The 54,091-nt window shown below is 57.1% G+C and carries 45 protein-coding genes and 2 rRNA genes (2 of these 47 cut by a window edge); 21 read left to right on the forward strand and 26 right to left on the reverse strand.

Annotated features, from left to right (window positions below):
- The 8 genes from I6L35_RS05465 to mgtE all read left to right on the forward strand — a co-directional run.
- Nucleotides 1–779, forward strand: partial view of an ATP-binding cassette domain-containing protein gene (locus I6L35_RS05465; RefSeq protein ID WP_216979735.1) — the final stretch only. The gene continues 991 nt to the left of window position 1, outside the view; only the last 779 of its 1,770 coding nucleotides appear in the window; its start codon lies off the left edge, out of view; it ends in the stop codon at nt 777–779.
- Complete coding sequence (locus I6L35_RS05470) at nt 776–1,885, forward strand: ABC transporter permease (protein ID WP_216979736.1); 1,110 nt, start codon at nt 776–778, stop codon at nt 1,883–1,885. Before I6L35_RS05465 ends, I6L35_RS05470 begins: the two co-directional genes overlap by 4 nt.
- Nucleotides 1,886–1,888: 3 nt before the next feature.
- Entirely contained in the window at nt 1,889–2,977 is a 1,089-nt protein-coding gene (locus tag I6L35_RS05475; RefSeq protein ID WP_216949949.1) for an ABC transporter permease, read from the forward strand.
- A 296-nt stretch (nt 2,978–3,273) separates the two neighbouring features.
- Nucleotides 3,274–5,820: a nitrite reductase large subunit NirB gene (gene nirB / locus I6L35_RS05480; protein ID WP_216979737.1), complete on the forward strand. Its 2,547-nt coding sequence runs from the start codon at nt 3,274–3,276 to the stop codon at nt 5,818–5,820.
- Nucleotides 5,820–6,137 (forward strand): nitrite reductase small subunit NirD, encoded by a 318-nt coding sequence (gene nirD / locus I6L35_RS05485; protein WP_053288188.1) that lies wholly within the window; start codon nt 5,820–5,822, stop codon nt 6,135–6,137. The genes nirB and nirD overlap by 1 nt, the downstream gene beginning before the upstream one ends.
- Nucleotides 6,138–6,194: 57 nt before the next feature.
- Complete coding sequence (gene nirC, locus I6L35_RS05490; RefSeq protein ID WP_005340778.1) at nt 6,195–7,007, forward strand: nitrite transporter NirC; 813 nt, start codon at nt 6,195–6,197, stop codon at nt 7,005–7,007.
- A 12-nt stretch (nt 7,008–7,019) separates the two neighbouring features.
- Nucleotides 7,020–8,420 carry a siroheme synthase CysG gene (cysG, locus tag I6L35_RS05495; RefSeq protein WP_216979738.1) on the forward strand — a complete coding sequence of 467 codons (1,401 nt, stop codon included), beginning with the start codon at nt 7,020–7,022 and terminating at the stop codon, nt 8,418–8,420.
- 146 nt (nt 8,421–8,566) lie between these two features.
- A complete protein-coding gene (mgtE, locus tag I6L35_RS05500) occupies nt 8,567–9,991 on the forward strand; it encodes a magnesium transporter (RefSeq protein WP_043821442.1) in 1,425 nt (474 codons plus the stop codon).
- Between the two features lie 80 nt (nt 9,992–10,071).
- Here mgtE and I6L35_RS05505 read toward each other — a convergent pair whose 3' ends face one another.
- A complete protein-coding gene (locus I6L35_RS05505) occupies nt 10,072–10,851 on the reverse strand; it encodes a hypothetical protein (RefSeq protein WP_254204527.1) in 780 nt (259 codons plus the stop codon).
- 283 nt (nt 10,852–11,134) lie between these two features.
- On the opposite strand from I6L35_RS05505, the gene I6L35_RS05510 reads away from it, so the two are divergent.
- On the forward strand, nt 11,135–13,126 hold the full coding sequence (locus I6L35_RS05510) for a bifunctional 2',3'-cyclic-nucleotide 2'-phosphodiesterase/3'-nucleotidase (RefSeq protein ID WP_216979739.1): 1,992 nt from the start codon (nt 11,135–11,137) through the stop codon (nt 13,124–13,126).
- A gap of 266 nt (nt 13,127–13,392) precedes the next feature.
- On the opposite strand, the gene I6L35_RS05515 is transcribed toward I6L35_RS05510, so the two are convergent.
- The 4 genes from I6L35_RS05515 to I6L35_RS05530 all read right to left on the reverse strand — a co-directional run bounded on the left by I6L35_RS05515 (nt 13,393) and on the right by I6L35_RS05530 (nt 18,128).
- Nucleotides 13,393–14,358 (reverse strand): ABC transporter permease, encoded by a 966-nt coding sequence (locus tag I6L35_RS05515; protein ID WP_005340795.1) that lies wholly within the window; start codon nt 14,356–14,358, stop codon nt 13,393–13,395.
- Nucleotides 14,359–14,360: 2 nt separating this feature from the next.
- Nucleotides 14,361–15,479 (reverse strand): ABC transporter permease, encoded by a 1,119-nt coding sequence (locus I6L35_RS05520; protein WP_005357011.1) that lies wholly within the window; start codon nt 15,477–15,479, stop codon nt 14,361–14,363.
- The gene (locus I6L35_RS05525) at nt 15,479–17,044 is read right to left on the reverse strand and encodes an ABC transporter ATP-binding protein (protein ID WP_216979740.1); all 1,566 of its coding nucleotides are present in this window, start codon (nt 17,042–17,044) and stop codon (nt 15,479–15,481) included. Before I6L35_RS05525 ends, I6L35_RS05520 begins: the two co-directional genes overlap by 1 nt.
- An 85-nt stretch (nt 17,045–17,129) precedes the next feature.
- Complete coding sequence (locus tag I6L35_RS05530; protein ID WP_005340803.1) at nt 17,130–18,128, reverse strand: BMP family protein; 999 nt, start codon at nt 18,126–18,128, stop codon at nt 17,130–17,132.
- Between the two features lie 643 nt (nt 18,129–18,771).
- Here I6L35_RS05530 and I6L35_RS05535 point away from each other — a divergent pair.
- The 3 genes from I6L35_RS05535 (at nt 18,772) to uvrD (ending at nt 23,409) form a co-directional block, all read left to right on the forward strand.
- A complete protein-coding gene (locus I6L35_RS05535) occupies nt 18,772–20,703 on the forward strand; it encodes a hypothetical protein (RefSeq protein ID WP_216979741.1) in 1,932 nt (643 codons plus the stop codon).
- Nucleotides 20,704–20,767: 64 nt separating this feature from the next.
- Entirely contained in the window at nt 20,768–21,169 is a 402-nt protein-coding gene (locus tag I6L35_RS05540) for a hypothetical protein (RefSeq protein ID WP_216979742.1), read from the forward strand.
- A 68-nt stretch (nt 21,170–21,237) separates the two neighbouring features.
- On the forward strand, nt 21,238–23,409 hold the full coding sequence (uvrD, locus tag I6L35_RS05545) for a DNA helicase II (protein ID WP_216979743.1): 2,172 nt from the start codon (nt 21,238–21,240) through the stop codon (nt 23,407–23,409).
- A 143-nt stretch (nt 23,410–23,552) separates the two neighbouring features.
- Here uvrD and I6L35_RS05550 read toward each other — a convergent pair whose 3' ends face one another.
- From I6L35_RS05550 to ydfZ, 4 genes are all read right to left on the reverse strand, one after another.
- Nucleotides 23,553–24,179, reverse strand: a complete 627-nt coding sequence (locus I6L35_RS05550; RefSeq protein ID WP_216979744.1) for a hypothetical protein — start codon at nt 24,177–24,179, stop codon at nt 23,553–23,555.
- Nucleotides 24,169–25,038, reverse strand: a complete 870-nt coding sequence (locus I6L35_RS05555; protein ID WP_150389986.1) for an HAD family hydrolase — start codon at nt 25,036–25,038, stop codon at nt 24,169–24,171. Before I6L35_RS05555 ends, I6L35_RS05550 begins: the two co-directional genes overlap by 11 nt.
- A 258-nt stretch (nt 25,039–25,296) precedes the next feature.
- Complete coding sequence (locus tag I6L35_RS05560) at nt 25,297–25,827, reverse strand: transposase (RefSeq protein ID WP_216979745.1); 531 nt, start codon at nt 25,825–25,827, stop codon at nt 25,297–25,299.
- 273 nt (nt 25,828–26,100) lie between these two features.
- A complete protein-coding gene (ydfZ, locus tag I6L35_RS05565; RefSeq protein ID WP_005357022.1) occupies nt 26,101–26,298 on the reverse strand; it encodes a putative selenium delivery protein YdfZ in 198 nt (65 codons plus the stop codon).
- A 311-nt stretch (nt 26,299–26,609) separates the two neighbouring features.
- Between ydfZ and I6L35_RS05570 the strand changes: the two genes are divergently transcribed.
- Nucleotides 26,610–27,110, forward strand: coding sequence for a DUF1993 domain-containing protein (locus I6L35_RS05570; protein WP_216979746.1), 501 nt, complete (start codon nt 26,610–26,612; stop codon nt 27,108–27,110).
- 101 nt (nt 27,111–27,211) lie between these two features.
- Here the strand turns inward: I6L35_RS05570 and I6L35_RS05575 are convergent, their stop codons facing one another.
- From I6L35_RS05575 to I6L35_RS05605, 7 genes are all read right to left on the reverse strand, one after another.
- Complete coding sequence (locus tag I6L35_RS05575; protein WP_107683288.1) at nt 27,212–27,724, reverse strand: cupin domain-containing protein; 513 nt, start codon at nt 27,722–27,724, stop codon at nt 27,212–27,214.
- Between the two features lie 125 nt (nt 27,725–27,849).
- Nucleotides 27,850–28,212 carry a cystatin domain-containing protein gene (locus I6L35_RS05580; RefSeq protein ID WP_042054283.1) on the reverse strand — a complete coding sequence of 121 codons (363 nt, stop codon included), beginning with the start codon at nt 28,210–28,212 and terminating at the stop codon, nt 27,850–27,852.
- A gap of 100 nt (nt 28,213–28,312) precedes the next feature.
- On the reverse strand, nt 28,313–28,969 hold the full coding sequence (locus I6L35_RS05585) for a DUF3313 domain-containing protein (protein ID WP_139748100.1): 657 nt from the start codon (nt 28,967–28,969) through the stop codon (nt 28,313–28,315).
- Nucleotides 28,970–29,359: 390 nt separating this feature from the next.
- Nucleotides 29,360–30,490 (reverse strand): PotD/PotF family extracellular solute-binding protein, encoded by a 1,131-nt coding sequence (locus I6L35_RS05590; protein ID WP_216979747.1) that lies wholly within the window; start codon nt 30,488–30,490, stop codon nt 29,360–29,362.
- Between the two features lie 57 nt (nt 30,491–30,547).
- The gene (locus I6L35_RS05595) at nt 30,548–31,183 is read right to left on the reverse strand and encodes a LysE family translocator (RefSeq protein WP_058059345.1); all 636 of its coding nucleotides are present in this window, start codon (nt 31,181–31,183) and stop codon (nt 30,548–30,550) included.
- 40 nt (nt 31,184–31,223) lie between these two features.
- Nucleotides 31,224–32,045: an AraC family transcriptional regulator gene (locus I6L35_RS05600; protein ID WP_216979748.1), complete on the reverse strand. Its 822-nt coding sequence runs from the start codon at nt 32,043–32,045 to the stop codon at nt 31,224–31,226.
- Between the two features lie 197 nt (nt 32,046–32,242).
- On the reverse strand, nt 32,243–33,454 hold the full coding sequence (locus I6L35_RS05605; protein ID WP_216980247.1) for a 3-deoxy-D-manno-octulosonic acid transferase: 1,212 nt from the start codon (nt 33,452–33,454) through the stop codon (nt 32,243–32,245).
- Between the two features lie 236 nt (nt 33,455–33,690).
- Here I6L35_RS05605 and I6L35_RS05610 point away from each other — a divergent pair, with 236 nt between their 5' ends.
- Nucleotides 33,691–34,752: a glycosyltransferase gene (locus I6L35_RS05610; protein WP_216979749.1), complete on the forward strand. Its 1,062-nt coding sequence runs from the start codon at nt 33,691–33,693 to the stop codon at nt 34,750–34,752.
- Nucleotides 34,753–34,779: 27 nt separating this feature from the next.
- Here I6L35_RS05610 and I6L35_RS05615 read toward each other — a convergent pair whose 3' ends face one another.
- The 6 genes from I6L35_RS05615 to rfaD form a co-directional block, all read right to left on the reverse strand.
- The gene (locus I6L35_RS05615; RefSeq protein WP_216979750.1) at nt 34,780–35,853 is read right to left on the reverse strand and encodes a glycosyltransferase family 9 protein; all 1,074 of its coding nucleotides are present in this window, start codon (nt 35,851–35,853) and stop codon (nt 34,780–34,782) included.
- Nucleotides 35,854–35,861: 8 nt separating this feature from the next.
- Nucleotides 35,862–36,530 carry a glycosyltransferase family 25 protein gene (locus tag I6L35_RS05620; protein ID WP_216979751.1) on the reverse strand — a complete coding sequence of 223 codons (669 nt, stop codon included), beginning with the start codon at nt 36,528–36,530 and terminating at the stop codon, nt 35,862–35,864.
- Nucleotides 36,527–37,732: an O-antigen ligase gene (locus I6L35_RS05625; RefSeq protein WP_216979752.1), complete on the reverse strand. Its 1,206-nt coding sequence runs from the start codon at nt 37,730–37,732 to the stop codon at nt 36,527–36,529. The genes I6L35_RS05620 and I6L35_RS05625 overlap by 4 nt, the downstream gene beginning before the upstream one ends.
- 3 nt (nt 37,733–37,735) lie before the next feature.
- Nucleotides 37,736–39,496 (reverse strand): polysaccharide deacetylase family protein, encoded by a 1,761-nt coding sequence (locus I6L35_RS05630; protein WP_216979753.1) that lies wholly within the window; start codon nt 39,494–39,496, stop codon nt 37,736–37,738.
- Nucleotides 39,493–40,677: a glycosyltransferase gene (locus I6L35_RS05635; RefSeq protein WP_216979754.1), complete on the reverse strand. Its 1,185-nt coding sequence runs from the start codon at nt 40,675–40,677 to the stop codon at nt 39,493–39,495. Before I6L35_RS05635 ends, I6L35_RS05630 begins: the two co-directional genes overlap by 4 nt.
- 64 nt (nt 40,678–40,741) lie before the next feature.
- Nucleotides 40,742–41,701, reverse strand: a complete 960-nt coding sequence (gene rfaD / locus I6L35_RS05640; RefSeq protein WP_021230709.1) for an ADP-glyceromanno-heptose 6-epimerase — start codon at nt 41,699–41,701, stop codon at nt 40,742–40,744.
- A 158-nt stretch (nt 41,702–41,859) separates the two neighbouring features.
- Between rfaD and I6L35_RS05645 the strand changes: the two genes are divergently transcribed.
- From I6L35_RS05645 to I6L35_RS05665, 5 genes are all read left to right on the forward strand, one after another.
- Nucleotides 41,860–42,504: a TetR/AcrR family transcriptional regulator gene (locus tag I6L35_RS05645; protein WP_216979755.1), complete on the forward strand. Its 645-nt coding sequence runs from the start codon at nt 41,860–41,862 to the stop codon at nt 42,502–42,504.
- Nucleotides 42,505–42,619: 115 nt separating this feature from the next.
- Nucleotides 42,620–43,810, forward strand: coding sequence for a glycine C-acetyltransferase (locus I6L35_RS05650; protein ID WP_216979756.1), 1,191 nt, complete (start codon nt 42,620–42,622; stop codon nt 43,808–43,810).
- Nucleotides 43,811–43,865: 55 nt separating this feature from the next.
- Nucleotides 43,866–44,894, forward strand: a complete 1,029-nt coding sequence (gene tdh / locus I6L35_RS05655) for an L-threonine 3-dehydrogenase (protein WP_005340852.1) — start codon at nt 43,866–43,868, stop codon at nt 44,892–44,894.
- A 197-nt stretch (nt 44,895–45,091) separates the two neighbouring features.
- Nucleotides 45,092–45,547: a cytochrome c5 family protein gene (locus tag I6L35_RS05660; RefSeq protein ID WP_216979757.1), complete on the forward strand. Its 456-nt coding sequence runs from the start codon at nt 45,092–45,094 to the stop codon at nt 45,545–45,547.
- Between the two features lie 85 nt (nt 45,548–45,632).
- Entirely contained in the window at nt 45,633–47,915 is a 2,283-nt protein-coding gene (locus I6L35_RS05665) for a bifunctional diguanylate cyclase/phosphodiesterase (protein ID WP_216979758.1), read from the forward strand.
- On the opposite strand, the gene rep is transcribed toward I6L35_RS05665, so the two are convergent.
- Nucleotides 47,912–49,924: a DNA helicase Rep gene (gene rep, locus I6L35_RS05670; protein WP_216979759.1), complete on the reverse strand. Its 2,013-nt coding sequence runs from the start codon at nt 49,922–49,924 to the stop codon at nt 47,912–47,914. The two genes, I6L35_RS05665 and rep, sit on opposite strands and share 4 nt — an antisense overlap.
- Nucleotides 49,925–50,105: 181 nt before the next feature.
- On the opposite strand from rep, the gene I6L35_RS05675 reads away from it, so the two are divergent.
- Entirely contained in the window at nt 50,106–51,326 is a 1,221-nt protein-coding gene (locus tag I6L35_RS05675; RefSeq protein WP_216979760.1) for an aminotransferase class V-fold PLP-dependent enzyme, read from the forward strand.
- 13 nt (nt 51,327–51,339) lie between these two features.
- Nucleotides 51,340–51,774 (forward strand): SufE family protein, encoded by a 435-nt coding sequence (locus I6L35_RS05680; protein ID WP_058056434.1) that lies wholly within the window; start codon nt 51,340–51,342, stop codon nt 51,772–51,774.
- Nucleotides 51,775–51,795: 21 nt separating this feature from the next.
- On the opposite strand, the gene tcdA is transcribed toward I6L35_RS05680, so the two are convergent.
- The 3 genes from tcdA to I6L35_RS05695 form a co-directional block, all read right to left on the reverse strand.
- Nucleotides 51,796–52,632, reverse strand: a complete 837-nt coding sequence (gene tcdA / locus I6L35_RS05685; protein ID WP_216979761.1) for a tRNA cyclic N6-threonylcarbamoyladenosine(37) synthase TcdA — start codon at nt 52,630–52,632, stop codon at nt 51,796–51,798.
- 193 nt (nt 52,633–52,825) lie between these two features.
- Nucleotides 52,826–52,940 (reverse strand): 5S ribosomal RNA (rrf, locus tag I6L35_RS05690).
- A gap of 109 nt (nt 52,941–53,049) precedes the next feature.
- Nucleotides 53,050–54,091, reverse strand: a 23S ribosomal RNA gene (locus tag I6L35_RS05695) (it continues 1,848 nt past the right edge of the window).

Raw genomic sequence — 54,091 nt, forward strand, 5'->3', positions numbered from 1 at the left:
TGATCGAGGCGCGCCACCTCACCAAACGCTTCGGCGATTTTGCCGCCACCGATGATGTCAGCTTTGCGGTGCGCCGCGGCGAGATCTTCGGCCTGCTCGGCCCCAACGGGGCGGGCAAGTCCACCACCTTCAAGATGGAGTGCGGCCTGCTGCGCCCGAGCGAGGGGCAGGCCCTGGTGACCGGCATCGATCTGGCCCACAGCCCCTCGGCGGCGCGCCAGCGCCTCGGCTACATGGCGCAGAAGTTCTCCCTCTACAAGCAGCTCACCGTGGCGCAGAACCTCTCCTTCTTCGCCGGTATCTACGGCCTGTTCGGCCGCCACCAGCAGACGCGGATCGACGCCATGGTGACTGCCTTTGCCCTCACCCCCTGGCTCGATCAGAAAGCGGAATCCCTACCGCTCGGCCTGCGCCAGCGTCTTTCACTCGCCTGCGCCCTGCTGCACGAACCGCCGCTGCTGTTTCTCGACGAGCCCACCTCCGGGGTCGATCCGGTGACCCGGCGCGAGTTCTGGTCGCACATCAACGCGCTGGCCGACCACGGCGTCACCGTGTTGGTCACCACCCACTTTATGGATGAGGCGGAGTATTGCGACCGCATTGCTCTCATCTATCGCGGCAAGCTGCTGGCCCTCGGCACCCCGGACGATCTCAAGGAGCTGGCCGCCAAAGAGGCGGCGACCTCTTTGCCAACCGGCTCCTTGCCGACCTGTTCTTTGCCAACAATGGAAGAGGCCTATATCACCCTGGTCGAGCGGGCCAGCGAGGAGGACGCATGAGCATCAACCGTCGGCGACTGCTGGCCCTCTGCCGCAAGGAGACGCTGCAAATCGTCCGTGACCCGAGCAGCATCCTCATCGCCTTCATCATGCCGGTGGTACTGCTGGTGGTAATGGGTTACGCCATCAATCTGGATGTGGACCACCTGCGCCTCGGCATCTGGCGTACCGACAGCGGCGCCCCGGCGGTGCGGCTGGAGCAGGCCCTGCGCGGCTCTACCGCGCTGGAGATCCACAGCGGCCCGAGCAAGGAGTCCCTGCTCGCCAGTCTGGCCCGTGGCGAGATCCGCGGCCTGCTGGTGATCGATGACGGCTTCTCCCGCGCCATGGCCGGTCAGGGCATTGGCACGCCGCAGGCACTGCTGCTGACCGACGGCTCCGAGCCCAACACCGCCAACTTCGTCACCAACTATGTGCAGGGGATCTGGCAGGGGTGGCTCGCTGGCGAGGGGGTCGCCATACCGGTGTCGATAGAGAGCCGCGCCTGGTTCAACCCGGCGCTGGTGAGCCGCAACTTTCTGGTGCCAGGCTCCATTGCGGTGGTGATGACCATCATCGGTGCCCTGCTCACCTCGCTGGTGGTGGCGCGGGAGTGGGAGCGCGGCACCATGGAGGCGCTGATCGCCACCCCGGTCACCAAGGGGGAGCTGCTGCTCTCCAAGCTGCTGCCCTACTATGGCCTTGGCATCATCGCCATGCTGCTCTGCCTGCTCTTCTCGGTGGCGGTAATGGGCGTACCGTGGCGCGGCTCCCTGCTGCTGCTCTTTCTGGTCACCAGCGTCTTTCTCGGCAGCGCCCTCGGACTCGGGCTGTTTCTCTCCGCCGTGATGCGCAGCCAGTTCAACGCCGCGCAGGCAGCGCTGATCGCCGCCTTTCTGCCCGCCGTGATGCTGTCGGGCTTCGTGTTCGAGATCGCCAGCATGCCGCCTTGGCTTCGGGCCATCACCCACCTCATTCCGGCCCGCTACTTCGCAAGCTCCCTGCAGACCCTCTATCAGGCGGGCAGCGTCTTCTCGATCCTGCTGGTCAACGGTTTCTGTCTGCTGCTGCTGGCCGGTTTCTGGCTGGCCCTGACCGCCCGCAAGACGCGGCGCACTCTGGAGTAACCCATGCTGATCCGACTCTGGTGGCTGATCCGAAAAGAGCTGCAGGCCCTGATGGGCAATACTCAGGGGCGCTTTCTGCTCATCATGCCGGTGCTACTGCAAACCGCCCTCTTCCCGTTCGCCGCCACTCTGGAGGTGACCGGCAACACGCTGGCCATCTACAACCAGGATGGCGGTGCCCAGAGCCGCGAGCTGCTGGAGCGCCTCACCCATATGCCCGCCTTTACCACCATCATCCCGGTACAAGGCGAGGCGGGCATGACCGAGGCCATCACCGGGCAACAGGCACTGCTCGGGCTGATTATTCCGGGCGATTTTTCGCGCCGGCTGGCACGGGGCGAACAGGCCAAGGTACAGCTGATCATCGACGGACGCCGCTCCAACGGTGGTCAGGTGGCGGCTGGCTACATCAGTCAGGTGATCGCCCGCTGGCAAAGTGAGGGCAAGGGGCAACCCGAGCTGGCGGTACGCAACCTCTACAACCCCAACGTCGAGTTCCACTGGCATATCCTGCCAGCGCTGGTGGCCATCATCACCACCACTGGCTGCCTGATTGTCACCGCCCTCTCGGTCGCGCGGGAGCGGGAAGAGGGCACCTTCGATCAGCTGCTGGTCTCCCCCCTCACCGCGGGCTGGATCATGGCGGGCAAGGCGGTGCCCGGCATCATGGTGGCGGTGGGGCAAGGGTGCATAGTCGCGCTGGCCGCCCGTTTTGTCTTTCACCTCCCCTTTGCCGGCAGCCTCAGCCTGCTGATGGCGGGCATGGTCTGCTACGGGCTGGCACTGGCCGGGATCGGGCTCTTCATCTCGTCGTTCTGCTCGACCCAGCAGCAGGCCTTTCTCGGGGTCTTCTCCTTCACCGTACCGGCGGTGATCCTCTCGGGCTACATCTCGCCGGTGGAGAACATGCCGCAGGTGTTCCAGTGGCTGGCGGCCATCGACCCCCTCACCCACTTCATCGTGCTGCTCAAGGGGGTCTTCCTCAAGGGGTTTGACTGGTCGGCCGCCTGGCCCCTGCTCTGGCCGCTGCTCGCCATCGCCGGCGTCACCCTGTCGCTAGCGCTCGCCATGTTCCGCCGCCATATCGCCTGACGCGCCACCTTGTTCAGCTGATGCCGGTCTCGCCCAGTGCGAGGCCGGCCATTTTCCGCCAGAAGTTTTCACTCCCCGGCCGTGGGTAAACCGGGCTTTCCCTCCACCATCCCTCACTCCAAGCCAGCGCAGAAATCATCAACTGGTATACCTATTTTTGTATATCTTTGAATTTTATCGAATTACCCCTGACGAGATATATAAATAGACACTTGATTTGCATCAATTGCCCGCCCCGACTGACTGGGTAGCCTAGCCCCAGAATGATGTTTTATTACTCCAAACTAGAGGCAATCATGAGCAAAGTCAGACTGGTCGTTGTGGGCAACGGCATGGTGGGGCACCGCTTCATCGAAGAGTTGATCGAGCGGGCCGATCCGGGCCGCTACGAGATCACCGTCTTCGGTGCAGAACCCCGTCCCGCCTACGATCGCGTCCATCTCTCCTCCTACTTCTCCCATCACACCAGCGAAGATCTCTCCCTCGTCAAACCCGGCTTCTACGACAAGCACAGCATCCGCCTGCTGCTCGGCGAAGCGGTGAAAAAAATCGACAGGGCCAACCGCGAAGTGCACTCCAACAAGGGCACTGTGGTCGGGTACGACAAGCTGGTGCTGGCCACCGGCTCCTACCCCTGGGTGCCGCCCATCCAGGGCAGTCAGCACCACGAGTGCTTCGTCTATCGCACCATCGAGGATCTGAAAGCCATCCGCAGCGCCGCCAAGAGCGGCAAGAGCGGGGTGGTGATCGGGGGCGGCCTGCTTGGCCTCGAAGCCGCAGGCGCCCTCAAGGCGCTGGGTCTCGAAACCCACGTGGTTGAATTTGCCCCTGTGCTGATGGCCGAGCAGCTCGACGGTCAGGGCGGCCAGCTGCTGCGCCGCAAGATTGAATCCATGGGGGTGCAGGTACACACCAGCAAGAGCACCAGCGAGATCCTGATGCATGGCGGTGAGCAGGCGAAGCACCGCCTCGCCTTCGCCGACGGCAGCCAACTGGAAGTGGACGTGGTGGTCTTCTCCACCGGCATTCGCCCGCAAGATACCCTGGGCCGTTACGGTGATCTCGCCATCGCCGAGCGCGGCGGCATCGTCATCGATGATCACTGCCTCACCTCCGACCCCGACATCTACGCCATCGGCGAGTGCGCCGCCTGGCAGGGCCGCTTCTTCGGGCTGGTGGCACCGGGCTACAAGATGGCCCAGATCACCGTCGACCATTTGCTCGGCGGCGACAGCCGCTTCGAGGGGGCGGACATGAGCGCCAAGCTCAAGCTGCTCGGCGTCTCCGTCGGCTCCATCGGCGATGCCCACGGCCGCACCCCGGGCAGCCACAGCTATGTGTTTCAGGACGATCAGGCCGGCGTCTACAAGAAGATCGTGGTGAGCGAGGACAACAGCCGCTTGCTCGGCGCCGTGCTGGTGGGTGACGTGGAAGATTACGGCAACCTGCTGCAGATGATGCTCAACGCCCTGCCGCTGCCGAGCCACCCGGACACCCTTATCCTGCCCGCCTACGCCGGTGCCAAACCGACGCTGGGGGTGGATGCCCTGCCGGAAAGCGCCCAGATCTGCTCCTGCTTCGACGTCTCCAAGGGCGACATCGCCAAGGCCGTAGCCGAAGGTCACACCACGCTGGCCGCCATCAAGCAGCACACCAAGGCCGGTACCGGCTGTGGCGGCTGCGTGCCGCTCATCAGTCAGGTGCTCAACGCCGAGCTGGTGAAGCAGGGCATCGAGGTCAACAACCACCTCTGCGCCCACTTCCCCCACTCCCGTCAGGAGCTGTTCCATCTGGTCAAGGTGGAGGGGATCAAGAGCTTCGACGAGCTGCTGGCCAAGCACGGTCAGGGCTATGGCTGCGAGGTGTGCAAACCGACCGTCGGCTCCATCCTCGCCTCCTGCTGGAACGAGCATGTGCTGAGCCCGCGCAACATCCCGCTGCAGGACACCAACGACATCTTCCTCGGCAACATGCAGAAGGACGGCAGCTACTCCGTCATCCCGCGCATGGCCGGTGGCGAAGTGACTCCGGAAGGGCTGCTGGCGGTGGCCGAAGTGGCCCGCGACTACAAGCTCTACACCAAGATCACCGGCGCCCAGCGCATCGGCCTGTTCGGGGCCCAGAAGGATGATCTGCCGGCCATCTGGCGCAAGCTGCTGGCGGCCGGATTCGAGACAGGTCAGGCCTACGCCAAGGCGCTGCGCATGGCCAAGACCTGCGTCGGCAGCACCTGGTGTCGCTTCGGCGTGCAGGACAGCGTTGGCCTCGGGGTCTTCCTCGAGAACCGCTACAAGGGGATTCGCACCCCGCACAAGATGAAGTTCGGCGTCTCCGGCTGTACCCGCGAATGTGCGGAAGCGCAGGGCAAGGACGTCGGCATCATCGCCACCGACGCGGGCTGGAACCTCTATGTGGGCGGCAACGGCGGCATGAAGCCGCGCCATGCCGATCTGCTGGCTTCCGACCTCGACCGCGAGACCCTCATCAAGCTGATCGACCGCTTTATGATGTTCTACGTCACCAGCGCCGACAAACTGCAGCGCACCTCGGTCTGGCTCGGCAATCTGGAAGGGGGCGTCGACTACCTGCGCGAGGTGATTGTCGACGACAAGCTGGGGCTGGCCGAGACGCTCGAGCGCGATATCCAGACCCTCATCGACAGCTACGAGTGCGAATGGTCGCGCACCCTCAACGAAGAGGAGGCGTTGCAGCGCTTCAGCCACTTCATCAACAGCGACAAGCGCGATCCGGACGTTCAGTTCGTCAGCGAACGCGACCAGCATCGACCGGCGACCCCGGCCGAGCGCATCCCCGTCTACCAGATCGAGGTGGAAACCAAATGATGAAACTTGCCTGCCAACTCAACGACATCCTGCCGGGAACCGGCGTCTGTGCACTCATTGAAGGTCGTCAGATCGCTCTGTTCCGCCCGAGCGCGGCCGCCGAGGTGTTCGCCATCGACAACCGGGATCCCTTCTTCGCCGCCAACGTGCTGTCGCGGGGCCTGATCTGCGAACACGACGGCGAGCTCTGGGTCGCCAGCCCGCTCAAGAAGCAGCGCTTTCGTCTGAGCGATGGCCACTGTTTCGACAACCCCGCCATGTCGGTGCAGAGCTATCCCGTTGAAGTACGCGATCAGCAGGTCTGGATCGCCGTCTAAAACCGATTTCACTCTCTTTCGGGCTGCCTGTGGGCAGCCCTTTCAAGGACTCACAAGATGTACACGGAAACCATCAACAAGTGCGCCGCCAACGCGGCCCGCATCAACCGCTTCGAGCGCAGCGACAAGCTCGGCTTCTGGCTCAGCTCCGCCATGGCGGGGGCCTATGTGGGCCTCGGCATCATCCTCATCTTCACCCTCGGCAATCTGGTGGATCCCGCCATCCGGCCGCTGGTGATGGGGGCCACCTTCGGCATCGCCCTGACGCTCGTCATCATCGCCGGCTCCGAGCTGTTTACCGGCCACACCATGTTCCTCACCTTCGGGGTGAAGACGGGCAAGATCACCATGGCCGACCTGCTGCGCATCCTGCCGCAAACCTGGGCGGGCAATCTGATTGGCTCCGTTGTGGTGGCGCTCATCTACTCCTACGGCGGCAGCCTGCTGCCGGACGCAGGCAGTCTGGCCCACAAGGTGGCGCTGGCCAAAACCCAGGCCCCGGCGCTGACCCTGTTTATGAAGGGGATCCTCTGCAACTGGCTGGTCTGCCTCGCCATCTGGATGGCGCTGCGCACCGAAGGGGCCGCCCGCTTCATCGCCATCTGGTGGTGCCTGCTGGCCTTTATCGCCTCCGGCTACGAGCACTCCATCGCCAACATGACCCTGTTCGCCCTCTCCTGGTTTGGCGCCCACTCCGAGGCCTACACCCTGGGCGGCATCGGCCACAACCTGCTGTGGGTGACCCTGGGCAACACCGTCTCCGGCGTCCTCTTTATGGGCCTCGGCTACTGGTATGCCACCCCCAAGGCTGAGCGCCCGGTTGCAGTGAGCGAGACCACCAGCACCGCCAACCAGACCCGAACCGCCTGATCCGGAGGCCCCATGGACTACTTGCCCATCTTTTGCCGACTCGACAACAAACCCGTGCTGCTGGTCGGCGGCGGCGAAGTGGCAGAGCGCAAGGCGCGCCTGCTGCTGGATGCCGGTGCCCACCTCACAGTAGTCGCGCCCGAGCTCGACCCCGAGCTGGCGGAACTGGCTGCCAACGGCAGCATCGAGTGGCTGGCCGGTGAATTTGCGCCGCAGCAACTGGCGGGCCAGTGGCTGGTGGTGGCAGCAACCGATCGGCGCGAGGTGAATGCGCTGGTCTACCAGAGCGCCAATCAGGCGCGGATCTTTGCCAACGTGGTGGATGACCCGAAACGCTCCAGCTTCATCATGCCGTCGATCATCGATCGCTCACCGCTGATGGTGGCCATCTCCTCCGGCGGCAAGGCACCGGTGCTGGCCCGGCTGCTGCGGGAAAAACTGGAAGCCCTGCTGCCGCAACATCTGGGGGCCGTGGCGACCTTTGCCGGCAGCCTGCGGGAGCGGGTCAAAGCCCGCTTCGCCAGCATGGGGGAGCGGCGCCGCTTCTGGGAGCGGCTGCTCGGGGCGGATCGGCTCGGTCAGGCGCTGGCGCGGGGCGATTGCGCCTCTGCCAATCAGCTGGCCGACAGCCTGTTTGCCGACGAGAGCCAGAGCGCTGGCGAGGTGGTGCTGGTGGGTGCCGGCCCCGGCGATCCTGGTCTGCTCACCCTGCACGCTCTGCGCCAGATGCAGCAGGCCGACGTGGTGGTCTATGACCGACTGGTCTCCGACGAGGTGATGGCGCTGGTGCGCCGGGATGCCAAGCGCATCTTCGTCGGCAAGCAGGCGGGCAACCACTGCGTGCCGCAGGAGGGGATCAACCAGCTGTTGCTGGAGGAGGCGCAGAAGGGGCAACGGGTGGTGCGGCTGAAGGGGGGCGACCCCTTTATCTTCGGCCGTGGCGGCGAGGAGCTGGAGACGCTGGTCGGCAGCGGCATCGGCTTTCAGGTGGTGCCGGGGATCACCGCGGCCAGCGGCTGCGCCGCCTACGCCGGCATTCCGCTGACCCACCGCGACCACGCCCAGAGCGTACGTTTCGTCACCGCCCACGGCAAGGGGGGCGCCCGGGATCTCGACTGGCCGCTGCTGGCCAAAGATCGGCAGACGCTGGTGTTCTACATGGGGCTCTCCTCCTGCGCCACCATCCGCGAGCAGCTGCTGGCCCACGGCAAGGGGGGCGACACCCCGGTGGCGCTGATCGAGCGCGGCACCCAGCCCTGCCAGCGGGTCATTCGCGGCACCCTCGATGAGCTGCCCGCGCTGGCGGTGGGGGTCGAGAGTCCGGCGCTCATCATGGTGGGCTCGGTAGTGACGCTGGCCGACCGGCTCGCCTGGTTTGGCGAGGCACCACAGCGCCAGCGAGCCCTCGCCTGAGGTATCCTCGGCAACTCACCATGAGGCCACCAGCAGGTGGCCTCACTTTTACCTCCCTCTTCTCCCATCACGGTCATAACCTGTTGTTTTAAGTCTGGTATCCTATGGGCATTGAGCCCTTGGCTACCATCTCAGGAATTCATCCCATGTCTCTTCCCATCAAGAACAGCGCCCGGCAGCGCGCGGATGACAGATCCCGCATTCTCACCCTGCTGCTGCGCGATGATGCCCTCACCGACAGCCTGCTCGACCCGCAGGTGGTGCAGGATGCCGAGCAGCGCGATCAGACCAGCGAACTCACCACGCTGGTCAACGGGTTGCCCGCCGCCGACGTCGCCGATGCGCTGGAATCGCTGCCGCCCGATGAGCGTCATGCCCTGTGGGCGCTGGTGGAGGAGGAGAAACGCGGCCAGATCCTGGTCGAAGCGTCGGAGACGGTGTGGGACAGCCTCATCAGCGGGATGAGCGACAAAGAGCTGCTGCACGCCCTGCGCACCCTGGATATCGACGATCAGATCTATCTGGGCCAGTACCTGCCGCGCAACCTGATGGGGCGGCTGCTCACCTATATGGCCCCCGCCGACCGGGATCGGGTGCGGGAGGTGATCCGCTACGGCAAGCACACCGTCGGCGCCATGATGGACTTCGAGATCATCACCATCCGCCCCGAGGTGAGTCTGGCCACGGTGCAGCGCTATCTGCGCCTGCGCGGCAAGATCCCCGCCAACACCGACAAGCTGTTCGTCATCGACCGGCGCAACCACCTGCTGGGGGAGCTGGCCCTCACCACTGTGCTGCTGCACAAGCCCGCCACCTTGGTGAGCGACGTGATGGAGCGGGATCCGGTCACCTTCGATCCGGAGGATAACGACGAAGCGGCGGCCCGCACCTTCGAGCGGGATGACCTGCTCTCCGCCGCCGTGGTGGATGGCAAGGGCAAGCTGATGGGCCGCCTCACCGTCGAAGAGGTGGTGGATCTGGTCTATGAGGAGAGTGACACCGACCTGCGCCGGATGGGGGGTATCAGCGAGGATGAAGACGTGTTCGCCCCTGTCTCCAAGGCGGTCAAGACCCGCTGGGCCTGGCTTGCCATCAACCTCTGCACCGCCTTTGTCGCCTCGCGGGTGATCGGCCTGTTCGAGCACACCATCTCCCAACTGGTGGCGCTGGCGGCCCTGATGCCCATCGTCGCCGGGATCGGCGGCAACACCGGCAACCAGACCATCACCATGATAGTGCGGGCGCTGGCGCTGCAGCACATTCAGGCAGGCAACCTCTCCTTCCTGCTGCTGCGGGAACTCGGGGTCGCCTTTATCAACGGGCTGGTGTGGGGCGGCACCATGGGCATCGCCACCTATCTGCTCTATCAGGATGCGGCGCTCGGCGCCGTGATGACCCTGGCCATGATGCTCAACCTGCTGGTGGCCGCCCTGATGGGGGTGATTATCCCCATGACCATGACCCGCCTCGGCCGCGACCCGGCAGTCGGTGCCAGCGTGATGATCACCGCCATCACCGATACCGGCGGCTTCTTTATCTTCCTCGGGCTGGCGACACTGTTCCTGCTGTAAACCGTGCGTTGAAAACAACAAGGGAGCCACTGGCTCCCTTGTTGTTTCAGGCGCGTTTGCCAACCCCTGCCGTTAGCTGCTTATCGCTTGTCAGCGGTGATCAGCAGGCCATTGGTGTCGGGGAAGCCGATGACCAACGCATCTTTTTTGGCATCCGTGGTATAGGTGGTGACATAGGCGACGCGGTTATCCATCGCCCGGGCCAGAGCGGCATTCCAGAGGTTTTCGATCGGCGTGGCGGCAGCGGATTGCTTGAAGTTGCACTTGCCAAACCCGGTCATGGTCAGCTTGCTCAACCCGGCAGTGGCACTCCCCTCGCCCACCAGCGTACAACCTGCCGCCGGAAACTCGATCGCCACCGACAGCTTGCCGCCGTTGTTGGTGGTATCCACCTTGCCCACCATGTCGCTGCTGAAGCCATCGCTGTCCGTGGCACTCCAGCTGGCCGTAGTCACCGCTTTGGTGGTCAGGGCCGTCACCGCCACATGACCGCTGAAACCGGAATAGATGGGGGAGTTGTCGGAGAACTTGGTGCCGGTGCGGGTGAAATCAAAAACCCAGCGCTTGGTCTCCTTGCCCTGCAGATCGATGACCGGCTGATCCTGGAAGGTGATGAGGTTGTGGTCGTTGGTCACCGAGCTGAGCGCCGTGCTGGTGCCGAGCCGTTCGCTGTTGCGGATCAACTGCACCGGGTAGATCCCGTCTTTGTCGGCTTTCTGGTCAGCCTGACCCAGCCACTGGCTGTTGGTCTCGACCTTGCCCACCTGATGATCCACCCAGACACCCCAGTGCTGCACGGTTTCACCCTTCGGGTAGACCAGCGCCAGACCATCCGCCGCTGAATTTAAGGGAAAGGTCATCTATCAGTCGAATGGAGATCTGTAACCAACCATTACAGCCTCGCAGGAACGGCAGGCCGCGCCGCTTGCCCCGACCGCACAGCGGTGACGACAGGGTGACTCACGGCGGAAAAGCAGCGAAAGTAGCGGCCCGAAAGAAAGACAAAAAACAGATGAAAATCAGAGTCATAACTCTATTAACAGGAGGGTAATTAGCCCGAATTGCCAGCCTGCTCACAATCGGATTCTTTTGCTGTCGATAGAATGCACCACGCTGGCATACCCATAACAAGAGAATCCAACAATGAAAACCACCCTCAAACTGAGCGCGGTGGCAGTTATCTTTTTGCTGTCCGGCTGTGATGACAACAACTCTCAGGCCCCCGGTGATCTCACCCTGCGGCTGATCGAAACCTCTGATATCCACTCCAACCTGCTGAGCTACGACTACTACCAGAACAAGCCGGATGCCTCGCTGGGCTTCGCCCGCACCGCTGTGCTGATCCGCAAGGCCCGCGAAGAGAACGCCAACAACTTGCTGATCGACAACGGCGACCTGATCCAGGGCACCCCGCTGGCCGACTATATCCACGACCAGCAGGTCAAACAGCAGTGGCTGAGCAAGCAAACCCACCCCGCCATCAAGGCGCTCAACACCATGAGCTATGATGTCGGCAACCTGGGTAACCACGAATTCAACTTCGGTCTCGACTTCCTCTCGGAGACCCTGAAAGGGGCCAACTACCCCTACATCAACGCCAACGTCTTCCAGGCCGATGCCTTCAGTCGTGATGGCAAGGGCACCATCGACTGGAGCAAGCAGAAGTTCAAACCCTATGTGGTGCTGGATCGTCAGGTGAAGGATGCCAACGGCAATACCCAGACCATCAAGGTCGGGGTGCTGGGCCTGACTCCGCCCCAGATCACCCAGTGGGACAAGCGCAATCTGGAAGGCAAGGTGGTGGTGGCCGATATGGTCGAGACCGCCGAGCACTATGTACCCGAAATCCGCGCCAAGGGCGCAGACATCGTCGTGGTCGTGGCCCATACCGGCATCATAGGTGACCCGCGCGAACCCATGATGGAGAACGCCGCTCTGCCGCTGGCCAAGGTAAAAGGGGTCGATGCCCTGCTGCTGGGTCACGCCCACCGCACCTTCCCGGGCGACTACCCCAACATGACCGACGTGGACAACGAGAAAGGCACTCTGGCGGGCGTACCGACCGTGATGCCGGGCGTCTGGGGCAATCACCTCGGTATCATCGACCTGCACATGACCTGGAAAGAGGGTCGCTGGGAAGTGGCCTCCAGCCAATCCCAGCTGCGCAAGATCGACAGTAGCGCCACCAGCACCGAAGATCAGGCGGTAGTCGATCAGGTCATTGCCGAGCACGAGCAGGCCAACCAGTGGCTGGACGAGCCCCTCAGCAAGATCACCAAGCCGATCCACAGCTTCTTCGCGCTGGTGCAGGATGACCCCTCCATCCAGATCGTCAGCGACGCCCAGCTGTGGCACGCCAAGAAGCTGCAACAAGATGGTCAGCTCAAGGAGAAATGGCCCATCCTCTCCGCCGCCGCGCCATTCCGTGGCGGTCGCAACGGCCCGACCGACTTCACCTATGTACCGGCTGGCGATATCTCCCTGCGCAACGTGGCCGACCTCTATGTCTACCCCAACACCCTGCAGGTGGTCGCCATCAATGGCGCGTCCGTACAGGAGTGGCTGGAGAAGAGCGCCGTCCAGTTCAACAAGATCGATGCCGCAAGCACCGCGACCCAGTGGCTGGTCAACGAGAAGTACCGCACCTACAACTTCGACGTGATCGACGGTGTGAACTATCAGGTCGATGTGACCAAACCCGCCCGTTACGATGTGGATGGCAACAAGGTGAGCGACAGCTATCGCATCACCAACCTCACCTATCAGGGCAAGGCGATCGACCCGACCCAGATGTTCTACGTGGTGACCAACAACTACCGCGCCAGCGGTGGTGGCAACTTCCCGGGCATCAACGCCAAGGTGATCGTCCATGAAGATCAGTTCGAAACCCGCGAAGTGCTCTCCGAATACCTCAAGGATCTGGCAGAGAAGAATCCGGCCGGTTTCGAGCCCCCGGCAGACAACAACTGGCAGCTGGCCCCCCTGCCCGCCAATCTGGATCTGCGCATCTACAGCTCGCCACGCAGCGAGGCGCAAGCCCTGACCGGTGGCAAGCTGAACTATGTAGAGACCCTGCCGCCCACCGATGCCAAACACCCCGGCTTTGGTGTCTACAAGCTGGTGCTGGCACCCTGAGCCTCAGGGTTAATCCGGCAATAACCAGTGCAACCCCCTCCTGATACGAGGGGGTTTTTTATGGGGCTGGCAGAGGGGTCAGCTCTTGTACACCAGCCGCTACCCGCAGCAACTCACGCAGCCCCTTTATCCCTTCACGCCATCATCCCCCTCTATCACACCATCCAGATCCCGGCTGACCTGCCCCGTCCCGCCCATAAAAAAACAGGCCCACCGAAGTGGGCCTGCTGTTATTTGCGTGGGTGGGAATATCGCGATAGAGGGCGCTACTCCCGCTCCTTCACATAGGGTGTACCAAGCGCCTTCGGCGCCACCGCGCGGCCGATAAAGCCGGCCAGCAGGAACACGGTCAGGATGTAGGGCAGTGCCTCGATGGCCTGCACCGGAATGGCGAAGCCGCCGATGCTGACCCCTTGCAGGCGGATGGCGACCGCATCGAGGAAGCCGAACAGCAGGCAGGCTGCCATGGCATTCCAGGGACGCCACTTGCCGAACACCAGCGCCGCCAGCGCCATAAAGCCCTTGCCCGCACTCATGTTGGGGATGAACTGGGCCGTCTGGGCCACCGCCAGATAGGTACCGCCGATACCGGCCAGCAGGCCGCCGATGAGGAGCGCGGTGTAGCGCATCCGCACCACAGAGATACCGGCGGTATCGACCGCTGCGGGCGCCTCACCCACCGCCCGCAGACGCAGACCGAAGCGGGTACGGAACATCACCCACCAGGCCAGCGGTACGCAGGCGAACGCCACGTACTCCAGCAGGGAGTGGCCGCTCAGCAGCTCGCTGTAGAGCTGGCCGATCACCGGCACATCCCACAGCTCCTTGGCATAGGGCAGATCGATGGGGGCGAACCGGGCATCGCCGGAGAGCGCCGGGGTCTGGCCACCCTGATCGAACCAGTAACGGCCCAGGGTGACGGTCAGACCGGCCGCCAGAATGTTGATGGCCATGCCGCTCACCACCTGATCACCGCGGTGGGTGATGGTGGCAAAGCCGTGCATCAGGGCAAACAGGATGGAGACACCCACCCCGGCACCCAGACCTACCCAGGCAGAACCGGAGACCGCCGCCGCCGCACCACTGGCGAACGCCGCCGCCAGCAGTTTGCCTTCCAGCGCGATGTTGACCACCCCGGAGCGCTCGCAGAACATGCCCGCCATGGCGGCGAGAATGAGGGGCGGCGCAGTACGAATGGTCGCATCCAGCATCAGGATCAGAATTTCAAACATGATCAGACTCCTTTAGCTTGTGCGGCTGAGCGGTTGGCAAACGCCAGATAGAGCTGCTCGATGCGCGGACGCATCATGTGCTCAAGGGCGCCACAGAACAGGATCACCAGACCCTGCAACACCACCACGATGTTGCGGTCGACACCGAACTCGAAGCTGAGCTCGGCGCCCCCCTGATAGAGGAAACCGAACAGCAGGCTGGCGATGATGACGCCGACCGGATGGTTGCGCCCCATCAGCGCCACCGCGATACCGGTGAAGCCGAACCCTTCCACGAAGTTGAGCTTGATCTGGTGCAGCTCACCCTGCAGCACGTTGAGGGCAAAGAAGCCCGACAGCATGCCGGAGATGACCATCGCCAGGATCACCACCTTGGGATAGGAAATACCGGCGTAGGCGGAGGCACTCTGGCTGGCGCCGACCGAGCGGATCTCGTAACCCCAGCGGGTGTGCCAGATAAAGACCCACACCAGCGCCGCACAGATCAGCGCCCAGAAGAAGCTGATATTGAGCGGGCTGTTGGGGATCTCCATCCCGAACAGGTTCGCCAGCCCGCTCATCTTGGGCAGCCAGCTTGCTTCGGCAAACACCTTGCTCTCGGTCGCCATCGAGCCGGGCGGCTTGAACACCTCCACCAGCAGATAGGCCATCAGCGAGGCGGCGATGAAGTTGAACATGATGGTGGTGATCACGATATGGCTGCCGCGCTTGGCTTGCAGCCAGGCCGGAATAAAGGCCCAGGCCGCACCAAACAGACCACCGGCAATGATGGAGAGCGGCAACAGCAGGGCAAACGGCAGCACATCGCCGAGCATCAGACAGACCAGACCCACACCGAGCCCGCCGATATAGGCCTGACCTTCACCGCCGATATTGAACAGACCAGCGTGAAAGGCGACCGCCACCGACAGACCGGTAAAGATAAAGCCGGTTGCGTAGTAGAGGGTGAAGCCGACCCCTTCACCTGTGCCGAACGCGCCGTACCACATGATCTTGGCGGCATCGACCGGGTTGATGTCGAGGTAGTAGAACAGAATGGCCGACACCAGGAAGGCCAGCAGGATATTGACCGCAGACAAGACGCCCACGGAGACCCAGGCAGGAATACGTACTTGGCTCATCAGTGGGCCTCCTTGGCAACTTCATCCGGCACTATGTTCGCCATCATCAGACCAATGGTGCGCTCATCCGCCTTGGCACCATCCAGCTCGCCGACGATGCGACCATCGGCAATGACCAGAATGCGATCTGCGAGGCTCATGATCTCGTCCAGCTCCACCGAGACCAGCAACACCGCCTTGCCCTTGTCGCGCATGGCGATGATCTGCTGGTGGATATACTCGATGGCGCCGATATCGACCCCGCGGGTCGGCTGGCCAATCAGCAGCACATCCGGGTCCTGCTCCACTTCACGGGCAATCACCAGCTTCTGCTGGTTGCCACCGGAGAAGTTGGCGGTCTTGTGATCGGGATGGGGTGGGCGCACGTCCCACTTCTCCATCTTGGCCTGACAGTCCTGCTGGATCGCCTCCTTGTTCTGCAGCCACCCCTTGTTGTATTGCGGGCGACGGTGATAACCGAGAATAAAGGCCTCTTTCGCCTCGAAGCGGTTGATCAGCCCCATCTTGTGGCGATCTTCCGGCACATGACCGAGGCCGTAGTTGCGCACCAGCTCCGGATCGGCCGGATGCTCCGCGCTCACCTTGTGCACGCCGCTGCGGCTGCTGATGGTAAAGCTGCCCTTGCTCGGCTTGAGAATGCCTCCAAGCAGGCTGAGCAGTTCGGACTGGCCGTTGCCGGAAACCCCGGCGATGCCGACCACTTCACCGGCCCGCACTTCGAAACTGACCGATTTGACCCGCTCCACCTTGCTGGCATCGAAGTAGCTGAGTCCTTCGATCTTCAGCTTGGCTTCACCGGGCTGGGTTGGCCCCTTGTCGACCTTGAGGCGCACCTTGCGGCCCACCATCAACTCGGCCAGCTGCTCCTTGTCGGTATCCCTGGTGGCGACGTGGGCCACCATCTCGCCACGGCGCATGATGGAGACCTGATCGGTAATGGCCAGGATCTCCCGCAGCTTGTGGGTGATAAGGATGATGGTTGCCCCCTGATCCCGCAGCTTTTTCAGCACCTCGAACAGGTGATCCGCCTCTTGCGGGGTCAGTACCCCGGTCGGCTCGTCGAGGATCAGGATGCGGGCGCCGCGATAGAGCGCCTTGAGAATTTCGACCCGCTGTTGCAAGCCAACCGGCAGCTCTTCGACCTTCTCGTGCAGCGGCACGTCTAGGCCATAATCCCGCGCCAGTTCGCCCAGCAACTTTTCGGCTGACGCCACGCTCTGCTGAAGGTGCCAGCCGTTCTCAGCGCCGAGGATGACGTTTTCCAATACGGTGAAGTTGTTGACCAGCATGAAGTGCTGGTGAACCATGCCCACCCCTGCGGCAATCGCATCTTGTGAGCCATGGGGTTTGAAAGGATTCCCGTCGATCAGCATCTCGCCTCTGTCGGCATGGTAGAAACCATAAATGATGCTCATCAGGGTGGACTTACCGGCGCCATTTTCGCCGACAATGCCGTGGATACTGCCTTTGCGAACCTTAAGGTCGATCAGCTTGTTGGCGTACACTTCGCCGAACCGCTTATCGATACCTCTTAATTCGATGGCATAGCGATCTGTCTGGTCCATGATGCAGCCCTGCGTTTCATGAAATAAGACTAAAAACCGGCCCGTGCGGGCCGGTGGTGCGTTGAGAGTCGTAGCAACTATCTAATTAGTATTTGCAGGTGTTATCGCTCATGTAGTCATGAACCTTGACCTTGCCAGCGATGATTTCAGCCTTGATGGCATCTACCTTGGCTTTCATTTCCGGGGTGATCAGCTTCTCGTTGTCCTTGTCGAGCGCCCAATCCACACCGCCTTCGGCCAGACCCAGGTTCTTGATACCCGGCTTCCACTCGCCTTTGGCAGCGTCATCCCAGGTCTGGTAAGCGGCCAGACCCACAGACTTGACCATGGAGGTCAGCATGGTGCCCGGTTGCAGGTGGTTCTGGTTGGAATCCACCCCGATGGCGAACTTGCCGCTGTCCTTGGCTGCCTGATAGACACCGATACCGGTACCGCCAGCTGCGGCGTAAACCACGTCAGCGCCCTTGGCGAACTGGGACTTGGCCAGCTCGGCACCTTTGGCCGGGTCAGCAAACGCGGCCGGGGTAGAGCCCGCCATGTTCTGGAACACTTCGATCTTCGGATTGACGAACTTGGCACCCTGCTCGTAACCGCACTGGAATTTGCGGATCAGCGGGATATCCATGCCGCCCACGAAGCCGACCTTACCGCTCTTGGAAGCGATGGCAGCCAGTGCACCCACCAGGAAGGAACCTTCATGCTCCTTGAAGATGACGGACTGGACGTTCGGCTTGTCGACCACCATGTCGATGATGGTGAACTGGGTTTTCGGGAACTCGGTCGCCACTTTTTCTACCGCAGAGCCCATGTTGAAACCGACCGCCACGATCGGGCCGTTGCCACGGCTGGCCAGACGACGCAGACCCTGCTCGCGCTGGGCTTCGTTCTGGGGTTCAAACTCTTTGACCTTGACGCCCTTGTCCTTGTTGTAGAGCTCGACGCCGTTACGGAACACGGCTTCGTTGAATGATTTGTCATACTTGCCCGCGGTGTCATAAATGACGGCTGGTTCGGAAGCAGCCTGAGCAGAGAGAGCAGCGAGAGTGAGGGAGGCCACGGTGGCCAGCTTGAGCACTTTAGTCACGATCGTATCCTTGATTGTTATTAAGTGAGGGAACTTGCTTGCCTGTCAGAGCAGGCTATCTAGCACGCAGGCTAACTCTAAGCCAGCCCCGATGCGGGTCAAGCAAATGATAAGGGAAAAACGTTTGCGTTAACGGTTTGAATTCTAAGCAAATAACCTTATAAGCAGTTGTTTTTTAGCTACTTTTCAGTTTTTTATGCTGACAACCAAAAGACCCAAACGACATTTCTCTTATTGTTCAGCAAGTTACTGTAAACCGTTTTCCCCTCTTATTCATCCAGCCCCCCGGCAAGCCCGTGATCCGGCTCGCAAAATCCCCACAAACCGCGTGAGCAAGGATTGGCTACAGCTGGAAACGACCAACGCTCACAGACCCTATCTCTAATACTCTCCAGTCAACATTCCCTAACCAACAATCAACCCCCGCTTCCACTTTGTTGAGCAAGCTCACAATTCATATGAACTCGAGATCCAGATCAAGTTGAAAACCATATGAGCCCCTGTATGATGCCCGCCGCATAGATCTCAAATGAAACTAACAAAGACATCAATTGGGCTTCTTTTGCATCAAGTCATGCCACCCATTCTGACTTCCTCAGCCAGGTGCCGGTGACATATGCATCGTTGTTTCAGGAAAATAAAAATGAAAAAAAATATTCTGGCTTTATCGGTTGTGACGGCGTTATCCAGCTTGGCGCTGGCTGGTTGTGGCGGTGGTGGCGACAGTGCCAGCACAGATAATGGCAATAACAGTGGCAATGGTGGAAACGCCACCAAACCTGCGTTGACTGCCACCTTTATTGATAGTGCGGTAGCCGGTTTGAACTACACCTGCGGCAATTACTCGGACGTCACGAACTCGCAAGGTCAGTTCCTCTTTAATGACGGTGACACCTGCACCTTCAAACTGGGCTCAATCCCGCTTGGGGAAACTCAGGTTAAAAAGGGCCAGACCCTGGTAACCCCATACACCATCGCCGAGAAGGGTGACAAAGATCGCGCCATTCGTATCGCCGCCCTGATGCAAACCATGGATGACGACAACGATCCTGCGAACGGTATCACCCTGAAGCCTGATGCCATCGCCAAGCTGGGCAATACCATCCGTTTTGAAAGCGATGACGCTTTTAATACCAGCCTGAATGAAGCCCTGAAACAGGCACAGCTCGACAAAAAAGTGGTTGATACCAAAGCTGCCGAAGCACATATGAATGCCTCGCTGGCAGTGATTAATGGTCAATCAGTTGCAGTCAACAAGGTACTCACCGATCTGCTGACGCTGACCGATCTGAAAACCCTGCATGTGGAAGATAAGCTCAAGGAGTACAAGAGCACGCTGCAGGCCGAGACCACAGACACTGGCAAAACCGATCGCCAGATCGTGCTGGCCATGCTGGCCATGCTCGAAGTAACCAACGACCCTGTTGTTGCAGAACGCTTAGGCTTTACCTCTTCTGAGATGGGCGTTAATTACAGCACCAACCTGGCTAAAGTGATCGATGTCATTATCCACACACCATACTCCGCCTCCATGGCCTTTAGTCTCAAGGGTGGCAAAGGATATACCCGTGACGTAGCCAAGCTGATGGGGGCCTATGCCGATAGTATGGACAAGGTCGCCGCCACCCTGGCCGATATCCAGGACCCGGGTTACAGCTCAATCTATGGTGACAACGATGCGATTACCCTCAATTTCGACAGCGCCAAGGCCCTACGCGCCTCAGCGATGGCGATGGCATCGGCACTCAATATTGCCGCATCCTACCAATACGGCCCGGATAATGCGTATGCAACCCAGCAAGAAGAGGTGACCTTGCCTCGCATGCATATCAAGCAAAGCTGGGGGCAGCAATTCCATACCACTTATGAAGAGAGCGCCAGCACCTTCAAGACCCAGTTCAGCCAGATGGATATCGAGCCAGATGCGCTAGTGGCACATGCGGACTTCTTCCGTCTGACCAATGAGGCCAGGGCTCGGTTGACCAAGGCCAAGGCACAGTTAAAGGATGCGGTAGACATTGCACTGACCATAGACCAGAGCAAGCTGGACGAATCGCTGACCCAAGATGAGATCGATTCCAATGCCGCAACCCTGAAGCAGTTTGCCGACCATTTCTCGGGCAAGGCGCCCACTATCCAGTGGGAAAGCATTGAGACTAAGTACGTAGACACCGGCATGGGCTGGGAACCCAAAGAGGTTGGCGTCAAATTCAACATCAACGTTATCCCGTTCTTTGACGAGATGCTGGATCGCAGCGATTTAACCATCAAGGTATCTGGCAACTGTGCAGTGGGTGTGCGGGATGCCGAACTCTCCAAGGCAATGGGAGAGCCCATGTGCCTGATCTCGAGCAATGAATTCAAGGCGCTTCATGCCCAAAACGATTACGATGCACTCAAGTACATCGGCTGGATGCAGGAAGATCAAGACAGCCACACTAGCATCTACGCCAAGGGAGTTGGCTATGACTGGTCAACCCAAATGACACCGGTAGCTGGGTCGACCTTTGACAAAGTCTTTGTATCTTGTACCGATCTGGATGGAAACAAGGTCAGCTGTGCCGATCAGCTGTAAACAATGCAGAGCGCCCCTGCTGGGGGTGCTCTTTTTGCTGATACCGACGGCACAAGCTGCCGGTATGTTGGCACGCTACAAGGATTATCGGGAGCGTGTCTTCGATCGTCAGGGTCAATTGCAATATCAATTAACTACCCAGGAATATATGCAGCGGATGCCCGATGGGCGTCCGTCACTGTCCAGTCTCTTTGCGTTGCGAAAGATGCAACGAGAGTCACTGCAGCTCAAGCTGGGCACCTTGATGGTGAATGATGTCATCGTGCACTTCCAGCATGGGTATTATCAAGATGGCCAACTCATGATGGGCGACACGGAAGTGACCTTACCTGAAGGCCGTTTGCACGCAGCAGTACTTCGTTTTGATCCCGTCCATCAAGTGTTGGATTCCCCACGCGCCATGCTATTGAGCTTTTCTGGCGATGTGTTGGGCCAATATCGAGATTATCACCGCCCCCTTCGTTGATCCTGCTGGTTGGTCTCTGGCCGCTCAGGCCGTATAATCCCCGCCTGTATAAATAAACAGGAGTGGTGATGGACGTTTCAACCCTGCTCGACGGGCTCAACGACAAGCAAAGAGATGCCGTTGCGGCGCCCCGCAGCAACCTGCTGGTGCTGGCCGGTGCCGGTTCGGGCAAGACCCGGGTGCTGGTGCACCGTATCGCCTGGCTGATGCAGGTGGAACGCTGTTCACCCTTCTCCATCATCGCGGTCACCTTTACCAACAAGGCGGCGGCCGAGATGCGCGGCCGGGTCGAGAAGGTGATCGGCGACGGCGTGCGCGGCATGTGGATCGGCACCTTCCACGGCATCGCCCACCGATTGCTGCGGGCCCACCATCTGGATGCAGGGCTGCCGCAGGATTTCCAGATCCTCGACTCCGACGACCAGTACCGCCTCATTCGCCGGGTACTCAAGGCGCTCAACCTCGACGAGAAGCACTGGGCCCCGCGCGCCGTGATGGGCTACATCAACGGCAAGAAGGACGAGGGGCTGCGCCCCGGCGACATCGATCTTTACGGCGACCCTGTCACCCGCACCTATCAGCAGATCTACAAGACCTATCAGGAGACCTGCGATCGCTCCGGTCTGGTGGACTTTGCCGAACTGCTGCTACGCGCCCACGAGCTGTGGCTCAACAAACCGCACATCCTCGAGCACTACCGCGACCGCTTCCAGAACATCCTGGTGGACGAGTTTCAGGATACCAACGGCATCCAGTACGCCTGGCTGCGGATGCTGGCGGGCAACAGCGGCAAGGTGATGATCGTCGGCGACGATGACCAGTCCATCTACGGCTGGCGCGGCGCCAAGATCGAGAACATCCAGCGCTTCCTGACCGACTATCAGGGCGCCGAAACCATCCGCCTCGAGCAGAACTACCGCTCCACCGCCAATATCCTCAAAGCCGCCAACAGCGTTATCGCCAACAACGCCGAGCGTCTTGGCAAGGAGCTGTGGACCGAAGGGGCCGAGGGCGAGCCGATTTCGCTGTACGCCGCCTTCAACGAGGTGGACGAGGCGCGCTTCGTGGTCGGCCGCCTCAAGGATTGGAAGGAAAAGGGCGGCCTGTTGGCCGACTGCGCCATCCTCTATCGCTCCAACGCCCAGTCGCGGGTGCTGGAAGAGGCGCTGATGCAGGACGCCATGCCTTACCGCATCTACGGCGGCCTGCGCTTCTTCGAGCGCCAGGAAATCAAAGACGCCATGGCCTACCTGCGGCTTATCAACAACCGTGGCGATGACGCCAGCTTCGAGCGGGTGGTCAACACCCCGACCCGCGGCATCGGCGATCGCACCCTCGAGATCCTGCGCGGCAACGCCCGCGATCAGGGGCTCAACCTGTGGCAATCGGCCAAGGCCCTGCTCAACGACAAGGTGCTGACCGGTCGCGCCGGCAATGCGGTGCGCGGCTTTGTCGAGCTGATCGACGCGCTGGAGGAGCAGGTCTCCCTGCTGCCGCTGCACCAGCAAGCGGATATCGCTATCCAGAACTCCGGCCTCAAGGCGATGTATATGGCGGAAAAGGGCGAGAAATCCCAGGCGCGGGTAGAGAACCTGGACGAGCTGGTCACCGCCTGCCGCCAATACCAGCGCCCGGACGAGCTGGAAGATATGAGCGATCTCTCCGCCTTCCTCGCCCACGCGGCGCTGGAGTCCGGCGAGAGTCAGGCGGACGAATATGCCGATGCGGTGCAGCTGATGACATTGCACAGCGCCAAGGGCTTGGAGTTCCCGCTGGTGCTGCTGGTCGGCGTCGAAGAGGGGATGTTCCCCAGCCAGCAATCCACCGAAGAGTCGGGCCGGCTGGAAGAGGAGCGCCGCCTCTGTTACGTCGGCATGACCCGCGCCATGGAGAAGCTCTACATCTGTTATGCCGAGAGCCGCCGCATCTACGGCCGCGAGATGTTCCACAAGCCGAGCCGCTTTATCCGCGAAATGCCCGCCGAGTGTCTGGAAGAGATCCGGCTGCGCACTCAGGTCAGCCGCCCCACCCAGTACGGCCGCTTTAGCCAGAACGAGGTGCAGCAGAGCTTCGACGCCAGCGGCATCAAGCTCGGCCAGCGGGTGCTCCATCCGAAATTCGGGGAAGGGGTGGTACTCAACTTCGAAGGGGTCGGCCAGCAGAGCCGGGTGCAGATCCAGTTCGACGACGTCGGCGCCAAGTGGCTGGTGACGGCGTATGCCAGACTGGAAGCGCTCTGATTTTTCCCGCCTTTTGAAATAACCAACCCGGCTTAGACCGGGTTGGTTTTTATATAAAGTATCGCGACAACGTTAAATTCACGACCGTCCGAATATGTTTCCGAGATGACAATCCATACGTTATAGGTCTTTACTTTGAAAAACTACGGAAGATTAAATGCACATTCAATAGTGTTATATTTTTGTTTTGTACAATTGATAGTTGCCGACTTATTTTGTTTGTTAATAGCATCACTATTTTTTGGTGTATCCACAAAAAACAAAATCACTGAGGACACTATAAGAATAACAAAAACACCAATATAATATATGTTGGCCTTTCCCTTACTATGGAGATGTGTATTCCATTTCCAAAAATTTATTTCTACTGGACTTTCATCACCAATTGTTTTGGTTAGCCCAATAATATTAGGCAGCTCATGTTCAAGTTCTCTCTCTATTTTCATTCCCTGTTTCACTGCACCTATTAAAAGAGGGTGATACCAGTAAACATCTACAAAAAAGAATAGCATCCAAATAATAGCGGCACCCAATGAGAGAATTGTAGCTATAGAGGTAGAATGTCCCATTATATCGAGAGAAAAACCAGACTTAAAACTGACCCCGATAGCACCAATAAATGCAGATAGAATCAATATCGCAAAATTTCTTACTTTCATCTCTAGGTCATTAAAGTGCTGCTGAGTATTAATGACCTGTTTCCATATATCTACCTTTACTTTCAGTAGCTCAATATCATTTTTTCTTTTTTCTTCGACTTCATTTGCCATGCTTTTGGAATCCTTCAAACTTAAACAACGACAATATATCACCAAAGCTATCAACAGCTAAATCTGCATGAATATCTTTTTTACTGTTCTTTATTTCTATTTCTCGTGCCACATCCTGATCAGTCCAATGGGTTACATCGCGAAGTAAATTATACCCATCCTTATTATTGGTAAAATGGGTAGTTCCGTATCGCGCGAAAACGGCATCTACACCAGCGTCTTTTGCCATTGCTATATCTTTCATTTCACTATCTCCGATATAAACACATTCATCAGAGGTTGCATTTATAGAAGATATTATTTCCTTTAGTATTTTAGGGTTCGGTTTTATTTCACCGCGTGGTGTGTGCATATTTTTTGTAATTTTAAGATTGTATTTTGTTTGAGGCACAACCCCTGACGGTATATCATGATCCTCAGGAGAAAATAAAATATCGATTACCCCATCCAAACCTAAATTAGAAATCCTATAATTAGAATAAAACTCTTTAGATTCTGTGTAACCAATAATTAACACCCCTTTTTCCTTGAGCGTACATAACGTTTCATGTACCGTAGGATAAAGAATCAAATTCTTTTTTCTTTCACTTCGATATAAATGAATGGCAGAATCAAAAGCCTTTAGTATGGCGTCTCTATCTCCATATTTATCCTTCAGTAGAGGTATTTCCTCTAATACAAATGCATATTCAGCGGTTCCATGTTTCTGGTGAATCTTTTTAATCTGTGGTTTCAATTCTTCGACGGAAAAACCACTAATCCTAGATATTTCATTTAACATAGCGCTAAAGCTATGATACCAAATGTTAAACCAATCAAATAATGTGTTATCAAGATCTGTTATTAATACTTTTTTCATACTCACCCCATTATTGCTTAAGTCTATGTTGGCACAACATAGATAATATACATGTATGATATACTAAAAATGTTTTTTTTCAATTATAAAAATATTTACCCAGCATTTTAATATAGTCTTGATTGTAATTTATCCGAATTATAAAAGGTTATATTTATATAAAGGTGGTTACCTTTTAATAGCCGTAGGTTCGATTAGCGAAGCGTAATCGGACGATCGCGTAATCGGACGTTCACATTGGCATAACCCTTGAGAGGTTTACTCCAATCCCCCCAACACCCCATCCACCGACCCGCACCAATCCGATGGATAGATGCCGCTCGCCACATAACGATGGAAGGTGGAATACGGCCAATCGGCCACCCGGGTGACATGACCATGCTTGAGCGGGTTGATATGGACGTAATCCATATGGTGGCGGTAATCCTGCTCATCCCTGATCAGGTGTTCCCAATAATGGCGCTGCCAGATACCCCGCTCCCCGTGGCGTAACCGGGTCTGGCTGCGCCGTTCGGTCACCGGCAAGGCGCGGGAAAAGTGGCTTTTGATTAACCGCCAACGCAGGGGGAAATCGGTGTCCCCTTCCGGCAAAGAGAGAATGCAGTGGAGATGGTCGGGCAACACCACCCATGCGTGAATGGCGAAGGGGTGAGCCTCTTGCACCTTGGCAACGCTGCGGCGCAGCAGGTCAATCTGCTCCACCAGCAACCGGTTGTTGCGCCGCTCCAGCAGGTTGACGGTAAAGAACCAGGTTCCTCCGGGCCACCATGCCCGCCGCCAATTGGCCATCCTGTCCTCCTCGTTGAGGCCGAAAAGCCAAGCATAGCCTTGCCTCACTTCGATCTGCTTGCAGGCGTGATGGTGCGGATGTTCCATTACGCGGATGTTCGCTTACGCGATCGTCCGATTACGCTTCGCTAATCGAACCTACACGATGACTCAACGCAGCTTGAGTCGATGTAATTGATGGGGGTAAAGCAGAGAGGGGAACTCAGAAACCCGGCCGCCAGATGGGCGCGGCGGCCGGGTGAATTGTAAAGAGTAGGGTAACAGGGAAAGGGATCAGCCTAGTCTAATCAACTCGATGGGGGCGTAGCGCTCACCGGAGTTTGCCAGCAGCACGCACTTCTCATGCTCCGCCTGATAGGGGGTCATATTATCGGTGTGGGCCTCTTTCAGAAAATCGACTGCGCCAGTGGCGGCAATCATCACGCGCTGACCCTGGTTCAGCACATTGCGGTTACGGTCATAGATCTTCATCTCATTCTCCTTTTATTGTGTCCTGGCGGATGCGCAGGCGTGTGTCCAGGACAACGGCATTCAGCCTACGCCCCTGAAAAAAGGTGATTTATGTCACAGATCAAAAAAGGGGCGATAAGGGACTCACAGGCTCAAAATGCGAGCATTGCCCCTTGGCCAACGGCTATCGCGCGAAGTAGCGCTACCCTGCCCTTTTCATCGTGGCAGGCTCGAACCCGACAGCGGTTGGGGTATATTGGTGGCCGATTAGCCAGTCTCATTCACTGTGGCCGCGCACGCGGGCCGCTGTTTCAACAAGATGGAGAGTGTTCATGAATCGCGATATCACCGCCCAGTTCATCAAGATGCTGACCAACCTCGACCACTGTCTGGCCAAGGCCGAGGCCCACGCCGCGGCGAAGCAGTTCAACGTGGATAACTTCTTCGGCGATCGGCTGATCGTCGATATGCTGCCCTTCAGCAAGCAGGTGCTGATCTGCTGCGATTCGGCCCGTGCCGTGGTCGCCACTGCCAGCCACAGCGAGCTGCCAGCCATGGGCGATGACCCCAAGACCATGGCGGATCTGCGCGCCCATATCGGCAAGACCATCACCTATCTGCAAGGCAAGCTGGACGCGGACTACAGCCAGTACGCCAGCGGCCGTTACGTGCCCCACTGGGCGGGCGGCAAGGGGATGGATGGCCATACCTGCGTCCATGAGTACGGCATTCCCAACTTCTACTTCCACCTCACCATGGCCTACGCCCTGCTGCGCCGCGCCGGGGTCGATCTCGGCAAGCGCGACTATCTGGGCGGGCTCAACCTGCAATAAGCGCTGCACGCCACTGGCGGCAAACAGATAGCAAAAGCCTGCCACGCGGCAGGCTTTTTTATATCGGGTGGTGCTGGGCTGGTGCGCAGAAGGGCTGCGCCCTAGAAGGGGCCGTTGCGCTCGCGCAGCTTGTCGGGCAGGCCGTCGTGATCCCCCAGCTCACGCTCGGGCACGTCATCCCAGTGCAGCTTGCCGAGGGTGATATTGCGCTCGGGGTGCACGGCGTAGTGGATGCGGTTGTCCTCCCGATCGGTATCGCCGATGCAGAGCAGGCGGACAGTCTCTTCGGTGTTGTTGATAAAGGCGTGGGCCAGCCCGTCACCGGCCTTGAAACCGACCGAATCCCCCGGTTGCAGCCGATAGAGCACGCCATCAAGCCAGACATCCGGCGTCCCCTCCAGCACGTGAACGAACTCATCCTCGGTCTTCTCGGCGTGGGGCCAGCTGGTGCGATGCCCGGGTTCGACGATCTCGTGGTGAATGCCGATGCGGCTAAAGCCGAAGTGTTTGCCGAGGGCGCAGCCGCGGGAAAGGGGCTCCTGACTGCCGGAGTAGTAGCGCGGCGTCTGCTCTTGCAGCTCGCGCCAGTGTTTGATGCAGGGGTGGCGATTCATAGCGGTTCCTTTTCCATGAGGATGCAGTCACGGGAAGGGTCATCCTGACTGTCAGAATGCGGGGAGAAAAGCAGAAATTTTCTGGTCAGATGAGCCCCTCTGACGAGGGGCTCAACAAGCAGGAATTACTTGGCCTTGACGCAAGGCAAGGGAGGAAGCTCGCCCTGTGCAGCCGGGCGGGTCATCTGGTAGTTGCCAGCAAGATCCCGATAGACACGGGTGTTCCACACCTCTCCGTTGTCGAGCTGGAACTCGATGTCGTAGTTGACCCCGGAGACCACCTGGCTGCGCACCTCGCGGATGCTCTGCAGTTTGGCGGCCGTGTTCATGCGAGCCAGCACGCTGGCCAGCGCAGCCTCCCCTTCCGCATTGGGCAACGGCTGACTCTGCCAGCCACCCGCCATCGGCGCACACTCAGGCGTGGGTGACGAGGTGCTGCAGGCACTCAACAGGCCAGCAACAAGGATGGGTAACAACACGCGTTTCATATCATTTTCTCCTGCCTGCAAAATGACCACCTTATCAACATCTTGCCATTATTGCAGCCCAAAAGGCTCCCGCTGCGCCCCGCTTGAACGCACCAATCGATCAGCGCCCCAGATTGTCCGCCAGCTGTTTGGCACGGCTGGCCGCCCACTGGTCGATCATCTTCTCCATCTCCTCGGCGGTGATGGGCTCATCCTTGTGGGTACTGTCCGTGCTCTCGCGGGCATCCATCACCCGCACCAACAGCTTGCCGCTCCGGGAGTCGAGCAGCTGGGCCATGCTGCCCACCTTGAGCAGGTAGGGCTCCTTGCCGATCACTTCGCGGGTGACGTTGATGGCGATCTTGGCCGGCAGCAGGTCACGCAGCTTGGGGTCGGGGCGGGTCAGGTCGAAGTTGGTGACGGCTGCCTGGATCCGCATGACTTTCGGGCCGGGGGCGGTGGCGATCTTGACGCCCTGCTTGATCAGCTCGCTCTGGAACTTGTCGTGGTAGTAGCGACCAATCTGGTTCTGTTCGTTGGCGGTCAGCAGATACCACTGGCCGTTCTCCTGACGAATAAACTGCAGCGGATCGAGCAGCACCTCATTGTATTGGCGCAGGTCAACGCCCGGCTCCTTGTAGACCCGCTGATTGGGGTTGCTCTCGCTCTGCTGGAAGGCTGTCAGCGGGATCGCCTGCAAGCTGTGGGATACCTGATTCTTGACGGCGCAGCCACCCAGAAGGGCTGCAGCCACGGCAACCATCACGACCTTTTTCATATTTGCTCCTGCATTTTACTGTTTGTTTTTGCTGTGGATTTCGCACCACATGGCTGGAGAACCCGTGCCGGATGCCGCCAATGTCACAGAGAAATAACCGATTCATCACCTTCCCACAAGCAACAGATCAGGATTGTTCAGCTCACATCCAAGTTGTCACAATTGAGGCACTTTTGTACAGGGTCAGCCAGGGTACGAACGGCAATCTGGCGAGGGTTCGGTTGTTTAATCCGGCTAAATGGGGCTGCGATAAGCGCTCAGTTTTTTCAAACGATGGGGGCCCGCGAGCGGCGTGAGTTGAACGGGGGAATACCCTGGAACGGGCGATGACCGATCATCAGCCATCTTGCGCAAACTTGCCTGCCGCCGAAGAAGCGGCAGGCTCATTCATCAGTTATCGAGATCCCAGGGGCACTGCTTGACCAGCCCCTCTTTGCCGCTGGCGACGATCGCCTGCTGCACCATCCGTTTGTAGCGATTCTTGATATGGGCGGGCAACGCGGGCACCAGCAGCCGCTCGTCAAACTCCGGCAGCGGGCGATCCGGCAGCACCGCCTGCTCCTGCGGGCTGAGGGGCGGCCGGGAGGCCATATTGCTGGCCGAGATGGTGGGCGTGCCCACCAGCATCTGGCGTTGCAGCGGCGCGCTCAGCAGAAAATCCACCAGCAGGTAGGCCGCCTTGAGCCGTGCAGGATCATCCCCGACATGGCGGGCAATGGAGATCGCATCGAGGGCATAGATGGCCCCCTCCTGCACCATGGCGATCCGCCACTGCTGATCGTTCTGCTTGTTGCACTCCACCAGCTCCAGCCCCCAGGTGGTGGCAAAGGTCTGCTGGCGCAGATCCTCGCAGCGGTTGGCCTGATTGAACCAGAAGCCACGACTGGCTCGCAGCCGCTGTGAGAGCTGCTGCTCCACCTCTTGCTGCAAGGTCTTGTCGGCCAGCATCTCGCCGCTGGCAAACAGGGCGGGCGACTTGCCCAGCGAGAGCAGCACCGAAAAGAGCAGTGGCTCGAACTGGTCGCAGAACTCGGCAAACTGGCCCGGCGGCGAGCTGTTGGCGAGCACCTGCCAACTGGTGGGCGCTTGCGGCACCTGCTTGCTGTCATAGGCGAGGCTGAACATGGCGTAGGAGAAGGGCACCGAGTAGTTGCGCTCCCCCTGCTTGTCATACTCGGTGTTCTTGAGGGCGGGCTTCACCTCGGGGTAGTGCTGCAGGCGATTGAAATCGATGGGGAGCAGCAGCTTGAACAGCGGCTGGTGATGGGCCTTGTAGAAGTAGCTGGTCGGGAGCACCACATCGGCGCTGCGGGTGCGCAGGGCGCGGTAGACGCTGTCGAAATCGGTCAGCAGCGGCTCGATCCGGCTGACCGTCGCTTCCACCCCATGGGCTTTGGCGTAGTCGGCAAACTGTTGTTCATAACCCGCTGGCAGATAGCCCCACTCCAGCAATTTGAGCTGAACCGGGGCCGCCAGCGCTGGGGTCATCCCCAGCAACCAGCAAAGAGGCAGTAGACGCATGGCCGGGCACTCCTGACAGGCAAACCTTGTTGGAGTATAGGCCCATGCGCCGACTCGTCAGGCCACCAGCTCGGCGCCCATGCTCGCCAGAATGGAGAGGCTGACCACCGCAAACAGCACGCCGGTCACCAGATTGAGCGGTCGCTGCACCCGCAGCAGCAGGCGCTGGGCACGATCGGTGGAGAGGCTCCACGCCAGCAGCCCGAACCAGCAGAGGGAGATGATGAAGAGCTCGCCCACCAGCAGGCTGCGGGTCATTCCGTCCACCTCTGGCGTCACCATGGCGGCCAACAGACCGATAAAGAACACCAGCGCCTTGGGGTTAAGCAGGTTGGTGGCAAGGCCAGTGCGCACGCCCCTGCCCCAGCCGCGCAGCTCGTTGGCGGCGCTGGCCATCACGGTACTGCTCTGCTGCCGAGCCGCCATCAGGGCGCCCCACCCCAACCAGCCCAGATAGAGGGCGCCGCAGCACTTGATCACCATAAACAGCAGCGGGTGACTGGCGATCAGCATACTGATCCCGGTCAGGCTCAGGGTGGCGTGCACCATGATCGCCAGCGAGATGCCCAGCGCCGCGCCAAGGGCGGTCGGCCGGTGCAGGCTGGTGCGCAGGATCAGGGCGAAATCGGGGCCGGGGCTGGCCAGTGCAATCAGGTGCATCAGGCCGAGGGTAACGAACAGACTGGTCAGCATAACAACTCTCGCTTTAACGACGGAGAGCCAGCATGGCGGATCAGCGGGGGGCGCGGCTTGTAAAAGATTGCATCTGGGCACGAAATTCGGCGGGTGTCAGACCGAATGCCTGGCGAAAGCCGTGGTGGAAGTGACTCTGATCGAAGAAGCCGACCGCCAGCGCCACCTCGCTCACCGCCATCCCGCTCGCCAGCAGCCGCTTGCCCTGCTCCAGCCGCAGCCGTTTCAGCCAGGCGTAGGGGGTCATGCCGCTGCGCTTCTTGAACTGGCGTAGGAAGGCGAAGCGGTCGAGCCCAACCAGCCCCGCCAGCTCTTCCAGCGAGTGGGGCTCGTCGAGGGCCGCCATCAGGTAGTCGCGCAGAAATCGCAACTGGGGATCCGCCAGCTGGTGTACCTCGGGGGCCAGATGCAGCAGCTCCCCCAGCAGGGCGAGCAGCTGGCTCTCGATCAGCAGGCCATCGGCCTTGGGGTTGTCGAGATAGCCGTGCAGCTGGGCAAAGCCCTGATAGAGGTCGGGGCGGCTCTGCAATCCCTTGTCGAAGAAGGGTTCCGGCTGCTCCGGCAGCCAGAGCGCCAGCTGCTGCGGATCGATGGCGAAGACCCGTACCTCATACCCTTCCGGCAGCAGGCTGAGGCCGTCGTGCACCTCATCCGGGTTGACGGTAGAGAGCACCCCGCGCACCAGATGGTGGCTGTTCCCCTTATGGATAAACTTCTGGCCACCCCGCTGCACCAGCCCGATATGGTAGTCGAGATGGACATGGCGACCGTAGCTGAACGCCCTGTGGTGGGAGTGTGACAGCTCGACCCCCGGCAGGTGCGGGGATTGCCAGTAGCGGATGAGGGAATCGGTGGTATTCATGGGTTATAGATACACCGCAAACAAGCTGAAAGCTTGTAGATTATTGCATTCCGGCTATGCCTTTGCAGCTGGTGCAATGGCCACCAAAGCAGGTCGGCTACGCCACCAGCGATAACCGGCAACCACAACCCGCTTATTGAGCTACGGAAAAGCAAAGGGAGGCATTACGCCTCCCTTCGACTGATCACACAACCCAGTTACTTGGGTTGCAGCTTCATCTCCTGCAAATACTCCTGCACCTGCTGCTTGTAGTCCGCCTGATAGGAGAACTTGGTGCTGTCGCTCGCCGCAATCAGGTTCACAGCGGTGCAGAACAGGGTGGCTGCCAGCAGCCCCTTGCCAACCCACTGAGGATGGTTGCGGCTCCAGCTAACCAGCAACAGCAGGATCGGGAACAGGGCATAGGGGAATATCAGCATCAGGTGCCAATAGTTAAAGATGATGGGCGAGAGCGCCGCACTCACCAGCACAGCCAATACGGCCGCCAGCGCATAGAGGCCGAGCCAGCTCGTGCCGTCCACTGATGCACGGTCGCTGCGCAGCAGACGCGGCTTGAGATCCCGCCACAGTTGCCAGTTGGCCTTGGCCGCCAGCAACACGGTGGCAGAGCCCACCCCGTAGATCACCACCCGCCACAGCCAGACTGCTGTCATCTGCAAATATTCATGACCCGCCAGCCAGATGAACTGGGTGTCGTTGACCAGCTTGCTGGCAAACAGCCAGGAGCCGTAACGCAGCCAGTAGATCACCGATTTCAGCACCGGATAGACATGCACCAGCCCCCATCCGATATAGCGCTGACGCGCTTCGGGATCGACGTTCTGGGTGATATGGCTGTTGCTCATCACTTCCATGGCGTAGGGGATCAGAGATGCACCGATCAGCAGGGCAGCGACCACCACCCCGCTCCAGCTCACCTTGAGGATGCGGCGCCAGAAGAGGTAGGTGGAGATCACAGCCAGCAGCGGCCAGGAGTAGTGCAACTGCATTGCCATACCGATAGCCAGCAGGTGAACAATCATGTGCCAGAATGAGGCCCGATCGCGCATATGCCAGGCCGACCAGCAGTGCATGGCCGAGAAGAGGAAGAGATAGGAGGGGTTGTAGAGCAAACTCTCATACTGGAACCAGGGGTTGAGCCAGCAGAGCACCAGAAACAGCAACCGCGCATTGCCCTTCGATACGGGGTCAACAAACACCTGGCGGATAACCGCATCAAATAGCAGAAAACCGACCAACCGCATCACCAGCAGCAACACCATGGGGGCATAGGGAGAATCCCACAGTAGCAGCGGCCCACCAATCAGCCAGGCCGACAAGCTCCCCGGCACATTGCCCACCGCACTCGCCGCATTGCCATAGCTGAGCCAGACCCCCTCATAGGCTCCAAGGTAACCCTTGTAGAGCATCTGGGTCTGGTCGCCGGTGAGGAGCTGATTAACAGAAAACAACCAGGAGAGCAGCAGCCCGGCAAATATACAGGCCGCGAATAATGCGTTATGGTAGCGCCCACTAAGACCAATCATTGATCCACACCTATTGAAAAAATTGCTAACGACTTTAACAGTTGCCACCTGATTTTGCTCGTTTACGATTCACATTTTTAGTAGATTTACCAGTCAGTTATGAGACCCGCGGAGCAGTTATGACCCCACCAGTTAAAAAGTTTTTATTCATTGTTGAAGACTTGTATGGTGGTGGTGCGGAAAAGGTTCTGCTCAATACCGCATCCTTGCTAAAAGATGCAGGTGTCGATGTTACCTTGTTTACCTTGCGGGAAAAAATAGACCATACGCTACCTGACAACATTCACCCGATTAATCTTGGCATTGTCACAAAGCTGACTAAAGCCATATCCAATGTTGCGGTTGAAAAAATACAAGCATCTCTGATCTTGAAAAAAGTCCAAGAGATCTCGCCTGACGTAATTATCTCATGCTCATGTGACAAAATTACCAGACACCTGCCTGATACACTGAATATTTATTACTGGATCCACGGAAATGTCACCGGCTTTGCCAAAGACAATGCCAAAGGATATGAAAAATTCAAGCGTTTCTATAATGGCAAGAAACTGATCTGCGTATCTCGAGGCATCGCGGACGACATTTTGCACAATGTAAGAGCCACACCAAAATCGTGTCAGGTTATCTACAATCCGTTTGATATCGAGAAAATTCAGGCGTTGGCCGATGAGCCTTTCAACAAGCCATTTGAAAAGTATTTCATCCATGTCGGCACTTTCGAAGAACGAAAACGCCACGATCGTCTCTTGCAGGCATATCAGCTAAGCGGCGTTGCTACGCCACTCGTTCTGATGGGCAAAGGGGAGCGACGCCCTCACATTGAAGCCATGATCGAGGAGATGAACCTTGCCAACAAGGTGAAGATCATCGACTTTCAGAAGAACCCCTACCCCTATATCAAAGCCGCTCAGGCGCTCATCCTGACATCCGATGCTGAAGGGCTGCCAACAGTGCTTATTGAAGCACTTATCTGCCACACACCAGTTATCAGCGTAGATTGTCCATCTGGACCTGCTGAAATATTGACGTTACCACTTGATAAGTTTCTAATACCGCTAGAAGATATCAATGGACTGGCTATGGCAATTAAAGTTGTTGATAATAAAAGAACAATTGTTAATCCAGACAGTTATCGACTTTTTTCTAGTGGAAGTGTAACTAGGAAATTTATATCGCTATGAGCAAGAGTTGGGGTATTCCCCAACTCTCTAGAGATAATCAGCAGACCATTTTTCAAATACCGCTCTAAATTCCGCAATATTTATATAATTCACATCTTGTTGTCCAGACTTTGTTTCTGCATAGATAATACTTGAGCGAGGATTGTTTGGATGCCACTCTACATTTTCTGGCATCCCAAAATTTTCATTGTAAATACCAAGAACCGGTTTATTCAAACCTGTTGCTATATGCACTGTGGCTGTATCTACAGACACCATGCCGGCACAATGCCTTACCTGTGCAAAAAGCGCAGCCAAGGATGGGCTATGATGGTCAATAACGACCCTGGTCGGCTCACAAACACGAGACATGATATATTTAACGTCCTTCTCACGCCCCGGTGGATATAATAGACAAATATTATAGTCTGATGAATCCAACATTGTGTTGACTAGCTCTATAGTTTTCTCAATACTGAAACAACGGGATGTACCGCTACCATATGGATTGAAACACAAAGTTTTATTACTTGGCCACCAAGACTCGACCCTATCTTCATAATCTTCGATATAAGGCACAATATAGCTAGTGTCTGGGTTAACCACACCCATATGCTCCAACAGTACCTTAAATTTTGTTGAAAAGTGCATCCCAGCCGTTTTTTGACCCAGCTTGAGATTAATACAATCAAGCTCATCATCAACCCCGGCTACATGTTTGCTGCCAACTTTAGAAACAAAATAAAGATCTTTCATCTTCATTTTTTGGCTAAAATGCACGAGGTAGTCCACGTTACCCAACTCTTTGGCCAAATTTTTTAGCTCTATATAGCTAGCTCTCTTTGGTATTTCAAAAACACAGTCAAAATTAAAAAAATCTCTGAACAGCGGGGCCATTGTGGGGGTTGTGATAACGTAAACCTTCCTATTTGGAAATTTATTTTTAATCTCCCGTGCCACCCAAGAGGAGACGATTGCATCACCAAGCTTTGCATCCCATCGGACAAAAACAGTGACACCATTTGATGACGAAGTCGCCGATGGGCTACGATCAAATAGCAGGATCCCTAGCTTACGGCGAAGCATATCCCTCCAAAACTGCAAGGATTTAATCACAGTCATCACCTCCATTATTTTTCTATATGCTGACCATAATTCCTGTCATCAATAGTAGACTGAAATAGGCCTACATCCAGACAGCAAGGTTCTACGCCAGCCGCACTCAATTTATTCCACTGCAAGCGGCCAGTAAGATAATCCGCAGGCATTCTAACTGGGTAAGCATGCTGTAAAAGTTTACGAGCACCATTTAAGGATAAAATATATCCAGCTGTGGATATAATACCTCTATTTGATTTTTTACTAGGCCGACAATAACTTGCCAAGCGGTATCCCTCAGGTAGCTTTCGCGTCCAAGGCCATTTCTTTGCCTTCCCATGATGGATAAATATTATATCCGAAGACATTTTCTGTAATGCCACATCAATGATACTTTTGAAATGCATATGAAGATATATGTCATCTTCTAATATAATGGCTTTTTCGATTTTCTTACTCACCATCATCTCATATAATTTAATATGGCTTAGTGCACAACCAACCTCCCCCAAGCTTAGTGAATGGCCACAAAGTTGCTCTGCCAAATTAATATCAACATTAGCCAGGTCCGCATCGCTTAGCTGTTTTCCATCTACAGCGTCCCAAAATGTAAAAGATAATCCCAAGTGAGCCATTTGCTTTTCAATAGCTAAGCGCCGATCATGGCTGCGCAATAAACTAATAACAAAAATAGGAATCATCTAACACCTCTATTATCTTGATTCTGGAGCCAGATAAATAATAACCCCAATGTGTAGAGAAACAATATGTTTTGATGCTCAAAAGGAACATCACTCAAACCATCAATGGCTAAAGAAATTGGTAGTAACACTGCAATTGAAGTTACACCCCAGAGCTTTGCAGCCCACCATATGGGAAGTCCAAAAAATAATAAAATTGCTACACCACCAACAGCACCACGAATAATCAAGTTTTGCATATATTGATTGTGAGAATGAGCTAAAGACGGATGTAGTAATAAAGGAGAGCTAACTCCAGATGCGACTAATGATTTTTTTATGGCATCAAACCCATCCGTACCCACCCCAAAAATGGGAGCGGAGAGAAAACCTTGCCACGCCCCTTGCCAGGCTACCAGACGCAGCCCCCAAGAGGTTCCATAAGAACCTACCTCTGCGTTCTTGAGATCAGAAATACTGGCCTGAACCCGTGCTTGCAGCACATTGCTGTGGTGGTAAAACGCAGTGCTGCCACTCAACAACATAATCAAAAAGATGAAATATTTGAGCGGCTTTTTTATCGATTTGATAAGCACAATCAACCCAATAACGGCTATAAATGCCAGCCAAACACCACGGCTCTGCGAAGCATAGAGACTGTAAAGAGCCATCAAAATAGACAATAATGCTGCCCCTTTCTCCCATCTTGGGAGATATATCTCTTTGCATAATCCCCAAGCCAATAAAGCAATAACCAAAGATGCCTGTGAAAATAGAATTGCATTGGTAAATCCATCAACCCTAGACGCCCCTTGATATTGCTGCCATAGGCTTATACACCCCATACTAATCCCACCAATAATGATGGCGTATTGGCTGATTTTTATAACAATTTCTTTTCTAGGAACCAAAAAACCAAATAAAACGACATACACCAGACTACGCATCACACCATACTGATCACCATGTATAATACGGTTAATAAAGATGAATCCGGCATATCCAAGAAATAGCCATAATATGCGACGATCTTTTAACCCTATATCCCATTTTCTCCATATGATAAGATTAATGAATCCGATCACGATCGAGATTACCAATAAATTAGCAAGGATACTCTTTCCATTTGGCAATAGGAAAAGACCACAAAAAGTAAATGCTAATGTTGTGGAAAATAATATAGTGGTCAGGCGTTCGAACAAGACGCTCATGGCAGATGACATTGATTACTTCCTGAATACATAATTCCCGCGGATCTTGCGCCACAACCCGAATACATCAGTACGTGGGAAGATGGCAATCCGGCGGATCTTAAAAGGGTCCTGGTGCATTGCTTTGGGGCCACTATTGGTAGCGACAGCAAAACGATACCCGGCGGCGATAGCCTGCTCCTTGGCACTCTCGTTCATATCTCCGTAAGGGTAGGCAAACGAGAGCAGCGGATGGCCAAGCAGGGCCTCCAGTTGGCGTTTATTCTCCTGAATTTCATGGGCTTGTTGTTCAGGGGTGAGCTTGCTCAAACGGGGGTGAGTCAGAGTATGACCACCAATTTCCACATGACCGCTGGCAGCCAGCGCCTTGACCTGCTCACCACTCATCAATGAAACCTTGGTATCCGGATTGGTCGGATGCTCCACATCCCAACGGTTATAGCCTTCACCGGTAACCACGTACACCACGGCTTTATAACCATATTTTTCCAGCAGCGGCAGCATGCGGGTCAGATTGTCCTGATAGCCATCATCGGCAGTGATCATCAGGTACTTCTTGCCGTATTGCAGACGGTGGATAAAACCTTTGTCCGCCAAATCGCGGAAAGTCAGGGTTTCGTAGCCTAGCCACTTCATCAGTCGCAGATGCTTCTCGAACATGGCGATCGGCATCCAGGTGCCGTGCACTCCTTTCTCGCTATCCTGCTCGATAAAGCGGTGGTACATGATGATCGGCATCTCCCGGCGCAGGGTTTCGACTACGGCATCCTGATAGATGGTTTCGAGGCCAGATACTACCCCCTGCAAGCCATACTCATCCTGAATGCGTTGGCGAATGACTTCCGGCACCGTCTTGCTGGCCAGGGCAGATGCGATCTCTCCCTTCAGGGCCGCAAAATCAATGGCCAGATCCTTGGGTCCAATGTCACCGAAGTTGCTAGCCAGCGCTTCATCCAGATTCTGTTCAGTCACCAGACCGATTGCCCTGGCTTCACCAATGGCAAAGGCGGGCCGACCACAGAGCAGTGCTTCCATCGCCACCCGACCGGCACCAATCACCAGATCGCAACTCGCCAGCAGAGCGGGCACATCATCGACATAACCGACAAACTCGGCGCGACCTTCGAAACGGGCAAAGCGCTCCGGCACCTTGGTACCGCTGACAATCCGCACCCGACAGGCATCCAGATCAAGCACTTCGTCGAGCAGGCGGTAACAGAGCTCCCCTTTGGGGCCGCTCAGGCGCCCAATGATGGCGATCACCGGCTTTGGGTTGTCCGGCGCAGGCACAGGCTGGAATTTGTCGGTTTCGATACCGTTGCGCAGCACCTGCACGATCGCGGGATCGACCCCCAGATTGTCGACTATCTGATGGGCAATACCCTCACAAACGGCAACCGCCCGATAGCCGAGGGCATGGAAGGCTTTACGCGAAGCGTGCACCGGCTGGCGACCATGCACCGTGGTAATCATCGGGGTGCCAGTCAACTTGCAAGCCACATAACTGCTCCAGCCGGAGGCGCGGGAGTGAGCATGCACCAACTGAATATGGTGTTTCTTGATGAGGTATATAAGGTAAAAGACGTGCCAGAAGCGTCGCAGAATGCTGCGTTTGTTGAATCTCAGCGTGAAGACGGGGCCAAGAGTCGGTTTGGTCAGGGTGTCTGAAACGTAAAAAACATTGTGACCACGACGAGTCAGTTCGTTACCGACCGTAGTGGCATAGACCTCAGCTCCCGTTACCTCGAGCTGGGAGAGTGCCATCAATATATTCATCCTGTGCGCCCTCCGCCAAAAATACCCGAACATATCACACAATGGGAAGAGTGTTTGCTCTCACCATCCAATAACTGCTCGATCTGTCTCATACTCTCCCGCAGATTGAAAATCTTGGCTCGCTCCTTCGATAAGGAACTATATGTTGATAGCATCTTTTTATTTTCAACCATTTGGCGTATTGCCAATGCCAGCGCATGTTCATCCCCGACAGGAACAAGAACACCATATTTTCCACCATCAAGAGCTTCATTAGGTCCAGTACAATCTGTTGACACAATGGCCTTTCCCAACGCCATCGCCTCAACGAGTACAACTGGATAACCCTCATAGTATGAAGACATGACAAATAGATCACTAGCAGCAAGAAATGGATATGGATTTTCTTTGAATCCAAGTAAACTTGTACTGCTACCAATATTATTGTTTTTTATAAATAACTCGAGCCCCGCTCTATCATCACCCTCCCCTAAAATAGTAAGGTGATAATTAGCTCCGGCATCAATATTTATCTTATGAGCAGAAAGTAATATATCAAATCCTTTTTGGGCATTGCATAACCGTCCAATAGCAATAACTTTTATTTTCCCTTCACTCGTAATAGGCTCATGACTCTTCTGCATTATGCCATCGATATCAACAGGGTTATAAACCACATGAGTATATGATTTCACCTCAGGATACAAATTCAATAATGCATCTTGTGCACCTTTAGAGACACAAACAATCTCATCCATTTCCTTATAAACTTTTCGTTCAACTTTCCTGGGAAGAATTTGATGACATATCAAGTCTATATGGACCCACGCTATTTTTCGTACAATAGCATTCAGGTGGGATAACAACAGCGAGCTATTGCCTTCCAAAAATGCCACACCGACATCATATCGTTCGCTAAATATGAAACTGGCCAAGCATTTGGTATTGACAACAAAATTCCACCAACGTTTTTTAATAGAAAATAAAATTTTCCGCTGAAACCACCCCGATGGTTCGGTCGGCAATAGAAATTTTACTGTTACATTTTTGGGGACCTGAGATAAATATACACCCTCACGCCTCAATAAAAGCAAAGTTATAGCGTACTTACTAAAATCCAAACGCTTAAGCGTTTCAATAAGGACCTTTTCGGCGCCTCCTCCGCCCAATGTTTCCATTATAAATAAAACTTTTTTCTTCATGCTTACCACATAGAAAATAATGAAAAAGCCGCCTGATTGGCGGCCATTCCGCAAGAGCGAATAATTAAGCCCGGTTGAGCCAGGCCATGTAATCCGCTACCCCTTCGGCAACGGTTTTAAACTCGGCGTCATAACCCACGCTGCGAAGCTTGGTCATGTCAGCCTGGGTGAAGCTCTGATAGCGACCCTTGAGGTGATCCGGGAAGGGAATGTACTCGATGGCCCCCTTCTGATGATGCTTGATCACTGCTTCGGCCACGTTCTGGAACGGCTCGGCACGGCCGGTACCGCAGTTGAAGATGCCGGAGTGTTGCGGGTTCTGCCAGAACCAGAGGTTTACCTTGCAGACGTCGTCAATATAGATGAAGTCACGCATCTGACCACCGTTCGGGAAGCCATCGCAACCTTCGAACAGCTTGGGATTCTCGCCCTTCTTCACCTGGGTATTGAGATGGAAGGCAACGGAGGCCATGGAGCCTTTGTGCTGCTCGCGCGGGCCGTAGACGTTGAAGTACTTCAAACCGACTACCTGAGAGTTGATCTCCGGCATCCAGCGGCGCACGTACTGGTCAAACAACTGCTTGGAGTAGCCGTAGACGTTGAGCGGCTGTTCGAACTTGGGATCTTCGATGAAGTTGTCGTTGCGGCCACCGTAGGTCGCGGCAGAAGAGGCGTAAATGAACGGAATTTCACGCTCGATGCAGTAGTGGAACAGATCCTTGGAGTACTCGTAGTTGACCTCCATGATGAACTTGCCGTTCCATTCGGTGGTGGCAGAGCAGGCGCCTTCGTGGAAGATCACCTCGATACCGTTGTCCCACTCTTCAAACTCGTCGCCGGAGACGATGCGAGCCTGAAACTCGTCCTTGTCCATGTAGTCAGCGATGGTCAGATCGACCAGGTTGACGAACTTGGTGCCGTCGGTCAGGTCATCAATGACCACGATATCGGTCCGTCCTTGAGCGTTCAGCTGCTTGACCAGATTGCTGCCGATAAAGCCAGCACCGCCAGTTACTACGATCATGGAGTTTGCCTCTCGTACGTTGATGGCTACATGTGACTGCTTGTTAAAGCTGTGTATAGTGAGCCAATTTGAAATTGCCGAAAAGTTTATCACGGGCCGTCCGGGGATTCGACCTTGTTCAAAACTGCCCCGAGCGGAACCTGTTGGAGGAATGAGTGATGAAAACCAGAGACAGGATCATTCACAGCGCGACCGAGCTGTTCAACGATCAGGGTGAACGCAACATCACCACCAACCATATTGCGGCGCACATGGGTATCAGCCCGGGCAACCTCTACTACCACTTCCGCAATAAAGAAGACATCATCCACTCCATCTTCGATCAGTATGCCCGTCACCTGAGCGAGAGCTTCGTGCCGACCCGCAACCGTGAAATCACCCTGCAGGATCTGATGGGCTATCTGGATGCCATCTTCTATCTGATGTGGCAGTTCCGCTTCTTCTACGCCAACCTGCCGGACATCCTGAGCCGTGACGAACCGCTGCAGCAGAAATACCTCAAGGCCCAGGAGCAGATGCGCTCCTCCGTGGTCGCGCTGCTCAAAAGCCTGCGCGAAGGGGGCATCATAGATGTCAGCGATGAAGACCTGCCGGATCTGGGCCAGACCATCAAGATGGTGGTGACCTGCTGGATCCCCTTCCAGATTGCCCAGGCCCCCAACACCCGCATCACCAAACCGCTGCTCTATCAGGGCGTGTTGAAGGTGCTATTTCTGCTGCGCCCCTATGTGCAACCCCAGGTGGCCGGACAGATCCAGCAGCTGGAGCAGCACTACCGCCTGCTGGCCCAACCAGCTGGGTGAGATCTGTTTCACATTTGTTGAATATCAGCACAATCATTTGAATTTACCGCAACAGATTGCAGTAAAATGTCGCCCTCTGTTGATACGCAGCTGAAATAGCCACTAAGGATCGAGGATGTCTAACGGATTCTATCGTCACCTGACCGAGCAACTGAACCAGGTGCAAGCTGAAGGGTTGTACAAGCAGGAGCGCATCATCACCTCCGCCCAGCAGGCCAGCATCGCCGTCGGCGGTGAGCAGGTACTGAACTTCTGTGCCAACAACTATCTGGGGCTGGCCAACCACCCGGATCTGATCGCTGCCGCCCATCAGGGACTCGACAGCCACGGCTTCGGCATGGCCTCGGTGCGCTTCATCTGTGGCACCCAGGACCAGCATAAAGCGCTGGAGCAGAAGATGTCTGCCTTCCTCTGCACCGAAGACACCATCCTCTACTCCTCCTGTTTCGATGCCAATGGCGGTCTGTTCGAGACCCTGTTCGGCGCCGAAGATGCCATCATCTCCGATGCCCTCAACCACGCCTCCATCATCGACGGCGTGCGGCTGTGCAAGGCCAAGCGTTATCGCTACGCCAACAACGACATGGCCGAGCTGGAAGCCCAGCTCAAGCAGGCTGACGCCGATGGCGCCCGCTTCAAGCTGATCGCCACCGACGGCGTCTTCTCCATGGATGGGGTCATCGCCGACCTCAAATCCATCTGCGATCTGGCGGACAAATACGATGCGCTGGTGATGGTGGATGACTCCCACGCCGTTGGCTTTATCGGCGAGAATGGTCGTGGCACCCACGAATATTGCGGCGTGATGGATCGGGTCGACATCATCACCGGCACCCTGGGCAAGGCGCTCGGCGGCGCATCCGGCGGCTATACCTCCGGTAAGAAAGAGGTGATCGACTGGCTGCGTCAGCGCTCCCGCCCTTACCTCTTCTCCAACTCGCTGGCCCCCTCCATCGTTGCCGCAACTATCAAGGTGATCGACATGCTGGCGGAAGGTCACGACCTGCGCGCACGTCTGAAAGAGAACAGCCGTTACTTCCGCGAGCGGATGAGCGCCGCTGGCTTCACTCTGGCAGGCGCCGACCACGCCATCATTCCGGTGATGCTGGGGGATGCCAAACTGGCCTCCGAAATGGCAAGCCGCATGCTGGCAGCCGGCATCTATGTGGTGGGCTTCTCCTTCCCGGTCGTGCCCAAGGGTCAGGCGCGCATTCGCACCCAGATGTCTGCCGCTCATACCCGCGAGCAGCTGGACAAGGCGATCGACGCCTTTATCCGCATCGGCCGTGAACTCGGCGTTATCTGATTTGAATCAAGGGGCTGCAGCCCCTTTTTTCTGCATTCATATTGAAGGAACAGCCATGAAAGCACTCTCCAAACTGCACAAAGAGGTCGGCATCTGGATGACGGATGTACCGGCTCCCGAGCTCGGCCACAACGATCTGCTGATCAAGATCCGCAAAACCGCCATCTGCGGCACCGACATCCATATCTACAACTGGGACGAGTGGTCCCAGAAGACCATTCCGGTACCCATGGTGGTCGGCCACGAATATGTCGGCGAAGTAGTCGCCATCGGTCAGGAGGTGCGCGGCTTCGCCATCGGCGATCGGGTCTCCGGCGAAGGGCACATCACCTGCGGTCACTGCCGCAACTGCCGCGCCGGGCGCACTCACCTGTGCCGCAACACCATTGGTGTTGGCGTCAACCGTCCAGGTGCTTTTGCCGAATATCTGGTGATCCCCGCGTTCAACGCCTTCAAGCTGCCGGACAATATCCCGGACGAGCTGGCTGCCATCTTCGACCCGTTTGGCAATGCGGTGCACACCGCCCTCTCCTTCGATCTGGTGGGTGAAGATGTGCTCATCACCGGGGCTGGCCCCATCGGCATCATGGCCGCCGCCGTCTGCCGCCATGTGGGTGCGCGCCACGTGGTGATCACCGACGTCAACGAATACCGGCTGGAGCTGGCCCGCAAGATGGGCGCCACCCGCGCGGTCAACGTGGCCAAGGAGAAGCTGGCCGACGTGATGAGCGAGCTGGGCATGACCGAAGGGTTCGACGTGGGGCTGGAGATGTCCGGCGTCCCGAGCGCCTTCCAGGAGATGCTCGACAAGATGAACCACGGCGGCAAGATCGCCATGCTTGGCATCCCCCCCTCCACCATGGCCATCGACTGGAACAAGGTGATCTTCAAGGGGCTGTTTATCAAAGGGATCTATGGCCGCGAGATGTTCGAGACCTGGTACAAAATGGCCAGCCTGATCCAGTCCGGGCTGGATCTCTCCCCCATCATCACCCACAGATTCCACATCGACGAATTCCAGCAGGGGTTCGATGCGATGCGCTCCGGCCACTCCGGCAAGGTGATCCTGAGCTGGGATAAATAACCCTTTTCACCCTTTGGTTACTCGAAACCCGGCGAATGCCGGGTTTCTTTTTATCTCCACCACCAGAATTGCCGTGATATCGCCCAAAACTTTGTACGCAGAGTGTTTAACACTTCACACACAAGCGTTTAAATGGCTGTAACTATTCGGTTATAATCCCGTCGTTTACATGGATAATAAAAGACTGCTGGGAGTATATGAGCGTGTTGAAAAAACTGAGCTATTTGCTGGCTGTCGGGATGACGGCCGCCAGCTTGTCTGGGGCAGTGCTTGCTGCCGATGAGATGTCACCGGAGGCTATTGCCGAGCGGATCAAACCGATCGGTCAGGTCTACACCGCCAAGGATCTGGAAGGTATTGCCGGCGCGGGTGCTGCACCTGCTGCGACCGCCTCTTCCGGTCCCCGCGATGGCGAAACGGTATACAAGGGCGCCTGCTTTGCCTGTCACGACACCGGCGCTGCCGGTGCCCCCAAACGGGGTGACAAGACAGCCTGGGAACCACGCGTCGCCCAGGGCATTGATACTCTCAAGAAACATGCCATTGAAGGCTTTACCGGCAAGTCCGGCATGATGCCTCCACGCGGCACTTGTGCGAACTGCAGCGACGAAGAGATTGAAAACGCCATTCACTACATGACTGACAACCTCTAAGTATTTGAAAGGGCCGCAATTGCGGCCCTTTCAATCTATCGGCTTCCGACTACTCTTGTAGGGTAGGCATAGTCGGGAGTTGCTCATGTCGCCCCATTCCACCGAATCCCACTACTCAACTCCTCTGCTGGCGTTGGTCTCTGCCATTATGGATTTTCCGGCTCCCCCTACAGCGCAGAGCAGCGATTATGATGATCTGATAAAGCAGATAAACCAGCTCTGCCCGTTGCAGCATTTCGGCATGCTGGGCCTCTCCGACAGTGGTCTGAACTGGCTCTACGCCTACAAAATCAGCGATACCTTCAAGCAACAACTGGGGCGGGAGCAGTCCCGCATCACCGATCAGCTCACCCAGCTCGATGAGGCCGAAGGGTGGTGCGTCTTTCCTATCGAACATGGTCAGGTGCAGTGGCTGCTGGCTCGCGGCGAACCATCCGACCTGCCCACATTACGCCTGCTGCTGGAGTGTCTATCCAAACGGCTGACCGAAACCCAAGCGGGCTCCCATCTCACCGAGCTGCCTTCGCCGCTGATCCGCAAAGACCCGAACTGGAAAAAGAAAATCGAGAGCATCAGCCGCATCATGCGACTGGCCAACACCCTGCCCGGTCAGGCGCTCTTCTCCCAGCTGGAGGCGGTGCTGCGCCAGATGCTCGCCATTGAGGATATGCTGCTGGTCAGGCTCCACAGCCATACGCTTGAGAAGATTTATCCCGCACATCCTCGTCAAAGCGACGAATTCATCAGCGGTTTGTGCCACAGCACCAGCAATATCGAGGTCAACAGGGAGGCAACCTACTGGCACAGCATGCCGCTACGGCTGCAACAACAGTACTTCGCCCACTTCATCATCAGCACCGCGCAACCGCTGGAGACAGACGACAAGCTGTTTCTCGACTTCCTGCGTGGCCAGCTCACCCTGCTGTTGGAGCTGAAGCGGATCCGCCAGCAGCTTAACGACATCAATAGTGAAGACTCCATCAACCAGCGGCTGCAACAGCTGCGTCAGACCAACCTCAGGCTGCAAAAGCAGCTCAAGCAGCATCAGGAGCTGGAACGGCGGCTGCAATTCGATGCGCTTCACGACCCGCTGACCCAGCTACCGAACCGGGCACTGTTGATGAACCACCTCAATCAAGCCATGACCCACTACAACCGCTACAAGTCACCGGGGTTTGCGGTGATCTTCATCGATGTGGATCACTTCAAGCAGATCAATGACACCCTGGGCCACAGTGCTGGTGATCAGCTGCTCAAGGAGGTAAGCCGCCGCCTCCAGACCTGCATCCGGCAAAACGATATGGTGGCCAGATTGGGGGGCGACGAGTTCGTCATCTATCTCGATAGCAGCAAACATGAAGATGACATCAGCCCGGTGCTCAACCGTATCATCAGCCGCCTCTCCTATCCGTTCCGGCTGCTTGGCAATGAGCTGAGTATTACCGTCAGCCTGGGGGTATCGAGTGTGTCCGAACAGACATCGGATATCAGCCAGTTACTCCACCAGGCCGATCTGGCCATGTACCAGGCCAAACGCAATGGCCGCAGCCGCATCGTCAGCTACTCGGATGATTGCATCAACCAGAACTGGAATTCGCCGGAAGAGATGCTGGCTCGGGCCCTGCGGGAAGGGCGTATCGTCCCCTACTACCAGCCAGTTATCAGGCTACAGGATAGCCGTCTGACCGGGCTGGAGGTAATGGCGCGCTGGCTGACCGAAGAGGGCATTCTCAAGGATGCATTCGACTTTATTCCGCTCGCGGAGCAGTGTGGCCTTATTCTGGAGCTGGATTATCAGATCCTGCGCCACACCTGCCAGCAACTGAAAGTGTGGCTGCCAATCTCGGGCCAGAGCAAGTTCAAGGTCGCCATCAACCTCTCCGGCAAACATCTGGTCAACCATGATCACATCATGCGGTTGGTGGACATTATCGATGAGGAGGGGATAGCACCAGGCTATCTGATCTTTGAATTCAACGAGCGGGAGCTGTCGCGGCAGGATTCCGATGCGCTGGCCTCCCTGCATGAGCTGAGAGCCAAGGGTATCCAGATCAGCCTCGATGATTTCGGCACCGGCTTCTCCTCCCTCAACGCCCTGTTCCATTTCCCGGTAGATTACATCAAGGTGGATGACAGCTTTACCCAGCGGATGCTGCAGTCCCCCAAAGATCTGGCGCTGATCCGCGCCATGCGGGATATCTGTCAGGATCTCGATTACACCCTTGTGGTTGAAGGCATTGAGAACCAGCAGCAGTTACAGAAGCTGATAGATATCGGCTGCCGGATGGGGCAAGGACGCTATATATCTCCCCCCATGCCGGGAGCAGACATCATTCCACTGCTATCCCCCGGCAACGCAACCTCCTAATCTTTCTTGAACATGGCGCGCAGATTGGCCACAGCCATCTGCCCCTTCTGCTGGCGCTCCTCGGCAGTCACCTTCTTCTGGTTTTCCCATTCAAGATCATCCTGCGGCAGCTCCAGCAGGAAGCGGCTCGGCTCCGGACGTACCGACTCGCCAAACTGGCGTCGCTCCTTGCAGAGGGTGAAGGTAAGCTCGGTCTGAGCACGAGTGATACCCACGTAGGCGAGACGCCGCTCCTCCTCCACGTTATCCTCGTCGATACTGGTCTGGTGAGGCAACAAACCCTCCTCCATCCCCACCATGTAGACATAGGGGAACTCCAACCCCTTGGAGGCATGCAGGGTCATTAACTGCACCTGATCGGCATCATCCTCCCCTTCGTTGCGCTCCATCATGTCGCGCAGGGTGAGGCGAGTGACCACCTGAGCCAGCGTCATCGACTCCTCCAGCTCATCCCCTTCCAGCATCTCGGTGATCCAGCGATAGAGGGTGGAGACGTTCAGCATCCGCATTTCGGCCGCTTTCGGGCTGGGGGAGGTCTCGTATAGCCACTCTTCGTAGTGGATCTCCTTGATCATGTCCCGCACCGCCTCCACCGGATTGCCGCGCAGCGCTTGATCGCCAAGGCGAACCAGCCAGTTGGTAAAGGCCTGTAATGCAGTGAGGCCACGGCCGGAGAGGTGCTGCTCCAGCCCCAGCTCGAAGCTGGCGGCAAACAGGCTCTTGCCCCGCTGATTGGCGTATTGGCCGAGCTTTTCGAGGGTAGTGGGGCCAATCTCGCGGCGCGGCAGGTTGACCACCCGCAGGAAGGCAGTGTCCTCATCCGGATTCACCAGCAGCTTGAGGTAGGCCATGATGTCCTTGATCTCGGTGCGGGAGAAAAACGAGGTGCCGCCGGAGATACGGTAAGGAATCCGGTTGGTCATCAGCGCCTTTTCGAAGATGCGCGACTGATGGTTGCCCCGATAGAGGATGGCGTAATCCTTGAACCGGGTGCGGTTCATGAACTTGTGGCCCATCATCTCGGCGGCGATCCGCTCCGCTTCGTGCTCCTCGTTCTTGGCGAACAGCACCTTGAGCTTCACCCCTTCATCCAACTCGGAGAAGAGCTCCTTGTCATAGACGTGCGGGTTGTTGGCGATCAGGATGTTGGCGCACTTGAGGATCCGCCGCTTGGAGCGGTAGTTCTGCTCCAGCTTGATGAGCCGCAGGTTCGGAAAGTCTTCGCTCAGTAGCACCAGATTCTGCGGCTTGGCACCGCGCCACGAGTAGATGGACTGGTCGTCGTCCCCCACCACGGTAAAACGGGCCCGCTCGCCGACGATCTGCTTCACCAGCTCGTACTGGCTGGTATTGGTGTCTTGGTACTCATCGACCAGCAGATAGCGGATCTTGTTCTGCCAGCGCTCACGCACCTCCTGATTGCTCTTGAGCAGCAGGGTGGGCATCACGATAAGGTCGTCAAAATCCAGCGCGTTATAGGCCACCATCTGGCGGTGATAGCGCTCATAGAGCTGAGCCATCAGCACCTCTTCGGGCCCGCGGGCGATACGCATCGCGCGGGCAGGCAGAATAAGGTCATTCTTCCAGTTGGAGATTTGGCTGATAAGGGCCGAGAGCTTGTCCTTGTCGTTGTCGAGCTCGTCTTCAGTCAATTCTTTCAACAGCGCCAGCTGGTCGGTGTCGTCGAACAGGGAGAAGTTCGCCTTGAGATTCAGGCTCTTGTGCTCCCGGCGGATGATCTCGAGCCCCAGAGTATGGAAGGTGGAGACCATCAGCCCCCGCGCTTCCTTGCGACCCAAAGTCTGGCCAACCCGCTCCTTCATCTCCCGTGCAGCCTTGTTGGTAAAGGTAACTGCGGCGATGTTGCGAGCGTTGTAGCCGCACTGCTGCACCAGATAGGCAATCTTGTTGGTGATGACGCGGGTCTTGCCCGATCCGGCACCCGCCAGCACCAGGCAAGGGCCGGAAACATACTTGACCGCTTCGTTCTGATTGGGGTTGAGCTTCATGGGCCGGATCTCTTGGCTTATGATGAGGGGCGGCATTGTACCAGAAATCACCCGATGAGCCGTACCTGCTGCACAGCAGGCAGCCGCTCATCGGGCTTATCGCACCTTGTGTTCGGGCGCTATTTTCAGGATCATGGCCGACCTTTCGAGATGATGACTTTTTCCGGATGATGAGGGGAGCATGAATCAGCAACAGCACGACCAACTGCGCAGCCAGTTTCCGGCCTTGGCGCAGGAGGTAAACGGCCACCCTCTGGTCTATCTGGACAACGCCGCCACCACTCAGAAACCGCAAGCGGTACTGGATGCCATCGCTCACTACTATGGGGCCGACAACGCCAACGTGCACCGCGCCGCCCACGCCCTGAGTGGCCGTGCCACCCGCGCCTTCGAAGCGGCCCGCGAGACGGTCGCCCGCTTTATCAATGCGTCTCGCAGCCACGAAGTGATCTGGACCCGTGGCACCACGGAGGCGATCAATCTGGTGGCCCAGAGCTGGGGGATGAGCGAGCTCAAGGCGGGGGACGAAATTATCCTCAGTACGCTGGAGCACCACGCCAATATCGTCCCATGGCAACTGGTCGCCCAGCGTACCGGCGCGGTGATCCGGGTGATCCCCCTCGATGAGCGGGGCCATCTCGATCTGGCCGCCTATCACGCCATGCTGGGGCCACGCACCCGGCTGGTGAGCGTGGCCCACGTCTCCAATGCCCTCGGTACCGTCAATCCAGTCAAAGAGATAGTGGCTGCCGCCAAGGCAGTCGGCGCTCTGACCCTGATCGACGGTGCTCAGGCGGTGGCTCATCTCGACATCGATGTGCAAGCCATCGGTTGCGACTTCTACGCCTTCTCCGGCCACAAGCTCTATGGCCCGACCGGCATCGGTGTGTTGTGGGGCCGCACCGAGCTATTGGAGCGGATGCCGCCCTGGCAAGCCGGTGGCGAGATGATCGATCGGGTCAGTTTCAGCGGCACCACCTTCAATACCCTGCCTTTCAAATTCGAGGCGGGCACCCCCCATATCGCTGGCGCTATCGGCCTCGCCGCCGCCATCGACTTTGTGATGGCGCAAGATAGGGAATGGCTCGCCCAACATGAGCAGGCACTGACCGACTATCTGGTAGCTGGCCTGCAACAGGTGCCGGGGTTGCGTCTGGTCGGCGAACCCGGCCAACGCGCCGGTGCGGTCTCTTTCCTGCTCGACGACATCCACCCGCAAGATGCTGCTACCCTGCTCGACATGCAGGGTATCGCCCTGCGAGTCGGCCATCACTGCGCCATGCCGCTGATGGAATCGCTCGGGATCGGCGGCACCATGCGCGCCTCGCTGGCTTGCTACAACAATCGGGACGATGTCGACGCCCTGCTGGCCGCCCTGCACAAACTCTGTGACTTCTTCTAAGGCAGACAACCGAATGAGTGACCTCGCAAGCTATACCCAGATTGGCCTTGAGCCCAACGCCGACACCATCCGCCAGCAGTTTGCCGCCGCCCACGGCTGGGAGAACCAGTACCGGCTCATCATCCAGCTCGGCAAGCAGCTGCCAGCGCTACCCGCCGAATGGCAGCAGGAGGAGTTCCGCCTCAAGGGGTGTGAAAGCCAGGCCTGGCTGAAGGGAGAACAAAGCGAGGATGGCTGCTGGCACTTTGCCTGTGATTCCGATGCCCGCATCGTGCGTGGCCTCATCGTCATCGTGCTGGCAGCACTCAACCACCAATCGTCTGCGGCGATCCAGGCATTTGATATGGAAGGGTATTTCACCGAACTGGGACTTGAGAAACACTTGAGCCCGTCACGAGGTAACGGGCTCAGAGCGATCGTACTGGCGATCCGGGAACAGGCTGTCTAACCCGCTCTGTTCAGTGGTCGATTAGGCTTCGCCAATCGACCCTACTTCTTCATTCCCGGCCTCTTTCTCGGCGCGGGCCCCCCGCTCGGCAATCTTCTTCAATACCCGGGACGCGGCAACCAGCCCAAAGGTTGCCGTCACCGGCGTCACGGCGCCAAAACCGGAGGCGCAATCCATCTTCATGGTGCCATCGCTGGTCGCTTTGGCCTGACAGGTGCCACCATTACCATCCGGATAACTCAGCTGCTCGGTTGAGAAGACACACTCCACCCCGAATTTGCGCGCCGGATTCTTGCTGAAGTTGTGCAACCGGCGCAGGTCGGAGCGCACTTTCGCAGCGAGCGGATCCTGAATGGTCTTGGCCAAATCGGCCACGGTGATTTGGGTCGGATCCATCTGCCCGCCGGCACCACCCGCGACGATCACCGGGATCTTGTTGCGCTTGCAGAAGGCAATCAGCGCCACCTTGGCCTTGACCGAGTCGATGGCGTCCACCACATAGTCAAACTCCCGCTTGATATGCTCGGCCAGGTTATCGGCGGTGACGAAATCGTCCACCTCGATCACTTCGCAATCCGGATTGATGGCGCGAATGCGCTCGGCCATCACCTCGGTCTTGAGGCGACCAACCGTCCCCTGCATAGCGTGGATCTGGCGATTGGTGTTGGTGATGCATATATCATCCATGTCGATCAGGGTGATCTGGTTGATACCGGCGCGGGCCAGCGCCTCGGCCGCCCAGGAGCCCACGCCGCCGATCCCCACCACACAGACCTTAGCCTGGCTAAAGGAACGAAGGACGTTCTGACCATAAAGACGGGCAATGCCCCCGAATCGCTGTAGATATTCTGCTTTCATACCACCACCTTGCTTGAGGGCGGCCATTATAACGACAACCAACGCCAGCGGCGATGGCAGAACCGGAGAAAATAGGGGAGGAAAAACAGGGAAAACGGCAGAGAAGAGGGAATAAAAGGTCAATATTAAGGCGATTTACTGAATTGTAGGCAATAAAAAACCCCGTTCGATGAGCGGGGTTCTTAAATTGGGTGCCTGGCAGTGTCCTACTCTCGCATGGCGAATGCCACACTACCATCGGCGCTACCGCGTTTCACTTCTGAGTTCGGCATGGGATCAGGTGGTTCCACGGCGCTATGGCCGCCAGGCAAATTCTTCAATCCAGAAAGCTGACGTGAATAACGACTGAGTCATTATCACTGAATTAGTAGTTCGCTTAGGTTTGCTACAAGCCTTAGAACACTTCTTGGGTGTTGTATGGTTAAGCCTCACGGGTAATTAGTATGGGTTAGCTCAACACGTCGCCGCGCTTACACACCCCACCTATCAACGTTGTGGTCTCCAACGGCCCTTTAGGACCCTCAAGGGGTCAGGGATGACTCATCTCAGGGCTCGCTTCCCGCTTAGATGCTTTCAGCGGTTATCGATTCCGAACTTAGCTACCGGGCAGTGCCACTGGCGTGACAACCCGAACACCAGAGGTTCGTTCACTCCGGTCCTCTCGTACTAGGAGCAACTCCCTTCAATCATCCAACGCCCACGGCAGATAGGGACCGAACTGTCTCACGACGTTCTGAACCCAGCTCGCGTACCACTTTAAATGGCGAACAGCCATACCCTTGGGACCGACTTCAGCCCCAGGATGTGATGAGCCGACATCGAGGTGCCAAACACCGCCGTCGATATGAACTCTTGGGCGGTATCAGCCTGTTATCCCCGGAGTACCTTTTATCCGTTGAGCGATGGCCCTTCCATTCAGAACCACCGGATCACTATGACCTACTTTCGTACCTGCTCGACCTGTCCGTCTCGCAGTTAAGCTGGCTTATGCCATTGCACTAACCTCCTGATGTCCGACCAGGATTAGCCAACCTTCGTGCTCCTCCGTTACTCTTTGGGAGGAGACCGCCCCAGTCAAACTACCCACCAGGCACTGTCCGCGAGCCCGATTCAGGGCCCTGCGTTAGAACATCAAACATACAAGGGTGGTATTTCAAGGACGGCTCCAGCGCAACTGGCGTCACGCCTTCAAAGCCTCCCACCTATCCTACACATGTAGGTTCAATGTTCAGTGCCAAGCTGTAGTAAAGGTTCACGGGGTCTTTCCGTCTAGCCGCGGGTACACCGCATCTTCACGGCGAATTCGATTTCACTGAGTCTCGGGTGGAGACAGCATGGCCATGGTTACACCATTCGTGCAGGTCGGAACTTACCCGACAAGGAATTTCGCTACCTTAGGACCGTTATAGTTACGGCCGCCGTTTACCGGGGCTTCGATCAAGAGCTTCGCTTGCGCTAA

This window comes from Aeromonas sp. FDAARGOS 1405 (genome assembly GCF_019048265.1).
GTDB classification, from domain to species: domain Bacteria; phylum Pseudomonadota; class Gammaproteobacteria; order Enterobacterales; family Aeromonadaceae; genus Aeromonas; species Aeromonas veronii_A.

Bases quoted from the DNA above. Each gene is read 5' to 3' on its own strand.
- I6L35_RS05470 (WP_216979736.1), top strand. From the start codon at position 776: ATGAGCATCAACCGTCGGCGACTGCTGGCCCTCTGCCGCAAGGAGACG.
- I6L35_RS05475 (WP_216949949.1), top strand. From the start codon at position 1,889: ATGCTGATCCGACTCTGGTGGCTGATCCGAAAAGAGCTGCAGGCCCTG.
- nirB (WP_216979737.1), top strand. From the start codon at position 3,274: ATGAGCAAAGTCAGACTGGTCGTTGTGGGCAACGGCATGGTGGGGCAC.
- nirD (WP_053288188.1), top strand. From the start codon at position 5,820: ATGAAACTTGCCTGCCAACTCAACGACATCCTGCCGGGAACCGGCGTC.
- nirC (WP_005340778.1), top strand. From the start codon at position 6,195: ATGTACACGGAAACCATCAACAAGTGCGCCGCCAACGCGGCCCGCATC.
- cysG (WP_216979738.1), top strand. From the start codon at position 7,020: ATGGACTACTTGCCCATCTTTTGCCGACTCGACAACAAACCCGTGCTG.
- mgtE (WP_043821442.1), top strand. From the start codon at position 8,567: ATGTCTCTTCCCATCAAGAACAGCGCCCGGCAGCGCGCGGATGACAGA.
- I6L35_RS05505 (WP_254204527.1), bottom strand. From the start codon at position 10,851: ATGACCTTTCCCTTAAATTCAGCGGCGGATGGTCTGGCGCTGGTCTAC.
- I6L35_RS05510 (WP_216979739.1), top strand. From the start codon at position 11,135: ATGAAAACCACCCTCAAACTGAGCGCGGTGGCAGTTATCTTTTTGCTG.
- I6L35_RS05515 (WP_005340795.1), bottom strand. From the start codon at position 14,358: ATGTTTGAAATTCTGATCCTGATGCTGGATGCGACCATTCGTACTGCG.
- I6L35_RS05520 (WP_005357011.1), bottom strand. From the start codon at position 15,479: ATGAGCCAAGTACGTATTCCTGCCTGGGTCTCCGTGGGCGTCTTGTCT.
- I6L35_RS05525 (WP_216979740.1), bottom strand. From the start codon at position 17,044: ATGGACCAGACAGATCGCTATGCCATCGAATTAAGAGGTATCGATAAG.
- I6L35_RS05535 (WP_216979741.1), top strand. From the start codon at position 18,772: ATGAAAAAAAATATTCTGGCTTTATCGGTTGTGACGGCGTTATCCAGC.
- I6L35_RS05540 (WP_216979742.1), top strand. From the start codon at position 20,768: ATGTTGGCACGCTACAAGGATTATCGGGAGCGTGTCTTCGATCGTCAG.
- uvrD (WP_216979743.1), top strand. From the start codon at position 21,238: ATGGACGTTTCAACCCTGCTCGACGGGCTCAACGACAAGCAAAGAGAT.
- I6L35_RS05550 (WP_216979744.1), bottom strand. From the start codon at position 24,179: ATGGCAAATGAAGTCGAAGAAAAAAGAAAAAATGATATTGAGCTACTG.
- I6L35_RS05555 (WP_150389986.1), bottom strand. From the start codon at position 25,038: ATGAAAAAAGTATTAATAACAGATCTTGATAACACATTATTTGATTGG.
- I6L35_RS05560 (WP_216979745.1), bottom strand. From the start codon at position 25,827: ATGGCCAATTGGCGGCGGGCATGGTGGCCCGGAGGAACCTGGTTCTTT.
- ydfZ (WP_005357022.1), bottom strand. From the start codon at position 26,298: ATGAAGATCTATGACCGTAACCGCAATGTGCTGAACCAGGGTCAGCGC.
- I6L35_RS05570 (WP_216979746.1), top strand. From the start codon at position 26,610: ATGAATCGCGATATCACCGCCCAGTTCATCAAGATGCTGACCAACCTC.
- I6L35_RS05575 (WP_107683288.1), bottom strand. From the start codon at position 27,724: ATGAATCGCCACCCCTGCATCAAACACTGGCGCGAGCTGCAAGAGCAG.
- I6L35_RS05580 (WP_042054283.1), bottom strand. From the start codon at position 28,212: ATGAAACGCGTGTTGTTACCCATCCTTGTTGCTGGCCTGTTGAGTGCC.
- I6L35_RS05585 (WP_139748100.1), bottom strand. From the start codon at position 28,969: ATGAAAAAGGTCGTGATGGTTGCCGTGGCTGCAGCCCTTCTGGGTGGC.
- I6L35_RS05590 (WP_216979747.1), bottom strand. From the start codon at position 30,490: ATGCGTCTACTGCCTCTTTGCTGGTTGCTGGGGATGACCCCAGCGCTG.
- I6L35_RS05595 (WP_058059345.1), bottom strand. From the start codon at position 31,183: ATGCTGACCAGTCTGTTCGTTACCCTCGGCCTGATGCACCTGATTGCA.
- I6L35_RS05600 (WP_216979748.1), bottom strand. From the start codon at position 32,045: ATGAATACCACCGATTCCCTCATCCGCTACTGGCAATCCCCGCACCTG.
- I6L35_RS05605 (WP_216980247.1), bottom strand. From the start codon at position 33,454: ATGCTCTACAAGGGTTACCTTGGAGCCTATGAGGGGGTCTGGCTCAGC.
- I6L35_RS05610 (WP_216979749.1), top strand. From the start codon at position 33,691: ATGACCCCACCAGTTAAAAAGTTTTTATTCATTGTTGAAGACTTGTAT.
- I6L35_RS05615 (WP_216979750.1), bottom strand. From the start codon at position 35,853: ATGACTGTGATTAAATCCTTGCAGTTTTGGAGGGATATGCTTCGCCGT.
- I6L35_RS05620 (WP_216979751.1), bottom strand. From the start codon at position 36,530: ATGATTCCTATTTTTGTTATTAGTTTATTGCGCAGCCATGATCGGCGC.
- I6L35_RS05625 (WP_216979752.1), bottom strand. From the start codon at position 37,732: ATGTCATCTGCCATGAGCGTCTTGTTCGAACGCCTGACCACTATATTA.
- I6L35_RS05630 (WP_216979753.1), bottom strand. From the start codon at position 39,496: ATGAATATATTGATGGCACTCTCCCAGCTCGAGGTAACGGGAGCTGAG.
- I6L35_RS05635 (WP_216979754.1), bottom strand. From the start codon at position 40,677: ATGAAGAAAAAAGTTTTATTTATAATGGAAACATTGGGCGGAGGAGGC.
- rfaD (WP_021230709.1), bottom strand. From the start codon at position 41,701: ATGATCGTAGTAACTGGCGGTGCTGGCTTTATCGGCAGCAATCTGGTC.
- I6L35_RS05645 (WP_216979755.1), top strand. From the start codon at position 41,860: ATGAAAACCAGAGACAGGATCATTCACAGCGCGACCGAGCTGTTCAAC.
- I6L35_RS05650 (WP_216979756.1), top strand. From the start codon at position 42,620: ATGTCTAACGGATTCTATCGTCACCTGACCGAGCAACTGAACCAGGTG.
- tdh (WP_005340852.1), top strand. From the start codon at position 43,866: ATGAAAGCACTCTCCAAACTGCACAAAGAGGTCGGCATCTGGATGACG.
- I6L35_RS05660 (WP_216979757.1), top strand. From the start codon at position 45,092: ATGAGCGTGTTGAAAAAACTGAGCTATTTGCTGGCTGTCGGGATGACG.
- I6L35_RS05665 (WP_216979758.1), top strand. From the start codon at position 45,633: ATGTCGCCCCATTCCACCGAATCCCACTACTCAACTCCTCTGCTGGCG.
- rep (WP_216979759.1), bottom strand. From the start codon at position 49,924: ATGAAGCTCAACCCCAATCAGAACGAAGCGGTCAAGTATGTTTCCGGC.
- I6L35_RS05675 (WP_216979760.1), top strand. From the start codon at position 50,106: ATGAATCAGCAACAGCACGACCAACTGCGCAGCCAGTTTCCGGCCTTG.
- I6L35_RS05680 (WP_058056434.1), top strand. From the start codon at position 51,340: ATGAGTGACCTCGCAAGCTATACCCAGATTGGCCTTGAGCCCAACGCC.
- tcdA (WP_216979761.1), bottom strand. From the start codon at position 52,632: ATGAAAGCAGAATATCTACAGCGATTCGGGGGCATTGCCCGTCTTTAT.